Source organism: Streptomyces sp. NBC_00727 (genome assembly GCF_045161745.1).
In the GTDB taxonomy this organism is placed as follows: Bacteria; Actinomycetota; Actinomycetes; order Streptomycetales; family Streptomycetaceae; genus Streptomyces.
In genome coordinates this window covers 2636395-2693130 of record NZ_CP108981.1, presented here as the reverse complement: position 1 = coordinate 2693130, position 56736 = coordinate 2636395, and the positions used below count along the sequence as shown (strand labels likewise).

Below are 56736 nucleotides of genomic sequence, written 5' to 3'. Positions count from 1 at the left end.
GCTCGTCGACGGAGTGGGCGACTTCCGGCTCCTGTCGCGGCGCGCGACCGAGGCCGTGCTCGGCCTCACCGAGTACAACCGCTTCTCCAAGGGCCTCTTCGCCTGGGTCGGCTTCCCCACCACGACCTTCAGCTACGAGAACGCCGTACGGGAACAGGGCCGCTCCGCCTGGACCTTCGGCAAACTCCTCAACTACGGCCTGGACGGGCTGCTCTCCTTCAACAACAAACCCCTGCGCGCCGCCCTCTACCTCGGCCTGCTCCTCACCGCGCTCGCCCTCGCCTACGCCGCCTGGATCGTCGGCGTCGCCCTCGTACGGGGCGTCGACACCCCCGGATACGTCACCCTCCTCGTCGTCGTCACCGCACTCGCCGGGGTCCAGATGGTGATGGTCGGGGTGGTCGGCGAATACGTGGGGCGCATCTACTACGAGGTGAAGCGCCGCCCGCACTTCCTCGTGAAGGCCACCAACGCCTCCGCGCACCGGCCCGACCGGGAGCCGGAACCCCGGGAGTTCGCACGCCGATGAGCGTCACGGCACAGATCGTCCGCTTCGCCCTGGTGGGCGCGGTGAACACCGGCACGTACTACGGCTGCTACCTGCTCCTGCTGCACCGGCTGCCGTACATCGCCGCCCACGTACTCGCCTTCGTGCTCAGCATGACCGGATCGTTCTTCCTGAACTCGTACTTCACGTACCGCACCCGGCCCACCTGGCGGAAGTTCCTGCTCTTCCCCCTCACCAACGCGGCCAACTTCGTCATCACCACCGGCGGCGTCTACCTCCTGGTCGACCTGGCCGGATTCAGCGACCGCTACGCCCCGCTGGTGGCCGCCGCGGCCGCCATCCCCATCACGTTCGTGGTCTCGCGCACGATCATGCTGCGGCCGGACACCCCGCCCCGGAAGCGGCCGGAACCGGTGGCCTGAGACGGCGGTCGGACGGTCACCGTCCGAACCGGGGCGGCCCGCATCCCCAACTCCTCCCGAATCGTTGGTCGAATCAGTGGCCCGGACCACTTCCACTGCCCTAGAGCATCCGGCAGTCGGGGGACGGCGTCACGGGTCTGGGCACGCACATCTGCGGCGTTGTCGTCAATCAACAACGCTCCGCGTTGCCTCAATCCTCCGCCTTGCAGCTGCACGCACCCAGACCCGCTCCTTTTCCCGCTCCCCAACTGCCGGATGCTCTAGCATCGATCAACGCAAGGCCTTGTGCACCGCCGCACAATCTCCTCGGGAGGCTCCTTTGCACCGCCGCCGTCGCACCGCGCTCACCGTCTCCGCCGCGCTGCTCGCCGCAGCGCCGCTCCTCACCGCCTGCGGCAGCCAGGCCCACCCCGGCGCCGCGGCCGTCGTCGGCGGGGACCGGATCACGGTGTCCACCGTGCAGGCCCAGGTGGCGGACGTACGCGAGGCGCAGGGCTCGTCCCCGCAGTCCGCCCAGCTCACCGACCAGTCCGGCCAGCTCGCCCGCGCCAAGCTGCACGGGCTGATCCTCGACCGGGTCCTCGACCGGGCCGCTGCGGACGCGGGCGTCACGGTGACCCGCGCCGACATCCAGCAGATGCGCCAGTCGGCCGTCGCGCAGTACCAGGGCGAGAAGGGGCTCCAGCAGGCCGTCCTCCAGGAGCGCTGGCTCGCCCCGGGCCAGATCGACGCCTTCCTGCGCGAGCAGATCCAGATCACCAAGCTCGGCCAGGCCCTCGGCGCCGACCCGTCCACCCCCGAGGGCACCAAGGCCATCGGCGACGCCCTGACCAACGCGTCCAAGGCGCTGAACGTCGACGTCAACCCCCGCTACGGCACCTGGGACAACAAGCAGATCCAGCTCACCGACTACAAGGCGCCCTGGATCTCCCAGGTCACCAAGCCCGCCCAGGCGGCCGCCGAGGCCGGGGCCTGAGAGCCGCCGCGTGCGGCCGGGTAGATTCGGTGGCGTGAACGCTGAAGACCCCGGCCGCATCGTCCTGCTCACCGCCAGCCACCGGGTCGCGCCCGGACTGCTGTCCTGGCCCGCCTGGCAGGCGCTGCACGCCGCCGACGAGGTGCGCTGCGGCGAGCCGGAGCAGCCCCAGCTGCCGTATCTGCACGAGGCCGGCGTCACCGTCACCCCCGGCGTGCCCGAGGCCCAGCACCTCGTCGACGCCTGCGCGGGCGGCCGGACCGTGGTCGTCCTCACCGGCGGCGAGGGCAACCAGCCGCTCACCGACGGCCTGGCCCGGCTGGCCGGCTCCGGGCGGGTCCGGATGCCCGACCTGGAGCTGCTCCCCGGCTCGTACGACCTGCCGGGCGCCCGGCTCCTCGATCTCGTCCAGGTCATGGACCGCATCCGCGCCGAGTGCCCGTGGACCTCGCGGAAGACCCACAAGGGCCTCGCCAAGTACGCCATCGAGGAGGCGTACGAACTGGTCGAGGCGATTGAGGACGGCGACCGCGAGGAACTGCGCGAGGAGCTGGGGGACGTGCTGCTCCAGGTCGTCTTCCACGCGCGCATCGCGGAGGAGGCCGAGGAGGAACCGTTCTCCTTGGACGACGTCGCCGGCACGCTGATCGAGAAGCTGATCCACCGCCACCCGCACGTCTTCGGCGACGAGACCGCGGAGACCCCGGAGGACGTCCACGCCCACTGGCTGCGCACCAAGGCGATCGAGAAGCAGCGTGAATCGGTCACCGACGGGGTACCGCTCGGCCAGCCCGGCCTGGCGCTCGCCGCGAAGCTCGCAAGCCGGGCCCGTACCGCCGGACTCGACGTCCCCCTCCCCGAGGGCGACGACATCGGCTACCGCCTCCTCGCCCTCGCCGTACGCGCCCAGGAGGACGGCGTCGACCCGGAGGCCGCGCTACGGGCCGCGGGGCGGGCGTACCGGGACGCGATCAGGACGGCGGAGGGCACCGGATAACGTCGGGCTTGCCGCCTCCGCCTCACCCCTGCGTGCTGTTCACCGCCGTGAACTCCACCGGGAGCGTGCGGAGGCCGCGCATGATGAGGCCGCCCCGCCATCGGAGGTCACCGGGTTCTACGGCCAGCTGAACGTCGGGCAGGCGACGGAACAAGGTCTCCAACGCGGTGCGACCCTCAAGCCGTGCGAGGGGCGCCCCCAAGCAGTAGTGGATGCCGTGCCCGTATCCGAGATGCTGGTTGTCCCGACGGGACAGGTCGAGCGAGTCCGGCTCGGTGAATCGGGCCGGATCGCGGTCGGCCGCCGCGAGGACCACGAGCACGGGATCGCCCTCACGGATCTGTGTTCCTCCGATGCCGAGCGGCTCCGTGGCGTAGCGCCAGGTGGCCAGCTCGACCGGGCCGTCGAAGCGCAGCAGTTCCTCGATGGCGGTGTCCAGAAGGCGGTCGTCTCCTCGCTCGACCGCGCTCTGGAACACGGCGCGCTGTGAGGGGTTTCGGAAGAACGCGTGCGCGCTGTTGCCGATCAGGTTGATGGTCGTCTCGAAGCCCGCGAAGAGGATCACGAAGCACATCGCGGCGGCCTCGTTCTCGGTGAGGTGCTCGCCGTGGTCGCTCGCCCGGATCAGTGCTGAGATCAGGTCGTCGCCGGGGTTCTCCCGCTTGCGGTGGATCAGCTCCGCGAGGTAGGCGCGGATCTTCTTCACGGACCGGGCGACCCCGCCGCGCGGGCCGCCGCCGTGCCGGATCATCATGCCGGCCCAGTCCCTGAAGTCGTCCTGATCCTCCTCAGGTACGCCGAGGAGATCGCAAATGGCGTAAATGGGGAGCGGAAAGGCGAAGTCATGGATCAGATCCGCCTCCCCCTTCGCCGCGAAGTCGTCGATGAGCCGGTCCGCCAACTCCTGTACGCGGGGCCCGAAAACGGCGATGGTCCGGGGCGTGAACGCCTTGGACACCAGCCGACGCAGCCTTGTGTGGTCGGGCGGGTCGATGTTCAGCAGATGCGTCATGAGGTTGGCGCTGCGCTCGCCCGGGATGCCGGTCTTGCTCTTGCCCTGGGCGTCCTTCGCGTGGTGAGCCGGATTCTTCGAGAGGCGGCTGTCCGCGAGGGCCTGCCGCGCGTCCGCGTAACGGGTGACGAGCCATGCCTCCACACCGCTCGGCAAGGTCGTCCGGTGCACCGGACTGTGCTCCCTCAGCCAGGCGTAGGCGGGGTACGGGTCGGTGGCGAACTCCCAGGTGAAGAGTTCGGGCGGCGGGGTGCGGTTCACATGACGACGGTATCCGGCCCCGTGACTCCGGTCCTGCCGCAGTCAGCTGCGGGACGAGGCCGGCGATCGCCCCACACGAACGAGTGATGATCCGCCTATTTTCCCAGAAAGTGCTCGTATGCGCAGCGTATTCTCTTCGGAAAATGGCACCGGCCTCACAGTGCTTGGTAGAGCGCCATGAGGCCGAAACCTTCCCGGCGGTGCGTCAACACCCCGGGGACGGAACAGTCTCGGATGCCTATGCCTGCCCGCTTCAGCTGTGATCGTCGTGGCGAAGTACGCACGAGTCTCCACCGGCGAGCAACTCGACGGCTTCGGCCTTGAGGACCAGAATCAGATCTCCGAGGAGCGCGCCGGGCTGCTCATGGAGACGCTCGGAAGAATCGGGTTCCAGAACGACCGGATCTATCCCCTGAGCGGCCGGATCGACAGTCTCTGCGGGGCGGTCTGCACCGGCATGGGACGGGGGAGCGGGAAAGCGCGCGGCTACCGCTGCAACCTCATTCACCGGCAAGTGCCCGCATACCTGGAGGCCGGCATCGATCCCCTTGTTCTCAAGGCCGGGCTCAAGGTGATGGAACAGGAGCTGGAGGAGTACAGAAGGCAGAAGGACGTCGCCGAACAATGGTTGCGGACACAAGCGGATCACCAGCGGCAGGCGACGAAACTTGCCGCCGTCGCGAGCAGTGCTCGCGAGTGCCTCGACAGCATGACACCGGACGAACGCAAGGAGCTGTGCGACTTCCTCGACGTCCGTGTCACACCCCGGGCGATGGGGAGGGCGGCCAGGTCGGGCATCAGGTGCGAGGTCAGGGAGTGGCATCACGAGACGGGGACTCTGGTGCCTCCCGACCCGACGGGTGAGGAGTGGGAGGCGGTTCTGGCGATGTTGCGCGGGTTCCTCCCGGAGAAGTCGAAGAAGCACTTCGTCTCGAAGTACGACATCCGCGTGCAGTTCTCCGGCATGCTCCACAGGTTGCGGAGCGGCTTGTCATGGGTCGAGATGCCGCTCACCTGGAGTCGGATCAACCCCATGAGGGAGCGCCGGCTCTTCTGGTGGAAGCGGGGGGCCCGGCCGGAGATCATGGCCGTTCTGGGGGCGGATTGCCGGGGTGTGGAGGCATACAGGCACTCGGTGCTGCCGAAGCTCACCGTCACCGTTCAACTGCGTGAGGGTCTGCCGGTACAAGGGCGTGGAGAAGCTCTTGATGCCCGGTCGGCGCTGTGATGCGGCAGGTGCGGCGCTTCTCCGTGGCTGTGGAGCGAGGCATGTGCGGGCCAATGAAAGTGACACTCTGTCAACTCTGTGACTTTCACGTGATCTGCGCTGCATCGACTTGTGACTCACGTTCGACTCCCGCTAGGTTCACCGTTCGACTCACCAGTCGCTTGTCAGTCACACGGAAGGCAACTCCCATGGGCTCCGCGAACGGCAGACACCGTCGCCCTCGTCAGGCACCCGCCATCGTCGTCGCCGCCGGCGTCACCGGCTCGGCCATCGCCATCCCGCTGCTCGGCGCGGCGGGCGCGCACGCGGCGGACGCGTCGACCTGGGACCGGGTGGCCGAGTGCGAGAGCGGCGGGACCTGGAGCGCCGACCTGGGCAACGGCTACTACGGCGGCCTCCAGTTCTCGCCCGAGCTGTGGAAGGCGTACGGCGGTGAGGCCTACGCCGAGCGCGCCGACCTCGCCAGCCGCTCGCAGCAGATCGCGGTGGCCGAGCGGGTCCTGGCCGCCAAGGGCCCGAAGGCGTGGCCCAGCTGTGCGGTGATCTCCGGGCTCGGCAAGAGCGCGGGCGCGGCGGACGTCGACCCGGGCGACGAGGACTCCGACGAGCCCGCCCGCAGCGCGGACTCGGGTCTGGACGCCGGGCTCGGCACCGACCCGGCGGACGACGCCTCGTCGGGTGCGACGGCCACCCCCTCGGACGAGGCGGCGGACGAGGCGGCCGGCGGTACGGCCACGGACGAGGACGCCGGCAAGAGCACCGGCAAGCACGCGGGCAGGAGCGCCGAGAAGGGCGGGGAGAAGGACGCGGACAAGGGCGCCGACGCCTCTCCCTCCGCCGACCCGTCCTCCACCCCGTCCACGGACCCCTCCGGCTCGGCCGACCCGTCCGCCGACCCTTCCACCGGCGCGTCGGACGGCGCGCGGGAGACGGGCGGCAAGCACCGGGGCGCCCCGGCCGCCGACGACACCACCGGGGCGGGCAGCGGCCGCGACACGGGCCGGCACGCCTCGCGGGGTGACGGCGAGGCACGCGACGGCGCGGCGCAGCCGGGTGGTGACACGTACACCGTCCGGCCGGGCGACAACCTGTCGGCCATCGCCGACGCGCAGGACCTGCCCGGCGGCTGGCCCGAGCTGTACGAGGCGAACAAGGCCGAGGTGGGCTCCGACCCGGACCTCATCCTGCCGGGCCAGAACCTCGACCTCGGCCTGTCCGACACGGCGGCCGACACCGCGGCCGACGCCCCGGCTGAGACCCCGGCCGACACTACGGGCGAGACCCCGGCTGACGCCCAGTGAGAAGCGCCGGCGAGCAGCTGAGAGCCTCCTGAGTTTTGGGTGGTTTAAGAGGCCCATGTCCCACTTTTGACCGAGTGAGACATGGGTCTCTTTGCGTGAACTGACGGCTCTTGTCCGGGAGGTCCCGCCGCATCCCTTCCGACCTGCGCAAATGAGGGTTCATCGGATGCTCTTACGGGATGATTATCCGGTATGTCCATCTTTGAATATGAGGGTTGGGTGTGATTACGGTCAGAACCGCTCGCACCGCGGGCCCCGTCGACCGTCACGCCGAATCCTGCCGTCGGTCGAAGGGAACAGACGCGAAAGCGCCGTAGGCAGGAGCGGGGGACCCAGGTAGGCGCTGGGCCGGATCGTCGGGAGACGCATCAGGACCGGCTAGGGGTGAAGTCGCGCCAGCAGCGCGGCCGGGCAACTCACTTGGCCCGAACCCGACAGCTCACCTCGCAGGCGTCGGTGAGGAGAAGACTCGATGCTGTTCAACCGCAAGGGCAACAAGCACCGCCGTCCGTCCAAGGCCGTCCGTGTCGCCACGCTCGCCGGTGTCGCCGGTGCCGCCGTCGCCGTCCCGCTGATGGGCGCCACCAACGCCTCCGCCGCCTCCGTCGCCACGTGGGACGCCGTCGCCCAGTGCGAGTCCGGCGGCAACTGGTCGATCAACACCGGCAACGGCTACTACGGCGGCCTGCAGTTCTCCCAGTCCAGCTGGGCCGCCGCCGGCGGTACGCAGTACGCGGCCCGCGCCGACCTGGCCACCAAGGCCCAGCAGATCGCCACCGCCGAGAAGCTCCTCGACATGCAGGGCCCGGGCGCCTGGGCCTGCGCCGGTGCCGGCAACCTGACCAACGACGGTGTCGACCCGGGCGTCGACACCGGCTCCGGCTCCGCGAAGCAGGAGGCCGCCCCCAAGCAGGAGGCCGCCCCGAAGAAGGACGAGCGCACCGAGGCCCCCGCCACCAACCGCTCGGACCGCTCGGACGCCCCGAAGAAGGCCGCGAAGAAGACGGTCACCACCCCCACCGGCCAGAAGGTCGCCAAGGGTGACGGCGAGTACAAGGTCGTGACCGGCGACTCGCTGAGCAAGATCGCCGCCGCGCACCACGTCAAGGGCGGCTGGGAGCAGCTGTTCAAGCTGAACAAGGACATCGTCCAGGACGCCGACCTGATCTACCCGGGTCAGCAGCTCCACCTGACGAAGTAGTCGCGGTTCCTCCTCACCGACTGCTCAGGCCGCCCCGGCCCGGCGCGCACCTCCCCCCGTGCGTGCCGGGCCGGGGCACGCCGCATCAGGGGTGCCGATACCCCTTGATCGTTCAACTGTTGTAGTTACTGGTCAGTAAATATTTGGCATTTCGCCCCGGTGTGCCCGTCCTCGGGTCCTTTTTCGTCCCAGGGGACGGGCGGTCGGCCGACGCAGACGGCCGGGCCGGTTAGGCTCTTGTCGCAAGGCCAAAGCGACCCTGCACAATCAGCGTCATATCCCAGAAGGAGATGCCTCGTGCCGTCCATCGACGTCGTCGTAGCCCGGGAAATCCTCGACTCCCGGGGCAACCCCACGGTCGAGGTCGAGGTCGGCCTCGACGACGGCAGCACCGGTCGTGCTGCTGTTCCGTCCGGCGCCTCCACCGGCGCGTTCGAGGCCATTGAGCTTCGCGACGGCGACCCCAACCGCTACCAGGGCAAGGGCGTCGAGAAGGCCGTCCTCGCCGTGATCGAGCAGATCGGCCCGGAGCTCGTCGGTTACGACGCCACCGAGCAGCGCCTCATCGACCAGGCGATGTTCGACCTGGACGCCACGGAGAACAAGGGCTCGCTCGGCGCCAACGCCATCCTCGGCGTCTCCCTCGCCGTCGCCCACGCCGCCTCCGAGGCCAGCGACCTCCCGCTCTTCCGCTACCTCGGCGGCCCGAACGCGCACCTGCTGCCCGTTCCGATGATGAACATCCTCAACGGCGGCTCGCACGCCGACTCCAACGTGGACATCCAGGAGTTCATGATCGCGCCGATCGGCGCCGAGTCGTTCTCCGAGGCCCTGCGCTGGGGCGCCGAGGTCTACCACACGCTGAAGAAGGTCCTGAAGACCAAGGGCCTGTCCACCGGCCTCGGCGACGAGGGCGGCTTCGCGCCGAACCTGGAGTCCAACCGCGCCGCCCTCGACCTCATCATCGAGGCCATCAAGGAGGCCGGCTACGCCCCGGGCAAGGACATCGCGCTCGCGCTCGACGTCGCCGCGTCCGAGTTCTACAAGGACGGCTCCTACGAGTTCGAGGGCAAGTCCCGCTCGGCCGCCGAGATGACCGAGTACTACGAGGAGCTCGTCTCCGCGTACCCGCTGGTCTCCATCGAGGACCCGCTGTACGAGGACGACTGGGCCGGCTGGAAGGTCATCACCGACAAGCTCGGCGCCAAGGTGCAGATCGTCGGCGACGACCTCTTCGTCACCAACCCGGAGCGCCTGGCCCGCGGCATCGAGGAGGGCTCCGCCAACGCCCTGCTCGTCAAGGTCAACCAGATCGGTTCGCTGACCGAGACCCTGGACGCCGTGGAGCTGGCCCAGCGCAACGGCTTCAAGTGCATGATGTCCCACCGTTCCGGTGAGACCGAGGACGTCACGATCGCCGACCTCGCGGTCGCCGTGAACTGCGGTCAGATCAAGACCGGTGCCCCGGCCCGCTCGGACCGCGTCGCCAAGTACAACCAGCTGCTGCGCATCGAGGAGATCCTCGACGACGCCGCGGTGTACGCGGGCCGCTCGGCGTTCCCGCGCTTCAAGGGCTGACGGCTCGTCGGGGCCGACGGCCCGTCGGGGCTGACGCCCCCTCGGGTACCCCCCGCCTCCCTCCGTCCCCGCGCTCGGTCCCGTACCGTGTGCGGGGACGGACGTGCGTGATGGGGAGGCGGGAACATGGCCGTGAAGGACCGGGACCGGTTCTCCACCGCGACCCGGCTGCGGCTGCTCGGTGAGCAGACCGCCGCCCGTGTCTACCGGTCCCAGAACCGCCGGCAGGCCCGCCGCTCCCGGCTCACCGGCCGGGCCGCCTTCCTGGCCCTGGTCGTCTGCTCGCTGGTCGTCGCCCTCGCGTACCCGATGCGTCAGTACGTGTCGCAGCGCGACGAGATCGCCGACCAGCGGCGGCTGGCGCGGGAGGCCGAGGCGCGCACCGAGGAGCTGCGGGACGAGAAGGCCCGGCTCCAGGACGACGCGTACATCAAGAGGCTGGCCCGCGAGCACCTGCACTACCTTCTTCCGGGGGAGACCGGCTTCACCGTGGTCGACCCCGACGCGGCCGAGGAGCGCAACGGGAAGCCGTCCGGCACGGACCGGCCGTGGCACTCCAACCTGTGGGACGGCGTCGACAGCGCCGACCGCGGCTGACGCCCGTCCCCACCTCCGTACCTCTGCAGAACCCGCGGTTCGAGCAGTCCGATCAGATCCCTAGGCAGGCATGGAAACGCCCCCTCCCCAGACCGAGTCCACCGTCCCCACCGAGGCGGACATCGCCGCGTTCCGGCAGCAGCTGGGCCGCCCGCCGCGCGGGCTGCGCGCCATCGCGCACCGCTGTCCGTGCGGCAACCCGGACGTGGTCGAGACGCAGCCCCGGCTGGAGGACGGCACGCCGTTCCCGACGACGTACTACCTGACGTGCCCGCGTGCCGCGTCCGCGATCGGCACGCTGGAGGCGAACGGGGTCATGAGGGAGATGACCGAGCGCCTGGGCCAGGACCCGGAGCTCGCGGCGGCCTACCGGGCGGCGCACGAGGACTACATCGCGCGGCGCGACGCCATCGAGGTCCTGGAGGGCTTCCCGAGCGCCGGCGGCATGCCGGACCGGGTGAAGTGCCTGCACGTGCTCGTCGGGCACTCGCTGGCGGCCGGCCCCGGGGTCAACCCGCTGGGCGACGAGGCGATCGCGATGCTTCCGGAGTGGTGGCGCAAGGGGCCGTGCGTGTCGCCGTGCGGCGAGCAGGGTACGGACGAGGGCTGAGGGGCGGCGACATGACGCGCGTGGCCGCCATCGACTGCGGTACCAACTCGATCCGTCTGCTGGTCGCGGACGCCGATCCCGTTACGGGGGAGCTCGTCGAGTTCGCCCGGCGGATGGAGATCGTCCGGCTGGGGCAGGGCGTCGACCGGACCGGCCGGCTCGCCCCGGAGGCGCTGGAGCGTACGTTCGCCGCCTGCCGGGACTACGCGGCGGTGATCGCGGAGCACGGCGCCGAGAAGGTCCGCTTCGTCGCCACCTCCGCCTCGCGGGACGCGGAGAACCGGGACGACTTCGTGCGCGGGGTGCGGGACATCCTGGGCGTCGAGCCCGAGGTGATCAGCGGGGACCAGGAGGCCGCGTTCTCGTTCGACGGGGCGACCAAGGAGCTGACCGGGCGCGACGACCTGGCGAAGCCGTACCTGGTCGTGGACATCGGCGGCGGCTCCACCGAGTTCGTGGTGGGCGACGACCGGGTGCGGGCCGCCCGGTCCGTGGACATCGGCTGCGTCCGGATGACCGAGCGCCACCTCGTACGCGACGGCGTCGTCAGCGACCCGCCCTCCCCCGGGGGGGCCGAGGCGATCCGTGCCGACGTGGCCGCCGCCCTGGACCTGGCCCAGGAGACCGTCCCGATCACCTCGGCGGCGACGCTCGTCGGCCTCGCGGGAACGGTCACCACGGTGGCCGCCATCGCGCTGGGCCTGGAGGAGTACGACTCCGCGGCGATCCACCACTCCCGCGTCTCCCTGGAGCAGGTCCGGGAGATCACCGCGCGCCTCCTGGCCTCGACCCATGCGGAGCGCGCGGCGATCGGCGCCATGCACCCGGGGCGGGTCGACGTGATCGCGTCCGGGGCGCTGATCCTGCAGGCCGTGATGGAGCGGACCGGGGCGCGCGAGGTCGTGGTGAGCGAACACGACATTCTGGATGGAATCGCCTGGTCCCTGGCCTGACGTCAGGCCGGGGCGGAGTGCTCATGCGTCATCCCGCCCGCACCTTTGAGTGGGCGGGATGTGCCTGGTGGAGCGGCTTTCCGGCTGACCTGACACCAACTTCGTGAACTTCTTCACAAGAGATTGGCCACCCTGGGCCCGACTTCTGCTCCGGAAGGGTCACGGCGGGGGTGAGCGGGGTCACTCGCGGAACGGACCGAAGTGTTCCGGGGGTGTCGCGGCGGTGGGGGCCGGGGAGGGGATCGCTCCGGGCCCGGGGCCCAAGGGCCAGCTCACAGGCGGTGAACAACGTTCACCGGCGTCACGGGGTTCCCGCCGCAGGTCATGACCTGGATCACGTGGGCGGCGAACTATAGCAGAGGGTGGCCACAACTTTGTGAAGGGGCTCACGAGCATGCCCCCCGAGGGGGGTGGATACTCGATGGCATGAGCACCACGGAGCGTCCCAGGATCCTCGTAGTAGGCGGTGGGTACGTAGGCCTGTACGCAGCTCGGCGCATCCTCAAGAAGATGCGCTACGGCGAGGCGACCGTCACGGTCGTCGACCCCCGGTCGTACATGACCTACCAGCCCTTCCTCCCCGAAGCTGCTGCCGGCAGCATCTCGCCTCGGCATGTCGTCGTCCCGCTGCGACGCGTCCTGCCCAAGGCCGAGGTCCTCACCGGCCGCGTCACCACCATCGACCAGGACCGCAAGGTCGCCACGGTCGCGCCGCTCGTCGGCGAGGCCTACGAGCTGCCCTTCGACTACCTGGTCATCGCGCTCGGCGCGGTCTCCCGCACCTTCCCGATCCCCGGCCTCGCCGAACAGGGCATCGGTATGAAGGGCATCGAGGAGGCCATCGGCCTGCGCAACCACGTCCTCGAGCAGCTGGACAAGGCCGACTCGACGACCGACGAGGACGTCCGCCGCCGGGCCCTCACCTTCGTCTTCGTGGGCGGCGGGTTCGCCGGTGCGGAGACCATCGGCGAGGTCGAGGACATGGCCCGTGACGCGGCGAAGTACTACACGAACGTGAAGCGCGAGGACATGCGCTTCATCCTCGTCGACGCCGCCGACAAGATCCTTCCCGAGGTCGGCCCGAAGCTCGGGACCTGGGGCCGCGAGCACCTGGAGTCCCGCGGTGTCGAGGTCTTCCTCTCGACCTCCATGGACTCCTGCGTCGACGGCCACGTGGTGCTGAAGAACGGCCTTGAGGTCGACTCCAACACCATCGTGTGGACCGCCGGTGTGAAGCCGAACCCGGCGCTGGCCCGCTTCGGCCTGCCGCTCGGCCCCCGCGGTCACGTGGACACCTCCGAGAAGCTCCAGGTGCAGGGCACCGACTACATCTGGGCCGCCGGCGACAACGCCCAGGTCCCGGACATGGTCGGCCGCAAGGCCGGCAACCCCAACGCCTGGTGCCCGCCGAACGCGCAGCACGCGCTGCGTCAGGCCAAGGTCCTCGGTGACAACGTCATCTCCGGGATGCGCGGCTTCCCGCAGGGCGACTACAGCCACGCCAACAAGGGCGCGGTCGCCGGCCTGGGCCTGCACAAGGGCGTGGCGATGATCGTCATGGGCAAGATGAAGATCAAGCTCAAGGGCCGCCTCGCCTGGTACATGCACCGTGGCTACCACGGCCTGGCGATGCCGACCTGGAACCGCAAGATCCGGATCTTCGCGGACTGGACGCTGGCGATGTTCCTCAAGCGCGAAGTCGTCTCGCTCGGCGCCATGGAGACGCCGCGCGAGGAGTTCTACGAGGCCGCCAAGCCGGCCCCCGCCCCGGCCGCCGCCAAGCCGGTGGGCGAGAAGGCCAAGGCCTCCTAGCCGCCCGCTCCGGCAGGAGCAGCAGTACGACGCCCGAAGGGGCCGTCCGCCATCCGTGGTGCGGGCGGCCCCTTCGGCGTATCCGGGTACAAGAGGACGGCGCGCGGCGCGGGCCGCACCCCCGGCGGATGCATGTGGCGTGCACGTGTTTTGCCGTTCCCTTGCCCGGTAGCGGGATGGCCGGGCCGCCGCAGACTGTTGTGGGGGATGTACCACGCCAAGGCGCCCCGGGTGCCGGGGTGTGGTCCGGGACATGTGTGGGCATGTCCGGTCACGTCGGGAAACACCGTCACGGAGGTGTGCGCCATGGCAGACGCCGCATTGCGGCTGACCGCTCTCGCCCAGGAGTTGCTGGGAGAACCCCTACCGGTCCGCATCCGGGCCTGGGACGGCAGCGAATCCGGACCGCCCGGCGCCCCCGTCCTCGTCATCAGGAACCGCCGGGCCCTGCGCCGGCTGCTGTGGAAGCCGGGCGAACTGGGCCTGGCCCGCGCCTGGGTGGCCGGCGAACTCGACATCGAGGGCGACCTCTACGAGGCCCTGGACCTGATGGCCGGGCTCGTCTGGGAGCGCGGCACCGATGTGCGCGGCGGCCTCCGGGCCCTGCGCGAGCCCCGGACGCGGGCCGCCGTGAAGGACCTGCTGAAGCTGACGGGGCCGTGGTTCCCGCCCCCGCCGCCGCCCGAGGAGGTCCGCCGCCGCGGCGGCACCCTGCACACCAGGCGCCGCGACAAGGAGGCCATCAGCCACCACTACGACGTGGGCAACGACTTCTACGAACTGGTCCTGGGCCCGTCCATGGTCTACTCCTGCGCCTACTGGGAGGACGCCGGGACCCTGGAGGGCGCCCAGCGCGACAAGCTCGACCTGGTCTGCCGCAAGCTCGCGCTCAAGGAGGGCGACCGCCTGCTGGACGTCGGCTGCGGCTGGGGCTCCATGGCCATCCACGCCGCCCGCGAGTACGGAGCCCGCGTCACCGGCGTGACCCTCTCCGCCGAACAGGCCGCCTTCGCCAGGAAGCGCGTCGCCGACGAGGGCCTCACCGACCGCGTCGAGATCCGGGTCCAGGACTACCGGGACGTCCAGGACGGCCCGTACGACGCCATCTCGTCCATCGGCATGGCGGAGCACGTCGGCTCCGTCCGCTACCGCGAGTACGCCGACGACCTCTACGCCCTCCTCAAGCCCGGCGGGCGCCTCCTCAACCACCAGATCGGGCGCCGCCCGGAGCAGGACGAGTCGGCGTACGAGATCGACGCGTTCATCGACGCCTATGTCTTCCCGGACGGGGAACTGGCCCCGGTCGGCCGGACCCTCGCCATCCTGGAGGAGGCCGGCTTCGAGGCCCGGGACGTCGAGGCGCTGCGCGAGCACTACGCCCTGACCCTGCGCCGCTGGGTCGCCAACCTGGAGCAGGGCTGGGCGCGCGCCGTGAAGCTGGTCTCGCCCGGGCGGGCCCGCGTCTGGCGGCTGTACATGGCCGCCTCCGCGCTGTCCTTCGAGCGCAACCGGATCGGGGTCAACCAGATCCTCGCGGTGCGCCCGGAGGAGGACGGCTCCTCCCGGATGCCGTTGCGCGCCCGCGCCTGGAGGGCCGACGCGACCGGCTGAGCCGCGTAACAAGGAGAAGGGGCCGGTGTCCGCGGTCGCGGACACCGGCCCCTTCGTCGTACGGGTGCGGCTACTCGGTCTTGATGGCCGTCAGCATGTTGAGCCTGGCGGCGCTGCGGGCCGGCCACAGGGCGGCCAGCACACCGACCAGACCGGCCAGCAGCAGGAAGACCGCGATCCGGCCCCACGGCACGACCAGCACGTACTGCGGGATCTCCTTGGCGACGGTCTGCCCGATCGCCCAGCCGAGGAACAGCCCGAGCCCGATGCCGACCACCGCGCCGAAGAGCGAGATGACCACCGCCTCCAGCCGGATCATCCGCTTCACCCGGCGCCGGTCCAGGCCGATCGCCCGCAGCATGCCGATCTCCTGCTGGCGCTCGAACACCGACATGGCCAGGGTGTTGACGACCCCGAGCACCGCGATGATCAGGGCCATGCCGAGCAGGCCGTACATGATGTTCATCGCGAGGTTGACGCCGCCGCCGAACATGTCCCGGATGTCCTGACGGTCCATGATGCTCATGCCCGGGTTGTCGCCCAGCGCGTCCACCAGCGCCTGCTCGTGGGCCGCGCTCGCGCCGCCCTCCGTCTTCACCCAGATCTCGCGGATGTCGCCCTTGCCCTCGTGCGGGGCGACGGTCGCGCGGGGGATGAGGACCGGCGAGAGGAACTCGTTGTCCTTGTAGAGCGCGCCGATCTTCAGCGTGCCCTTCTTCTTGTCGTCGTACGTGACGGAGACGGTGTCCCCGGCCTTCCAGCCGTGCGACTTCGCGGTCTTCTCCGCGACGGCGATCCCGCCCTTCTCCAGGGTGTCCAGGGAGCCCGCGACGGTGTCGACGGTGAGCACCTGCTGCACGTCGCCCGGGGTGACGCCGGACGCCGAGAGGCCCTGGCCGCCCATCGTCAGCCAGACGGCCTGCTGGGGCGAGGCGGCGGTGACGCCGTCGGCCTTCTCCAGAGCGGTCAGCGCGGATTCGTCGAGCGCGTCACCGCTGGCCATCGAGACCATGTAGTCGGCCTTGATGTTGTCCGTCGTCACCTTGTCGACCGCCTGGCCGAGGGTGACGCCGAGCACCGAGATGCCGGTGACGAGGGTGAGGCCGATCGCCAGCGCGGAGGCGGTGGCGCCGGTGCGCCGGGGGTTGCGGACCGCGTTCTGCGCGGCGAGCTTGCCGGAGACCCCGAACAGCCGGCGCAGGAGCGGGCGGACCAGGGTGATCACCGGGCGGGACAGCAGCGGGATGAGGACGATGACACCGATCAGCGCCAGGAACGCGCCGCCCGCGATGAGCAGCTGCCCGTCGGATCCGGCCTGTGCGGCGCCGCCGACGATCGCCGCGGCGCCGAGCAGCGTGATGATGCCGCCGATGGTGTTGCGCAGGACGAGGGACTTGACCGTGGCCACGGCGTGCGCGCTGTTCATCGCGGCGACCGGGGGGATCTTCGCGGCCCGGCGGGCGGGCAGCCAGGCGGCCAGGACGGTGATCAGGACGCCGACGGCGAACGCGGCGAAGACCGTGAGCGGGGCGACGACCAGCGGCCCGGCCGGGATCTTGCCGCCGATCAGGCTCATCGCGGAGCGCAGCCCGGTCGCGAGGCCGAGGCCCAGGGCGAAGCCGACGACCGAGGCGATGAGGCCGACCACGGCCGCCTCCAGGAGCACGGAGCGCTTGACCTGGCGGCGCGAGGCGCCGACGGCACGCATCAGGGCCAGCTCCTTGGTGCGCTGGGCGACCAGCATGGTGAAGGTGTTGGCGATCAGGAAGACCCCGACGAAGAGGGCGACCCCGGCGAAGGCCAGGAGCAGCTTGTTGAGGTTGCCGAGACCGTTCTCGATCTGCTCGGCCTGCTCGTCCGCGCGGACCTTACCGGTCTTGGCCTCGGCATCCTCCGGCAGCAGCGGCTTCACGGCGGCCAGCAGCTTCTGGTCGGAGGCGCCGGGCTTCGCGGTGACGGAGACGTCCTTGAACTCGCCGGGCCGCAGGAACAGCTTCTGCGCGACGGGGGTGTCGAAGAGGACCAGGCTGCCGCCGGCGTTGACCGCGCCGTCCTCGGTGGTGAAGACCCCGGACAGGGTGTACTCCTTCACCGGCCCGTTGGTGGCGACGCGCACCGTGTCGCCGACCTTGTACTCGCCCTTGTCCGCGGTGTCCCGGTCCAGCGCGATGCGGCCGGGCTCGGTGGGACCAGAGCCGTCGGTGAAGGTGTACGCGGTGTCCTTGCCGTCCTTGCCGGGGGCGAAGTTGGAGCCGGTGTTGGACCAGCCGTTGCCGATGAGCTTGCCGTCGGGGTCGGCGACCCCGGCGAAGCCGTCGACCCGGCCGGTGGCCGTGGCCACGCCGTCCAGGCCCCGGATCTTGTCCAGGGTGGCCTCGTCGACGGCGCGGGACTTCTCGTCGCGCTGGTCGGCGTAGGTGGTGACGGCGACGGCGATGTCGTCGTAGCTCTTGGCCGACTGGTTGCGGAAGGCGTTGCCGAGGGTGTCGGTGAAGACCAGGGTGCCGGAGACGAAGGCCACGCCGAGCATCACGGCGAGGATCGTCATCAGCAGCCTGGCCTTGTGCGCGAGCACGTTGCGCAGGGCGGTACGGAACATGTCTGTCAGTCCTGGGTGTCTGCCGGCCCGGGGAAGGCGGAGCCGGAGGAAGGGGTACGAAGCGCCGGTACGGGCCGGCTCAGCTGGTGCGGCCCTTGGCGTCGAACGCCTTCATCCGGTCCAGCACCCCGTCGGCGGTGGGGCGGATCATCTGGTCGACGATCGCGCCGTCCGCCAGGAAGATGACCCGGTCCGCGTAGGAGGCGGCGACCGGGTCGTGCGTCACCATCACCACGGTCTGGCCCAGTTCGCGCACGGAGTTGCGCAGGAAGCCCAGGACCTCGGCGCCGGAGCGGGAGTCGAGGTTGCCGGTCGGCTCGTCCCCGAAGATGATCTCCGGCTGCGAGGCCAGGGCGCGGGCCACCGCCACACGCTGCTGCTGGCCGCCGGAGAGCTCGGTGGGCCGGTGCTTCAGCCGGTCGGAGAGGCCCACCATGTCGATGACCCGGTGCAGCCACTCCTGGTTCGGCTTGCGGCCCGCGATGTCCATCGGGAGCGTGATGTTCTCCAGGGCGGTGAGCGTCGGCAGCAGGTTGAACGCCTGGAAGATGAAGCCGATCTTGTCCCGGCGCAGCTGCGTGAGCTGCTTGTCCTTGAGCGCGCCCAGCTCCGTCTCGCCGATGCGCACCGAACCGCTGCTGAAGCTGTCGAGGCCGGCCACGCAGTGCATCAGCGTGGACTTGCCGGAACCCGACGGGCCCATGATCGCGGTGAACTCGCCCTGCGGGAAGTCCACGGTGACCCGGTCGAGAGCGGTCACCCGGGTCTCGCCCTCGCCGTAGACCTTGGACAGTTCCGTGGCGCGGGCGGCCACCGCGGTGGCGCGGTGAGCGGTGGACATGGTGGTCACAGCGGACTCCAGGGGGTGGATGCGTACGGGACGGGCCCGCCCGGCGGCCCGCCGCGTCGGCGTGGGCCCCGGGTCAGGGGTACCGCTCCATCGTCTCCGCCGGACGGCCGCCGGTCGTCACTCCCGGTGCCCGTTCCCGGGGCCCTCTTGAGTCGCACGATGGCCCCGTCGGCGTCCTCCTCGGGTATGACATTCGCCCCGCGCGGTCCAGGGCCTGTATCGAGTTGTGGCGCGGCGTCGCGACGCCCGGCACGCACGCTCACGGCACGGCCGAAATGGCCAGGCAGTTCCGCTACGAGGACATCCCGACCGCACCGGGATCGCACGCACCGAACGCCGCTCCTTCTCCCGCGCCACAACTCAGTACAGGCCCTAGGGGGTCCGCTTCGGCGCTCCCGTCGAACCCCGCGGTACCAGCCGGGCCGTGGTGTCCTCGTACCCCTCGGCGCCGCCGTCGGTGACCAGGGACAGCAGGGTGCGGGCCGCGAGGCTCCCGTACGCCGGGATGTCGCGGTTCAGCGCGGTCAGCGGCGGCCGGACGACCCGGGAGAGCTGGGAGTCGTCCCAGGCGACGAGGGAGAGGTCGCCCGGCACGTCGAGCCCCATCTCCTGGGCGACCGAGAGCCCGGCGACGGCCATGATGTCGTTGTCGTACACGACGGCCGTGGGCCGCCGGGGCGAGCTGATCAGCCGGCGGGTGGCGTGCGCCCCGTCCTCGCCGGAGTAGCCCGTGTGCACGATGACCGGCTCGCCGAGGCCCAGTTCGGCGCAGACCTCGCGCTGGGCCCGGTCGCGCAGCGCGGTGTGGTTCAGTTCCGGCATCCCGGCGACCCGGGCGACCGAGCGGTGGCCGAGGACGGCGAGGTACGTGAAGGTGTCGCGGAGCGCGGCCGCGTCGTCGGACCACACGGCGGGCAGCGGGCCGGCCGCCGATGGGTGGCCGATCACCACGGCGGGCAGGCCGATTTCGGCGACGCCCTCGGTGCGGGGGTCGGGGTCGCGCAGGTCGGTGAGGAAGACGCCGTCCACCCGGCCCTCGCCCCGCCAGCGGCGGTAGACCTCCAGCTCCTGGGCCGGGTCCGTGACGACCTGGAGGAGCAGGGCGCAGCCGCGGGGCGAGAGTTCGGACTCGATGCCGCTGATCAGCTCCATGAAGAACGGCTCGACGCCGAGCAGCCGGGCGGGCCGGCACAGGGCGAGGCCCACCGCGTCGGCCCTGGCGCGGGTGAGTGCACGGGCCGCGCTGTTGGGCCGCCAGCCGATCTCCTGCGCGATGGCCTTGATGGCGGACCGGGTCGCGGGGGAGACACCGGGCCGGTCGTTGAGCGCGTAGGACACCGCGACCTTGGACACTCCGGCGCGGGCCGCGATGTCGGCGATCGTGGGGCGGTGCTTGGGCATGTGACCTCGCTTAACCGGTTCGCTCAACGTGCACATCCTAGACGCCGCGCGGGGCGCGTGCAGCCTCTCGCCGCCGACAGGTGAACGGCCGACTCGCCTGTGCGGTACATGGAATGGGAGCGCTCCCGCACCCTTGACAGGGTCATGCGGCGGCCTTAACTTCACGGCACTTACCCGGTTCAGTAACTCCGCTCGGCAGGGACGGCGGGGAGAAGGAGGGACGATGGGCACGGGATTCCGGGGACGGATCGCGGCCACGCTCGCCGTGATCGCACTCGCCGCCACCGCGTGCACGGGGGGCGGCTCTTCGGGCGGTTCCGGCGGCGGGGGAGGCGGCGCTCTTCCCCGTAACGAGACGCTCTACACCACCGGCACCCAGTGGGGGCCGCCGGCCAACTACAACCCGCTGCACAACTGGGACCACGCCACCGGCACCAAGGGCCTGGTCTACGAGACGCTGTTCCACTTCGACCCGAACGCGGGCAAGCTGACGCCCTGGCTCGCCGAGTCGGGCAGCTGGACCGGGGACAAGACCTACGAGGTGAAGCTGCGCCCCGGCATCAAGTGGTCCGACGGCAAGCCCCTGACCGCGAAGGACGTCGCCTACTCCTACAAGATCGGCAAGATCGAGGCGTCCGCCTTCCACAGCCTGTGGAGCTGGCTCTCCGACGCGGAGGCGGTGGACGCCACCACGGTCCGCTTCACCTTCAGGGAGGCCCGCTACCAGGAGTGGGACTTCACGCTCTACGGGCAGCCCGTCGTTCCCGAACACATCTGGGGCAAACGCTCCGAGAAGGAGGTCCTGGACGGCGTCAACGACAAGCCCGTCGGCACCGGCGCCTACACGCTCAAGAGCCACACCCAGGACCGGGTCGTCTGGCAGCGGCGCGACGACTGGTGGGGCGTCGAGGCGCTGTCCATGAAACCCGCTCCCCGCTACATCGTGGACGTCTCCAACCCCAGCAACGAGGTCGTCATCGGCCAGCTCGGCCAGGGCCAGCTGGACCTGAGCAACAACTTCCTGCCCGGCGCCGCCTCCCTGGTCAAGAGCAAGAAGGTCGTCTCGTACTACGAAGAGCCGCCCTACATGCTCTCCGCCAACACCGCCTGGCTGGTGCCCAACACCACGAAGAAGCCGATGGACGACGCCGCCTTCCGCAAGGCGCTCGCCGCCTCCGTCGACACCGGGAAGATCGTCAAGGGCGTGTACGGGGGCCTGGTCAAGGCGGCCGACCCGACCGGGCTGCTCCCGCAGTGGGACAAGTTCATCGACAAGGACCTCGTCGCGAGCGAGGGCTTCTCCTTCGACACCGACAAGGCCAAGCAGATCCTCGCGGACGCCGGCTACAAGGACACCGACGGCGACGGCCTGGTGGAGAACAAGGACGGCTCGAAGATCAGCCTCAAGCTGGCCGTGCCCACCGGCTGGACCGACTGGATGGAGGCCGCCAAGGTCATCGCCTCGTCCGCCAAAGCCGCCGGAATCAAGATCACCACCGAGTTCCCCGACGCCAACGCCCTCAACGAGCAGCGCGGCAAGGGCGACTTCGACCTCGTCGTCAACAACGAGCGCCAGCTCTCCAGTACCCCGTGGACGTACTACGAGTACATGTTCCAGCTTCCCGTCCAGAAGCAGCAGAACACCGTCAACTTCGGCCGCTACGAGAACGAGGACGCCTGGAAGCTCGTCCAGCAGCTCGGCGCGGTGAAGACCGACGACACCGAGGGCATGAAGAAGGTCATCTCCAAGATCCAGGACATCCAGCTCAAGGAGATGCCGGTCATCCCCCTCTGGTACAACGGCCTGTGGGCCCAGTCCACCACCGGCACCTGGACCAACTGGCCCTCGGACGCGCCCGGAGCGCCCAAGTACGCCCCCGCGATGTGGCGCAACTGGCTGGAGATGGGCGGCTTCGAAGCGCTCACGCAGCTCAAGCCCGCCAAGTGACACGGCAGTTCTGAGAGCGGCCGGCCCCGCGTCGGCCCCTCCCATTCCATGACCGCCCCGCCGTGTGCGTGCCGCCCTGACCGCCGCCCGCACGGCGGGGCTCTCTCCGGGGAGCCCTCTTGCGCCGCTACTTCGCCCGCAAACTTCTCATCTACGCACTGACCTTCGTCGTCGCCGTCACCGTCAACTGGATGATCCCGCGCTTCATGCCCGGCGACCCGGTCGCCGCCATGGTGGCCCGCGCCCGGGTCTCGCAGCCCGAGGCCGTCGAGGCCATGCGCGCCTACTACAACAACCTCTTCGGCTTCGACGAACCCGTCTGGCAGCAGTACCTGCACTTCTGGAGCGCGCTGCTCCAGGGCGACTTCGGCCTGTCCATCTGGGTCTTCCCCAAACCGGTCGCCGACGTCCTGCTCGACGCACTCCCGTACACCCTGGGGCTGATGATCCCGGCCGTCCTGCTCAGCTGGTTCGTCGGCAACTGGGCCGGGGCGCTGGCCGCCCGGCGCAAGGTGCTCGACAACACCGTGCTCCCCGCCGGCTACCTCCTCACCGCCATGCCCTACATGTGGATCGCCGTCATCCTCGCCTGGGCGCTGGGCTCCAAGGCGGGCTGGTTCCCGCTCTCCGGCGGCTACAGCCTCGACATCCAGCCCAACTGGTCCTTCGACTTCACGGCCGACCTGTTCCAGCACTGGGTGCTGCCGTTCCTGTCGCTCTTCCTCGTCGCACTCGGCGGCTGGGCCATCGGCATGCGCAACATGATCATCTACGAGCTGGAGTCGGACTACTCGAACTACCTCTCGGCCCTCGGCGCACCCCAGCGCCTCATCCGCCGCTACGCCTTCCGCAACGCCGTGCTGCCCCAGATCACCGGACTCGCCCTCCAGCTCGGCGTCCTGGTCGCCGGAGCGCTCGTCACCGAGATCGTCTTCGCCTATCCGGGCCTCGGCTCACTGATCCTCGCCGCCATCCAGAACCAGGACTTCTTCCTGCTCCAGGGCGCGTTCCTGTTCATCGTCATCGGGGTCCTGATCGCCAACTTCCTCATCGACATCGTGTACGTCCTCGTCGATCCCCGTACCCGTACCGGCATGGCAGGAGGCCAGTCATGAGCACCGTGCCCGAACCGGCCGCCGAAGCCGCCGCCCCCTCCGCCGCAGCCCGGCCCGGCCGCGAGACGCTGCACTACGCCGTCCGCAACCCCAAGCTGCTCATCGGGTTCACCGTCGTCGTGCTGCTCCTGCTCGTCGGGATCGTCGGCCCGCCGCTGCTCGACAGCACCGATCCCAACGAGTACGTCGGCCCGCAGGCCGCCCCGCCCGACGGCACGTACTGGATGGGCACCACCACCTTCGGGCAGGACGTCTACGCCCAGTTCGTACACGGGCTGCGCGCGACCTTCCTGGTCGGCGTGGTCGGCGGGGCCATCGCCGCCGTGATCGCCATGCTCGTCGGCTTCCTGGCCGGCTACCGGGGCGGAGCCGTCGACGAGATCCTCAACATGCTCACCAACGTGGTCCTCGTGCTGCCCGCCCTCGCCGTGCTGCTGATCATCAACGCCTACCTGGGCGTCCGCTCGGTCCCCGTACAGGGCCTGTTCATCGGGCTGACGTCCTGGCCGTGGGCGGCGCGGGCCATCCGGGCGCAGACCTTCTCGCTGCGCACCCGGGAGTTCGTGGACCTGGCCCGGCTCAGCGGCAGCGGCACCTGGCGGATCATCTTCCGCGAGATCGCGCCCAACATGAGCTCCTACCTCTTCATGATGTTCATCCTGCTGTTCGGCGGCTCGGTCCTGATCGCCTCCTCGCTCGACTTCATCGGGCTCGGCCCCACCGAGGGCGTCTCGCTCGGGCTGATGCTCCAGAGCGCCCAGCAGTGGAGCGCCCTCCAGCTCGGCATGTGGTGGTGGTTCGTCCCGCCCGGCGCCGGGATCACCGCGATCGTCGGAGCGTTGTACGTCGCCAACGTCGGCCTCGACGAGGTCTTCAACCCGAAGCTGCGGGAGGCCTGACCATGACCGCGACCGTTTTCCGGGAGGCCTGAGCACATGACCCTGACCGTGACCGACCTCCGGGTCCACTACCGCACCCTGCGCGGTGAGGTCCGGGCCCTGGACGGCGTCTCCTTCGACCTCGCCGACGGGGAGATCCTGGGCCTGGCCGGCGAGTCCGGCTGCGGCAAGAGCACGCTCGGCAAGTCGCTGATCCGGCTCGACGGCCGGATGCGGCACGCGGGCGGCACCGTCACCCTCGACGGCGACGACGTGCCCGTGGCCGACGACCGGGCGATGAACGCCTTCCGCTTCCACCGCATCTCGCTCGTCCCGCAGTACTCCATGAGCGCCCTCAACCCGACCCGCCGCATCGGCCGCATGATCCGCGAGCTGCTCGCGTCGCGCGGCGCGAGCGTGGACACCGCCGAACTCCACCGCAGGCTCGACCTGGTGGGCCTGGACCACGACGTCCTGGACCGCTACCCGATCGAGCTGTCCGGCGGCATGAAGCAGCGCACCGTCATGGTGATCTCCACCCTGCTCGACCCGTCCGTCCTCATCGCCGACGAGGTCACCTCCGCGCTCGACGTCTCCACCCAGCGCGCGGTCGTCGGCGCGCTCACCGGGCTGCGCGACAAGGGCCTCGTCACCAGCATGATCTTCGTGACCCACGACCTCGGCCTCACCTCGCACATCGCGGACTCGATCATGGTCATGTACGCGGGCAAGCTGGCCGAGAAGGCGCCCACGAAGACCCTGACGACCGCGCCCCGCCACCCGTACACCAAGCTCCTGCTCGGCTCGCTCCCCGAGGTCGGCGCCCGGCACGCGGACCGGCCCCTGAAGGGCATCGCCGGCGCCCCGCCCTCGCTCCTGAACCCCCCGGCCGGCTGCCGCTTCCGCGACCGCTGCCCGGTCGCCGACGAGCGCTGCGCCGAGGAGCCCCCGGTCGTCGAGATCGCCCCCCGCCACTCCGTCGCATGCTGGAAGGCCTGATGCTGACCCTCGACCACGTCACCAAGACCTACCGCGCCGGGGCGTTCGGCGGCGGCTCCGTCACCGCCGTCGACCGGGTGTCCTTCACCGCCGCGCCCGGCGAGGTCGTCTCCCTCATCGGCGAGAGCGGCAGCGGCAAGTCCACCATCGGCCGGATGATCCTCGGCCTCACCGGCGTCAGCTCCGGCACCCTCACCCTGGACGGGCAGCGGGTGCGCCCCGGCAAGGACTTCTACCGACGCGTCCAGGGCGTCTTCCAGGACCCGTTCTCCTGCTACAACCCCGTCTTCCGGGCCGACCGCGTCTTCGACCTGGTCCGCCGCGCGTACCACCCGGGCGTCCCCGACAAGGAGTGGGCCGGGCGCGTCGAGAAGGCGGTACGCGACGTGCGCCTGGACCCCGCACAGGTCCTCGGCCGCTACCCGCACCAGCTCAGCGGCGGCCAGCTGCAACGCCTCCTCATCGCCCGCGCCCTCCTGCTCGACCTGAGCTTCCTGGTCGCCGACGAGATCACCAGCATGCTCGACGCCTCCACCCGCATCGACGTCCTCAACCTCCTGGCCGGCCTCAAGGAACGCGGCCTCGGCGTCCTCTACATCACCCACGACCTCGCGCTGGGCACGTACCTCGCCGAGAAGACGGTCGTGCTGCGCCGGGGCCGGGTCGTCGAACGCGGCGACACCCAGAAGGTGTTCGGCAACCCGCTCCACCCCTACACCCGCACCCTCCTCGCCGCCGTGCCCCGCCTCAACCAGCCGTGGGACCCGCCGGAGCCGGTGGCGTCCTGCGCCCTCCACGAGGCGGTCGGACCGGCGGCCACGGATCTGTACGAGGCCGAGCCGGACCACTTCGTCGCCTGCGCCCAGCTCCCCGACTGCGGAAGGACTCCCGCGTGACCCTGCGCCACCTGCCCCTGCACGACGGCTGGACGCTGTGCCCCGCCGGACCCGTGCCCCCGGGGCTCCCCCCGGGAGGCGTCCCCGCCACCGTCCCCGGCTGCGTGCACACCGACCTGCTCGCCGCCGGGCTCATCGACGACCCGTACCTGGACGACCACGAGACCCGGCTCGGCTGGATCGGCCGCACCGACTGGACGTACCGCACCACCTTCGACTGGACGCCCGACGGACACGACCACGCCGCCCTGCGCTTCGACGGCCTGGACACCGTCGCCACGATCCTGCTCAACGGCACCGAGATCGGCCGCACGGCCAACCAGCACCGCTCGTACCGCTTCGCCGTGCGCGAGCTACTGCGCGAGGGCGGAAACACCCTCGACGTGATCTTCGTCGCGCCCTACACCTACGCCGAGGAGCTGCGCGACCGGCTCGGCGACCGCCCCGGCGCGTACGCGGAGCCGTACGCCTTCATCCGCAAGATGGCCTGCAACTTCGGCTGGGACTGGGGCCCGACCCTGGTCACGTCCGGCATCTGGCGCCCGGTCGCCCTGGAGACGTGGAGCGGCCCGCGCCTCGCGTCCGTGAAGCTGCTCCCGGACCTGGACGCGGAGGGCGTGCCGCGGCTGACCGCCGAGCTGGAGGTGGAGCACGACGGCCTCGAACCGCTGTCGGGCGCGGTCGAGGTGGTGGGGGCCGCCTCCGTCTTCATCGCCTCGGAGGACGAGCACCGCGTCACCGTCACCCTCCCGGTCCCGCAGGCCGAGCCCTGGTGGCCGCACAGCCACGGCGAGCAGCCGCTGTACGACGTGAAGGTCCGCGTGGGCGACCACGTCCGGACCTTCCGTACGGGCTTCCGCGCGGTCACCCTCGAACAGGAGGCGTTCCGGATCTCGGTGAACGGCGAGCCGGTCTTCGTGCGCGGGGTGAACTGGATTCCCGAGGACTGCTTCCCGTCCCGCCTCACCAGGCAACAGCTCTCCGACCGCCTCGACCAGGCCGTCGCCGCCCACGTCAACCTGGTCCGGGTCTGGGGCGGCGGCCTCTACGAGAGCGACGACTTCTACGAGCTGTGCGACGAGAAGGGGCTCCTGGTCTGGCAGGACTTCCCGTTCGCCTGCGCCGCCTACCCCGAGGAACAGCCGCTGTGGGACGAGGTCGCGGCCGAGGCCCGCGAGAACGTCACCCGTCTGGCCCCCCACCCTTCACTGGTCCTGTGGTGCGGAAACAACGAGAACCTGGAGGGTCACGCCGACTGGGGCTGGCAGAAGGAGCTGGGGGACCGCACCTGGGGCCACGGCTACTACCACCGGCTGCTGCCCTCGATCGTCGCCGAGACCGACCCCACCCGCCCGTACTGGCCGGGCTCCCCGTACTCCGGCACCCCCGACGCCCACCCCCAGGACCCGGAACGGGGCACCATCCACATCTGGGACGTGTGGAACCGCGCCGACTACCGGGCGTACGCCGACCGGGTGCCGCGCTTCGTCGCGGAGTTCGGCTTCCAGGGCCCGCCCGCGTACGCCACCCTGCGCCGCGCGGTCAGCGGACCCCTCACCCCCGACGCCCCGCTCCTGGCCCACCACCAGAAGGCCGACGACGGCAACGCGAAGCTGCTGCGCGGCCTGGGCGACCACCTGCCGCAGCCCGGCGCGGACTTCGACGACTGGCACTGGCTCACCCAGCTCAACCAGGCCCGCGCCGTCGCGTTCGGCATCCGCCACTTCCGCTCCCACGCCCCGTACTGCATGGGCACGATCGTCTGGCAGCTCAACGACTGCTGGCCGGTGGTCTCCTGGTCGGCGGTCGACGGTGACGGACGCCGCAAGCCGCTGTGGCACGCGCTGCGTTCGGTGTACGCGGACCGCCTGATCGCGGTCCGCGACGGCTCCGTCCACCTGGTCAACGACACGGCGGCCCCCTGGGCGGGCACCCTCCGCCTGACCCGCCACGCCCTGGACGGCACGGTCCTGGCCGAGGGGGCCGTGCCGGTGACCACGGCCCCCCGCACCACGACGAGCGTCCCCCTGCCCGCCTCGCTAGCGACGCCCGCGGACCCCGGCCGCGAACTCCTGTCCGCGCGCCTGGACGACACCAGGACCCTGCACTTCTACGAGGAGGACCCCGCGCTCGCCCTCCCGCCGGCGCGCTACGAGGTGACGGTGACTGCGGAGGAGGACGCCGGGACGCCCGCGTACCGCGTCGAGGTGACGGCGGAGACCCTTCTCCGCGACCTCTGCCTCTTCCCCGACCGCCTCCACCCGGACGCCGAGACCGACACCATGCTCCTCACCGTCCTCCCGGGCGAGACCGCCGTACTCCGGGTCACGGGGGCGGTTCTGGACGACCCCTCCGCCCTCGGCACGCGCCCGGTCCTGCGATGCGTGAACGACCGGATCGAGCTCTAAAATCAGCCACCAGGTGGCGCGCCCCTGGCGATCAGTGGCGCGCCCCTGGCGAATCGACTGTGCCGGTGCGGCGACTTTCCGTCAATTCACCTGACGCCCCGGGGCTGCCGCCATCTCGCCCGGGCATGTGGGTATGCCTCCGACGTGCGCTGACGGAGGCTCAAGAGATCGATAAATAAGACAACATCGAGCCACTGTTCGGCAGATCGCACCGGGCCCCCCGGATAGGGTCATGTGCCAACGCGGAGCCGCGCGCCAAGCCCGGATGGTGGAATGCAGACACGGCGAGCTTAAACCTCGCTGCCCCTCGGGGGCGTACCGGTTCGAGTCCGGTTCCGGGCACTTTCATTGGCAAGGGTCCTCACCTGCGGTGATGGCTGGAATCCCGTGCGTGTTCCCCGACTCGCGGGAACACGGCGGGAACGCGTCGCTACTCTCCGTCCATGGCGAGCGTGCATCCACGGAAGAACAAGGCTGGGGAGATCACCAGCTACCAGGTGAAGTGGCGGCTGGGCGGCGGGCGTGAGGCGCCCGTGCAGACAGAGCGCTTCGACGACGAGTCGGCCGCGTCGGACAAGTGTTCGATTCTATGGTGGGTGTGGTTACGCTGGCCCGGCACCATCTCATAGGGTCGTGTTCATGACTGAGTGCGTGCAGGTGACCACCGCGACCGAGACCCGGGAGCAAGCCGTTGCCCTTGCGGGCGGCGCCGTAAAGTCGCGCTTGGCGGCGGGCGCCCAGATCGTGGGCCCCGTCGTCAGCGTCTTCTGGCACCTGGGTGAGTACGGCACGGGTGAAGAGTGGCAGGTCATCTTGAAGACAACTGCAGCCCGGTACGCGGCGCTGGAGAACTACCTCCTCGACGAGCATCCCTGGGACAATCCCGAGGTCTGCGCCGTGCCGATTACCCAGGGCGCCGAGCGCTGCGTGCAGTGGATCAAGGACTCCGTGGCAGGGGCTTAGCCCTGCGCCTGCTCCAGGACCTGGCGGACTTCGCCGATGTCCCCGTGGATGCGCAGGCGATCGAGTAGAGGCGCGAGCCGTTGCCGGGGCCGGATAGACGCGACGCCCGTGGCGAGCTGGAGTGCGCGGCTGGTGGTGGCGGCGGCTGCCTCGACTTCTCCGGCGGTGAGGTAGGCGCTGGCCAGCCAGGAGAGGTAGAGGGCTTTGTCGCGGGCGTGGTCGTCGGCGAACTCGCTGAGTGCGTTGGTGAGGACCGGGACCGCGCGAAGTGGGCGGCGGAGCTCCGTCCAGCAGCGGCCGGTCATGATGTCCAGCTCGGCGTGGTCGACCCAGGCAGACCAGTCCGGTTGGGGCTCGCCGCCCTGTGCGTCCTCAAGGTCCTGGCGGGCGGCACCGAGGGCCTTCTCCGTCCCGACGGCTTGGCCGTCGACGGCGCACGCCCAGGCCAGCCGTTCGTAGAGCAGGGCCTGCACGGTGGCTGGCGTCCGCGCGGTGATGGTCGCGCAGGAGTCCTCTGCGAATGCTACGGCGGTGCGTCGGTCGTCCGCGACGGAGTAGGCGAGGAACGCGAGGCTGTTGCCGTAGAGATCGGTGTCCTGTGCGTCCTGCGCCGCAGTTCGGCTTTCCTCGTAGAGCGCGACGGCGTCGCGTGTGCGGCCCGCGTCGTACGCGGCCCACCCGGCCTGCTGTGCCTGCTCGGCGAGGAGGCCGGTGAGCTGGCGGCGTGCGGTCCCGGTGCAACTGCTCTGCCTGAGGAGGGCCTTGGTGGCCTGCACCTCGCTGAGGTAGACGCGATAGGTATCGCCTCCTCCGAGGACCTCGTCCAGGCGTCGGAGGCGGGCGGTGCGCTCCCGTAGACGATCGACGTACGTGTCGGTGATGTGGCGGGGGGCCTCCGGCTGGTGAAGGGCCGGGAGGGCAGCAGCGAGGCCGGCGCTGGTGGCGGCCTGGAGGATGGTGCGGCGACGCATGCTTGGGGGTCCGATCTCTGCGCGGGGTGTAACAGCAGGATCGGCGCCCATCTCCCAAGGACGGGGAGCAAGACCAACCAGGTGCCCCGGGACGCGTAGCGCGTCCGTGATCTGTACGACCTTCTCGAAGGAGGTAATCCGCCCTTGCCCGCGCGCGAGTGTGCCGACACGGTCGGGCTTGATGTCGCACTCGGCGGCGATCTTGGAGTAGCTGATCCGGGCCCGCTCGCGGGCGACCCGGAACACCCTCCCGAAGTCGTGTGCGGCTAACGCGCGTTCCACGTCAGGGTCGTCAAGGAGCTCGCGCGGGAGGGCGGTGGGCGGCTGGTAGGTCATGCGGCACTCCTCCTGCTGACGCGAGTGTGCACGGTGATCGAAAGCGGTGTGTACCCATGATGGGTATACACCGTGTAGGGACGCACGGTATTCGCGGAAACTCCACCCTCGTACGCGGAAGGCCCCGAGGTGGCGACGCCCGCCTCTCCGGGGCGACGACTGATAGGAGTCGCCGTGAGCGAGCGTAACCAGAGCACCCGTGGCGGGCTGGCGCCATGAGCAGACCGGTTGACGGAATGGTGCATCTCCGACGAGAGCGGGAACTCGCCGCCGGGCACTGGCTGCTTTCGGCCGCGCCGAAGCTAAGCGAGAGCCGAGACGAGTGGCAGAAGAAGGGCACGACGTGGCTACGGCCCGGATTCCTCTTCGGCGCGGTTGCGATCCGGGCCTCCCTGGTGCATGCCGCGCTAGGCCTGGACGACCCGCTCGCCTGCCGAGGCCCGCTCGCGGAACACCTCGACGCCTGCCCGGTCTTCTACAGCCCTGACCAGTTCAGCCGTGAGGGCGCGTACACGGTGCTGGTCACGGCGTCCACGGCCATGGGGTGGCGCTCGATCGGGTCAGTGCCGCATGACTACCGGGCGCTGTTGCTCGTCCCCAGCCCTCACCTGACCGAACCGCAGGAGGACCACAGCAGCCCGTGGTGGGTCGTGCCGCTCGACGGGCCGGGGCTGTTGTGCAGTGCCCGCCCGCTTGTGGCTCTCGTCAGCGCGGGCCGGCTGGCTGCCGGTCGCCCAGGTGGTGGCGATGATGTATGAGTCCGCGACCGCCCTCCCGGCGCACACAAGGAATACGGCGGAACCCTCGGTCGACGGCCTTATGAGGCCCGAGAGGAACGGCGTACGCATGGCTATCGCAGAAGGGGCAGCCGACGGGGGCCGTCCCGCCTACAGCATGTCCTTGCCGAGGATCGCCGAATCAGCACGTGACGCGCGGCTCCTGACGTCCTCGGCCCTTGGTCTCTGGGGTCTGGGAGACCTTGAGGACACGGCCAGGCTCGTCGTCACCGAACTGCTGTCGAACGCTGTTGCCCACGCTCGGAGGAGCAGAGTGCGGGTGACCGTGACGCGGACCGACCTCCTGGCTGTTTGCCTTGCTGTATCGGACTTCTCGCGCGACCTGCCCCAGCTGCGGCAGGCCGGCGGAGACGAGGAGGGCGGCCGCGGTCTCGCGATCATCGACGCTGTGACCGAGGGCTGCTGGGGAGCGGAGCCTCGTCAGTGGGGGAAGACCGTGTGGGCCGTCTTGGCTGTGCCGGGAGTGCTTGGTGAGTGAGCGCGCTCGGCAGGTCCTGTATCTCGTGGCCTTGTTCGGGGTGGCCGTCGCGCTCGGCATCGGAATCGCGAACAGCGGATGAAGGGATCAACGATGGCGTGCGCCAAATGCGCCCGGCTGCGCGAGGAGGAGGCGCAGGCCCGCGCGGCTGGTGACCACTCGCGTGCTGCGGACTGCCGCGTCCTGCTTCGGAGGCATCCTCATCGCGCCAGCACATCGGCGCGGGCGGGGGCCTCCTCCCTGGCAGCGGAGCGCGGGTGAGCCATCCGTCGCCTTCCACACGGAAGTCCTGGCTGCGTTTTTGCCAGGCGGCGGTCTTCCTCGCCGCACTGGCCTTGATCGTCATCGCGGTCGGGTGGTGAGCGGCCGGCCCACTGGCCTCCCGTTCTGACCGCGATCATCTGCTTGCTGAGGAGTCACAGTGACCATCACCACGGAGACCGGACAGTTGGACGTGGCCGCTCTGCGCGCCGCCACTCAGGAAATCATCACCCAGGCGGTCACGAAGCGGTGGCCGGAGAAAGAAGTCGTCTTCGGGCCGCAGTGCCCGAGCGTCACGTCGTACGTCTGCCGGGTCATGGTCGACGGCGAGGTACTGATCGCCAAGTACTCTTGGCTGGGCATGTCCCTGGTATCGATCCTGCGGGGTGCTGCCGGGCCGTGGGCGAACGTGCTGGAGGCGCAGCGGGCCTACGTGGCGAGTGCCGACCTGCTGACTGCCCGCGAGGCGAAGAACCTTCGCTTCCTGCGCCGCCTTGGGCGGCCCAGGGTGTGCAAGACGGCGGGTCTGTGCGATGGCGTCCTCCTCACGCGGGTTGTGCCCGGCACGACGCTGGCCGACGAGCTGTCCGCCCGCCCGTGGGACACGGCCGCGCTCCTGGACCAGGTCCTCGTGGAGCTGCGTGGCCTCCACGGCCCGGCCGGGACTGAGGTCCTGCGTGACGCTGCGTCGATCACCGAGCGGTCCGTCACCGGTGTGTTCCGCCGCAAGTTCGGGGGGCCGAGCAGCGCGGACTACCTGCGGTCGCTCGGCGAGGACAGCGGTCTGCCAGAGTTCGAGTGCCAGCAGGTCAGCGCCCTACTGCAGACTGCGGTGCGGCGGCTGCTCAGGATTGCCGCAGGTCTGTTGACGCGGCGCGACACGGTCGTGTTCGGTGACCTGAAACCGGAGCACGTCTTTATGACCGGCTCCCGCCTCCGGTTCATCGACCCGGCGATGCAGTGGGCGGCCGGCCCCGAGCCGGACGTCGCGAAGTTCCTGGGCCGGGCGATCCTCCTCGCCATCAGCCACCCGAACCCGGCCGCCGGGCGGCAGATCGTTCACGGCGTTGCTTCGACGCTCGACCACTACGTGGGAGTGCAGCCCGAGCACGAGCAGCAGCGGCGGCTGCGTGAGGTCCTGGTCCTGTGGCTCATGGACACGGTGAGCATCCTGAGTACCTGCCTCAGCGCTCCGCCGGGGCTGCCCCTGGCGACGCATCAGGCGTCGCTTGTCGCGCAGGCCCGCGTGGTCGCCGGCATTGTCGACCGGGTGAGCGCCCTCCTCGTAGGGTCGATGTCCGGCGCCCGGCTCCTTGACAGGGCGTTCGCGGAGGTCGAGGCGGCCGCCGGGAGCGTCCGGTGATCGCCCCGGTAGTCGGAATCGTCGGGGCGGGAGCGGTCGGACAGAGCGTCGCCACCGCGCTCGTCGCCGCCGGGTTGCCCGGCCGGCTCCTGATCGTGTCCCGGCAGGAGCGCCAAGTGCGTGGGCTCGTCGCGGACCTCCAGGACCTCGCGGCCACCTCCAGGTCGCGGTCCCAGGTCGAGGCCGGGGACGTGGCCGACCTGCCCGGCTGCGACGCCGTGGTGATCGCCCTGCGGGCCAACTTCACGAACACGGCCGCCCAGGACATCCGCCGGGGCGGGTCGGCGGCGAACGCCCCGGCGCTCGCCGCGCTGGGCGTGGAGCTGCGCGGGTACAGCGGGACCGTCCTAGTCGTCACGAACCCCGTGGACCTGATGGCCCGCTGCTTCGCGGAGGTGTCCGGCTGCTCCCGGGTCTTCGGGATCGGGTCGAACCTGGACTCCGCCCGCTACCGGTTGACGCTGGCGCAGATCGCGATGGTCCCGCCCTCGCTGGTGTCCGGGCACGTGGTCGGCGAGCACGGAGACAGCGCAGTCGTGTGTGCGTCGACCACAACCATCGCCGACCAGCCGATCACGGTCCCGTTGCGAACGGTCACCGAAGCCCTGCAGGAGCGGCCGGCACTGATCCGGGGCGGCATCGGCCGTACCCGCTCAGGTCCGGCCGGGGCCGTGCTCTCCACGCTCCGCAAGGCCCTCGGCCTGGTCGACGGCATCGAGGAGCTGTCCGTCCCGTACGGGGACGTGTTCCTCGGAATCCCGATGCGTTTCACCGGCGGGCTGCCCATACCGTGCCTGCCTCCCCTCACCCGCACCGAGCGTCTGCGTCTGGACTCTGCGGCCGGCAGCCTCCGGGACGCCTACACCCAACTACCCCTCCCCGAAAGGATCGCCACATGATCAGCGCTACCCGACTCGAGGCCGCGGCAGCGGCCGTTACCGTGCTCAGCAACAGCACGGTGGTCACGGACTGGTCCTTGAGGTACTTCGGCCCTTGGTGGAACGCCATGTCGGTGGATGCGGCGTCTGTGTGCGCCGGGGCCGCTGTGCTCGCCGACGTCAACGCGGACGGCTACGAGGAGATCACTCGTCTGGTCCACGACGGCCGGACCACCGAGGAGGTCGACTACGCCAAGCACCCGCTGCTGGTGGCACGCGATGGCGAGGACATCATCGCGACGTCGCCGGAGGAAGGGATTGCGTACCGCAGCACGCCGTCCTCCGATCGTCTGGTGCTCGCTGGTACACACGCGCAGCCCCTCGCCCTGGCCGCCGCGCGCCTGGCTCGGGAGGCGATCCGTGGCCAGCTCCTGCGTGACGGGTGGGCGGTTCTCCACTCCTCCGCGGTCGTACGGCCGGACGGCGGAACCCTGCTGACGTTCGGTGACAAGGGGGCCGGGAAGACGACCACCGCGCTGCTCCTCGCCTCGAACGGCTGGCAGCTCCTCGCCAACGACCGGGTCCTGGTCAGGCCGACGGGTGAGCGAGACGTCGAGGTCGTGCCGTGGCCGTCCGCCGCCGCGCTCGGCCTGGGCCTGCTCCACTCGCTCGGCTGGGACGACAAGGCGCGCGAGCATCTGCGGTCGGGCGGCAGCTTCCACCCGACGCAGCACGACTCGGTGACCGAGGCGCTGCTCGCCGGCGACCACACGCCGCTGTGGGAGAACGCGCGGCGCGAGAGGAAGGTCCAGGTCTTCCCGGACCAGTTTCCGGACGTCTTCGGCGTACCGCTGGCGACCGGCGGCAGGGCGGCCGGCCTCCTCTTCCCCCAGATCGACGCCGATGCTGCTCCGGACGTCGTAGACGGCGCGCGGACGCTGGGCGAGGGTGACTTCATGTCGGGCGCGACCGAGGACCGCTACCCCGACATCTTCGGACAGGCGCAGGGCGTGGACGGCGGCGGCCGCGAGAGCGCCCGCGCAGAAGTCGCGGCCCGGCTCGCCGGACTGCCACACCGCGCGGCCCGACTCAACCACGACATCCAGGCCAGCGCTGCCGTGCTGACCAAGGTGGCCGACGCGGTCTGAGGCCGCGTCGGCTCGCTTCGAACGTGCTGCTGCCCCGAGACCCGAAACCTGGGCTCGGGGCAGCAGCACGTTCCCCCGCCATCAGGCGGCGGGACGCTCGCCCGTGACGATGAGGGTGGCCGCTGGCCGGGGGCCTTCGCCGGCAGGAACCTCCGTGACCTGGATCAAGGTGAAGCCGGCCTCGTCGAGGGCCTTGGCCCAGACATGCTCTTGCAGGACCCAGCGGCGCATGGTGGCGGCCTCGCCGTCCGGGGTCTTAGCGGGCACGTCAGCTGCCGTGAAGTCCGGTTGTGCGGGGGCGCCGGTCAGGTAGTGGGCGAGGGTGGAGAAGACCAGCCTGCCGCCCGGCCGGAGAGCATCGGCGGCGGCCGGGAGCAGCGTGTGGGGGTCGGTGAAGTCCACGGCTCCGAAGACGCTGTAGAGCACGTCATATGTGCCCGGGTTCGCGCGGAGGTGGGGGACGACGTCCTGGCGGATGAGGCGCAGGTGTGGGGTGAGCGAGCCGTAGAGGGCAGCGGCCATGTTGTGCTGTGCGGGTGAGGCGTCCACGGCGTCGACGCGGTGAGGGGCGTGGTGCACGGCCAGGTGAGCGGCGTGTCGTGCGGCGCCGGCGCCGAGGTCCGCGATTGTTCTGCCGTTGATGTCGCCGAGGATGTCCGGGCCCGGCCCGTCCTGCTGGCTCCAGGACCAGCGGAAGGATTCGGGGACGGCGTGGTCCTGGTCGGCGCGTACGCGGCCGTAGTGGTGCCATAGGTCTGTGGTCGTCACCCGGGTCATCCTGGCGGTGCCACGAGCGGGCTGCTGCCGGTTCGGATGAATGTCATCCGGGCGTGACTCGGGGGCCCGGACCGCGAGTCCGTGCCTCCGAGGATGGCGTGCGGAGGTCAGTGCGAGTCGTTGCCCGGGTGGCAGGGGCCGCAGGTGCTGGAGTCCTCCCACAGGGGGAGGTCCACCTCCCAGCCGGCGCGGGCGACCAGATGGGCGGTCTTCATGACCGACCCGTCGTCCTTCATCTCGACCAGCGGGACGTGGTGCAGGAAGTGCCCGCTGTTGTAGGTGTCGCACAGCTCGGCGTAGGCGACGGTGTCGAGGATGATCGTGTGGACGCCCACGTCCACGAGCTTGCTCGGGGCGAGCCCCAGCCCTTCGCCCCGGTGGTGCATGGCGGTGAGCAGGTAGGCGTAGCCCTGGCCGAGGACACGGGCTGCCATGACGGAGTCGTACGGGTAGTCCCGCATGAGCAGGGCGACCTGCTTGTCCCAGAGGTCGGCCGGCACGATGTCGCGCGGGGAGCGGGCAGTCCCGGTTACCGGGTTGGTGGCGACGGGGGTTTCGGCTGCGGTTGCCATGGTGCCTCCCATGTGCGGTGCCCCACGAGTGCGGGGCGATGCAGTAAGGACACCGCGTCCCGCGCCTTGGAGGCGATCAACTGTCGCTCTCTGCAAGGCGTTTGCACATCGTGCAAACGGTCTCGACGCCGGGCTCCCGGCGCCCGTACCGTGGTGGCCCCCGGTCGTGTAGCAGGGGAGGGGCCAGTGCCCGGTGACCCGCTCTGGAGCAGCACGAAGGTCAGGGAGTTAGTCGTCCGGCGTCAACCGGGTGCGCTCGTGCGGCTGGGCCGCGAACACCAGGGGTGGACGCTCGCCGAGCTGGGGCGGCATCTGGGTTGCTCGGCGGCGACAGTCTCCCGACTGGAACGGCGTTCCCAGGTGACGGACTTGACGCTGATTCATCGGGCGGCTTCCACGGTGGGCGTCCCGCAACACGTCTTGGTGATGTCGCTGGCGCCCCCGGCTTCATCCGGACGCACCGCCACTAGAGTGTCGGCCAGTCCGCACGCCGAGGAGGACCCGATGCGCCGCCGCTCGTTGCTTGTCGCCACGGCGACCGTTCCGGCCGCCTTGCTGCTCGGCATGGATCGGGCCCTGGCTGACACGCCGCCGCCGACGGGCAGGGGAGCACTGGACCCTCGCGTGGCTTCTGCCCGAGAGCTGTACGACAAGGGCGCCCACACTCAGCTCCTCGCCCTGCTGCCCAGCCTCCTGGCCGATGGACATGCTGCGGCTTCCTCGCGCCGCGAGCTGGACCAGGCGAGGCTGTCCTCCGTCTACAGCCTCAGTGCCGCCCTGCTGCTCAAACTCGGCTCGTATGAGCAAGCCCGTCTCGCTGCCGACCGTGCGCGCACCTGGGCCGAGGTGTCCGGGTCCCCGCTCGCCGCTGCCGCAGCCTCCCGCGAACTCGCGATCGTGCTCCGCCACCAGGACCGGGGCGAGGAGGCGCAGACTCTCATGGAGTCGGCCGCAGCCGGGGTGGAGTCCACCGGGCTGCGGACCGACGCAGCATCGTCGGCCTACGCGCAGATGCTGTGCACCCTGGCCTACACCGCCGCACGCGGAGGCCGGCGCACCGAGGCCCTGGCCATGGCCGAGGAAGCCCGGCGCGCCGCGCGGCGTCTGCCGCCCCTGGCCCCGGCCGGGCGGCTCTTCCCCATCAGCCCGGCCGCCGTGGACCTCTACACCGTCGGCGTCCACTGGGCCCTCGGTGACGCGGGAGCGGCCCTGGAAGCGGGCCAGAACCTTCGACCCGAGGACTTCCCGACGGCCGAGAGGAAGGCACGTCTGGGCACCGACATGGCTCGCGCCTGGTGGGCTTGGGGCCGCCCCGAGCAGACCGCCCGCGCCCTTCTCGACGCCCACCGCGCGAGCCCGGGCGAGGTGCGGGACCGCCCCGCGATCCGCAGCATCGTGACCGAGCTGGCGCAGCGCCACCCCCGGGCAGTCGGCGTGCGAGAACTGCGTGCCGCCGTGTCCGCCCCGCCTCGGACGGGCTGAGCCGGCCCCAAAGTACCTGGTCAGATGCTCGTTCGGGTCCGATTCCGGGCGCCGTCGCGTACCGAGTCCCGAGCGACCAGGTACCCGTAACGATCACCCCCGAACCACGGAAGCGGCAACCCCCACGACGCCGGCGAGTCCCAGTGTCGCCTGCAGCGCGCCCATGATGCGCAGGTTCCGGAGTCGGTCCTGCGCGTGCACGTAGTGGTGGAACACGGGGTGCTCGATGCCGTTGCGGCGGCGGATGCGGCGGAGCTCGCGGGGCGTGAAGTGGGCTGGGCTCAGGTAGGTGTCCCGGACGTACCGCGCGAATCCCCGGTGGTTCGTGGCGAGGGCCAGCCCCAGCAGATGCAGTGCGGCGAAGGCCAGCAGGAACATGACGGCCTTCATCCGGCCCTCCCGTGTCGGTCGGTGAGCCGCTGACCGTACGAGCCGCCCCGGTGCGGCCGACAGACCCGCTACCGGCAGATCTGCGGGGCGGCTCGTTGCCGTGATGGAGCGGTGGACGTCCACGGGCTGAGAAACCCGGTCGGGCCCCGGGCCCTCCTACCGGCAGGTTGTACGCATGACGGATGCGGATCAGTTCAAGCACGACCTGCGGCTCTACCTCCAGGACGCCCGCGACGCCCTTCTCTGGAAGCTCGACGGGCTGTCCGAGTACGACGTCCGCCGCCCCCTCACCCCCACCGGCACCAACCTGCTCGGGCTCGTCAAGCACGTGACCGGAGCCGAGGCGTTCTACCTGGGGACCGCCTTCGGGCGGCCCGTCGACGCGCCGGCGCTGTGGATCACGGGGGACGCCGAGCCCAATGCCGATCTGTGGGCCACGCCCGACGAGACCCGCCAGGAGGTCGTCGGGCGGTACCGGCGGGTGTGGGCGCACTCGGACGCGACCGTCGAGGCGTTCGGGCTCGACGCGGTGGGTGTCCTTCCAGGGGAGGACGGGGAGGGCGGGCCCGAGCTGTCGCTCCACCGCGTCCTCGTCCACCTCGTCGCCGAGACCCAGCGCCACGCCGGGCACGCCGACGTCGTACGGGAGCTGATCGACGGGACGACCGGGCTGCGGCGGGGGAGCGGGGACATGGCGCCCGGTGACGAGGCATGGTGGCGTGGGCATCGGGAACGTGTGGAGAGCGCGGCCCGGGAGGCGGCCGCCCGGCTCACGGGATGACCGCGTGCGGCCAGGTCGGAGGAAAGATCCTCCTTCGGCACTAGGCTGATTGCTTTGCCTACCCATTACTCTTGTGGGAAGGCCACGCTGGGTGGCCATGGAGGAGTGAGATGAGGAGCAGCAACCCGGTCTTCTCGCGACGGGGCTTCAGCCGCGACAACGGTTACGCGGGCTTCAACGCGGCGCCGCAGGCCGGGGCCCCCGCAGCGGGTGCCAACCCGTACGCGCAGGGCACCGCCCCGAACCCGTACGCGACGAATCCCTACGCCCCCACGGGCGCCCCCGCGCCGGCCCGTACCGGCGCGATGACCATCGACGACGTCGTGACGCGCACGGCGATGACGCTGGGCACGGTCGTGCTCGGTGCCGTGCTCGCCTGGGCGCTGCTGCCGGTCGACGAGGCGAACCTCAACAAGTCGTACGGCATCGCCATCGGCGCCGCGCTCATCGCGTTCGTGCTGTCGATGGTCCAGTCCTTCAAGCGCAAGCCCGTACCCGCGCTGATCCTCGCGTATGCCGCCTTCGAGGGTGTTTTCCTCGGCGTCATCTCCAGCGCGGTCAGCACGTACATCGGGCCCGGCGTCGTGATGCAGGCGGTGATGGGCACCATGTGTGTCTTCGCCGGTGTGCTGCTCGCGTACAAGATGCGCTGGATCCGCGTCACCCGCCGCTTCTACGGCTTCGTGATGGCCGCCGCGATGGGCTTCCTGCTCCTGATGGCCGTCAACCTGCTGTTCGCCGTCTTCGGCGGCGGTGACGGCCTCGGCTTCCGCAGCGGTGGCCTGGGCATCCTGTTCGGCGTCATCGGCATCATCCTCGGCGCCTGCTTCCTGGCCCTCGACTTCAAGCAGGTCGAGGACGGCATCGCGTACGGCGCTCCGCGCGAGGAGTCCTGGCTGGCCGCCTTCGGTCTGACCATGACCCTGGTCTGGATCTACCTGGAGATGCTGCGCCTGCTCTCCATCCTCAGCGGCGACGACTGACCCGCCCCTGCGGACGCCGAGCGGCCCGTGGTCTCCCTCCGGAGGCCGCGGGCCGCTTCCGTGTGTGCGGGTAGGGTCGCGGGGTGCTCGATACGACGCCCCTGATCATCGCCGTGGACCGATTCGCCGACCGGCTGCGCGCCGCCCCGCAGAGCAGGCTGCAGCGCGGGGCCGCCGCCGCGGGCCTGGCCGCCGCGCGGGAGCTGTCGGCGCGGGCCCAGCGCGCGGAGGAGCCCGGCCGGGAGCCCAGGGTCATGGCGGACGCGGGGGTGTTCGCGGTCGGCGACCAGCTCGCCGTCGCCGGGCGGGACCTGGCGGTGGCACTGGAAACGGCCCCGTCCGCGGAGCTGGACGAGGCCGTGCAATTCGTCGAGGGAGCCGCCGCGCGAGCCTTCGGCCCGCGAGCCCGGCATGATCCAAAGGAAAGGCCCTAGGGCGCGCGGCGCGGGGGGAGGCGGCAGCCTCCGGGGGGCCGGGGACCGGCGTCGGCGCGGGCTCAGAAGCTCGCTATGACGCGGTCCGCGAGTATGTACACGTTCTCCTTGCCGCAGGAGAACGTCAGCGCGTACGCGCCGGAGACGCCGGAGCCGCCCAGCAGCACCGGGTGCTCACCGGCCCGCAGGGAGTCCGCCAGCCGCTCGGCCGTCTCGCGGTGGCCGGGGGTCATGCAGAGCGTCGTACCGTCGGCGAACACGTACACGTCGAGCGTGCCGAGCGGGCCGGGGCGCACGTCGGAAAGCTCCGTACGGCTGTCCGCCAGCTCCTCCAGGCGGTTCACCGTGCGCTCGTGGTCGGTGACGACGGGCGTCTGGACCGGCACGAAGTCAGGGTGCGAGGGGTGGCGGCGGCGCGCCGCGGCCAGCTCGGGGGAGTCCTCGGGGAACTCCGCCGTCTCCGCCGGCTCGCCCATCCCGGCCAGCTCGGTCAGCTCGTCCAGGGCCTCCGTCGCGTCGAGGTCCATCGCGTCGAGACCGGCGAAGTCGCTCTGGCGCGGCATGAAGAACGGGGCGTCCTCGCCCAGGCCGGCCAGTCCGCCCAGCAGGGACGGGGCGTCGGCGGCGTCCCGCGCCTCCTGCGAGGCCCAGAACGCGCGGGCCTCGGCCAGCTCGCGCTCCCGCTCCTCGGCCAGCGCCTCGGCGACGGCCGAGCGGATTTCTTCGGCGGAGGTGGTGTCGTTGCGGGTCTGAGGGGGTACGGCGGCAGTAAGGGCGCGACCGTCGGCGAGCTCCTTCCGGAGGGCCGAGACCTGCCTGCGCAGCCCGTGAGCAGCGTGCAGAGCGGCGGCGCCCACGGCCGTGGCGGCGGCGGTGGTCAGCAACAGGGCAATAGGCATGGCGCTCACTGACATACTCCCGGTTTCAATCGATCCCCCGACTTCCTACATCAGCTTGGGCCCAAGCGGCACCCTGTGTCAGTGCATTACGTCACGAATTGGACAGGTCTTTGTGCCCGGTGTCTACCCCTGTTTCCGGTGTGACCTGCGAAAACGACTCTCCCCCAGGACGTAGATCACATCCTGGGGGAGATTCGGTCACGGTCGGAGCTCGGTGGCCTGCGAGGGCCCCGAACCCGCCCTGATCAGCTCAGACGCTCGATGACCATGGCCATGCCCTGGCCGCCGCCGACGCACATGGTCTCCAGGCCGAACTGCTTGTCGTGGAACTGGAGGCTGTTGATCAGCGTGCCGGTGATGCGGGCGCCGGTCATGCCGAAGGGGTGGCCGACGGCGATGGCGCCACCGTTGACGTTGACCTTCTCCAGCGGGAGGCCGAGGTCGCGGTAGGAAGGGATGACCTGGGCGGCGAACGCCTCGTTGATCTCGGCGAGGTCGATGTCGCCGACGGTCAGCCCGGCGCGCTTGAGCGCCTGCTTGCTGGCCTCGACGGGGCCGTAGCCCATGATCTCGGGGGAGAGGCCGGAGACGCCGGTGGAGACGATCCGGGCCAGCGGGGTCAGGCCCAGCTCGCGCGCCTTGGTGTCGGACATGATCACGAGCGCGGCGGCGCCGTCGTTGAGCGGGCAGCAGTTGCCCGCCGTGACCAGGCCGTCCGGGCGGAAGACCGGCTTCAGGCCCTGGACGCCCTCCAGCGTGACGCCCGCGCGCGGACCGTCGTCCTTGGACACGACGGTGCCGTCCGGCGTGGTCACCGGGGTGATCTCGCGCTCCCAGAAGCCGTTCTTCAGGGCCTCCTCGGCGAGGTTCTGCGACCGTACGCCGAACTCGTCCATGTCCTGACGCGTCACGCCCTTGAGCCGGGCCAGGTTCTCCGCGGTCTGGCCCATGGAGATGTAGGCGTCCGGGACCAGGCCGTCCTCGCGCGGGTCGTGCCAGCTCGCACCGGACTCCTCGGCACGGGCGGCGGTACGGGCCTCGGCCTCGGCGAAGAGCGGGTTGTGCGTGTCCGGCAGGCTGTCCGAGTTGCCCTTGGCGAAGCGGGACACCATCTCGACACCGGCCGAGATGAAGACGTCGCCCTCGCCGGCCTTGATGGCGTGCAGGGCCATGCGGCTGGTCTGCAGCGAGGACGAGCAGTAGCGGGTGACCGTACAGCCGGGAAGGTGGTCCATCCCCATCTGTACGGCGATGACGCGGCCCAGGTTGTTGCCCTGCTCGCCGCCGGGCAGACCGCAGCCGAGCATCAGGTCGTCGATGTCCTTCGGGTCCAGCTCGGGGACCTTGGCCAGCGCGGTTTGGATGATCGTGGCGGTCAGGTCGTCCGCGCGCAGGTCTTTGAGCGAACCCTTGAAGGCCCGGCCGATGGGCGAACGGGCGGCAGAGACGATCACGGCTTCGGGCATCACGCGGCTCCATGGGGCTGAGGGCTGACCGGCTGCCTGGGGAAGCGGGCAGACCCGGCGGTACGGCACGACTGCTCTGGAAATTACCCGGACGTAGCGCCCGGGTCACCCGGGGCGGCATGTGATGCGGGCCTCTTTTCTAAGCGAGCGCTCAGTCAGGGCTGGGTGAGCGCTCAGTCAACGGCTCCCTTCCCGGGGCGCCCGCTCGGCCGGCGGACCCACGCGTGCCTCGGTGCGCCGTCCCCGTCCCCGTCCCCGTCCCCGCCCCCGTCCGCGTCCGGCCGGTGGTCGAGGCGCGTCGAGCCCCCGGGCTCCGGGTGCGGATGCGGATGCGGATGCGGATCCGTGGACGCGGACAGGCGCCGCCGCCTGCGGTGCTTGAGCAGGGCCCAGGGCGCCCGGGCCCCCGTGACCTCCGTACCGGCCTCCTTGGCCGCCTGGGAGGCCGCCTTGGCCACCGGCAGCATGTCCTCGCGCCGGGCGCCGTCCAGGCGGTCGGACTCCGGCCACAGGCCGAGCACCGCGCACAGCGTCGGCAGCACCGCCATGGACGCGGTCGCGTAGCCCTCGGCCGACGGGTGGTAGTTGTCCGGGCCGAACAGCTCCCGCGGGTTCGCCTCGAACTCCGGGCCCAGCAGGTCGCCCAGCGACACCGTGCGCCCGCCCTGCTCCACCGTGCCGATCGTCTGCGCCGCAGCCAGCTGCCGGCTCACCCGACGGGCCACCCAGCGCAGCGGCTGGTACACCGGCTCGATCGTGCCCAGGTCCGGACAGGTCCCGACGACGACCTCCGCCCCGGCCGTCCGCAGCCTGCGCACCGCCGTCGTCAGACAGCGCACCGACTGGGTCGCGGGCATCCGGTGCGTCACATCGTTCGCGCCGATCATGATCACGCACACGTCCGGCGTCCGGGCCGGGTCCGCGACCAGCAGCGAGACCTGCCGCTCCAGATCGTCCGACCGCGCACCCGGCAGCGCGACGTTGCGCAGATCCACCGGCCGCTCCGACACCGCCGCGAGCCCCGACGCCAGCAGCGCCCCCGGGGTCTGCCCGGCCCGCCGCACCCCCTGTCCGGCCGCCGTGGAGTCCCCGAGGAGCCCGAGGCGCAATGGCTCCGCCGGGCCCGTGAACGCCACCCCGTACCGCCCGTCCGCGCTCGGCGGGACCGGGGCGACACCGCCGCCCACCTGCCGCTTCGCCAGCTGGACCTCCGCCAGCAGGACACCCACCGCCGCGGCTCCCAGCAGCCCGATGCTGCCACCGCCGTAGGCCGCGCCCGCCGCGATCCGCCGTGCCACCCTTGCCGTCGACACAGTCCGGTCCACCTCCTCGTCGCACGTACCGCCGTAGAGCCGTACACACAGCTACCTGCCCGCTACCGCCCGTCGTTCAATCGCGCGACCCAATCCCGTGCTCGTGCGCATACGCTTGCCGCACCATCTCGGAGACCCCGGAGTACACGGTGCAATTCCACGATTCGATGATCAGTCTCGTAGGCAATACCCCGCTGGTGAGGCTGCGCAGTGTCACGGCCGGCATCCAGGCGACGGTCCTGGCCAAGGTCGAGTACTTCAACCCCGGCGGGTCGGTCAAGGACCGCATCGCCCTGCGCATGATCGAGGCCGCCGAACAGAGCGGCGAGCTGGAGCCCGGCGGCACGATCGTCGAGCCGACGAGCGGCAACACGGGCGTGGGCCTGGCGATCGTCGCGCAGCAGAAGGGCTACAAGTGCGTCTTCGTCTGCCCGGACAAGGTGTCCACGGACAAGATCAACGTACTGCGCGCCTACGGTGCCGAGGTCGTCGTCTGCCCGACGGCGGTCGACCCCGAGCACCCCGACTCGTACTACAACGTCTCCGACCGGCTGGTCCGTGAGACGCCGGGAGCCTGGAAGCCCGACCAGTACTCCAACCCGAACAACCCGCGTTCCCACTACGAGACCACCGGCCCCGAGCTGTGGGAGCAGACGGACGGGAAGATCACCCACTTCGTGGCGGGCGTCGGCACCGGTGGCACGATCAGCGGCACCGGCCGCTATCTGAAGGAGGCCAGCGGCGGCGCGGTCCAGGTCGTCGGCGCGGACCCGGAGGGCTCGGTCTACTCCGGCGGTTCCGGCCGGCCGTACCTCGTCGAGGGCGTCGGCGAGGACTTCTGGCCCTCCGCGTACGACCGTGAGGTCACCGACGAGATCGTCGCCGTGTCCGACAAGGACTCCTTCCAGATGACCCGCCGCCTCGCCAAGGAGGAGGGGCTGCTCGTCGGCGGCTCCTGCGGCATGGCGGTCGTGGGCGCCCTGGAGGTCGCGAAGCGGCTCGGGCCCGAGGACGTCGTCGTGGTCCTGCTCCCGGACAGCGGGCGCGGCTACCTCTCCAAGATCTTCAACGACGAGTGGATGGCCGACTACGGCTTCCTGGAGGACACCGGGCCCTCCGCCCGGGTCGCGGACGTCCTGAACCACAAGGAGGGGCCGATCCCCACCCTCGTCCACATGCACCCGGAGGAGACGGTCGGCGAGGCGATCGACGTGCTGCGCGAGTACGGCGTCTCGCAGATGCCCATCGTGAAGCCGGGCGCCGGCCACCCGGACGTGATGGCCGCCGAGGTCATCGGCTCGGTCGTCGAGCGGGAGCTGCTGAACGCGCTGTTCGCCCAGCGCGCCTCGCTCACCGACCCGCTGGAGAAGCACATGTCGCCGCCGCTGCCGCAGGTCGGCTCCGGCGAGCCGGTCGAGGACCTGATGGCGGTGCTCGGCGGCACCGGCGCGGCGGACGCGGCGATCGTGCTGGTGGAGGGCAAGCCGAAGGGCGTCGTCAGCCGCCAGGACCTGCTGGCCTACCTGGCGAAGGACGCCCCGGCGGCGAAGTAGCCGGACGGCCCGCGCGCGTTTCGCGAAAACGGTACGCGTGCGTCATGTGGCCGCAGCACCGGCTTAACACGGCTCGGGCAGATTGGTGGGTGTCGGCGGGGGAACCCGCCGGCACCGGAACGGCGACAACGGACTACGGAGCGGCTCCCGGACCTCCACCGTCGCCCGGACGCGCCACCCGGCCCTGACCCGGGCCGCGTCCTTCGCGGGGACCGCCGTCGTCCCGCCCCCTGGGAAACCGGGGGTGCGGCGGTCCCCGCGACATACCGCCCTACGCGTGCCGCTCCGGCACGCCCGGCCCGTCCGCCGCCCAGCTCGCCAGCAGGGCGATGCGCTCGGCGGTCCCCGAACCCGGCTCCGGGGTGTAGACGACGAGCGAGAGATCCGGTTGGCCCGGCACCGCGAGCGTCTCGTACGGCAGCGTCAGCGCGCCCACCACGGGGTGGAGCATCCGCTTCACGCCGTACGTCTTCGCCTTCACCTGGTGGTCCGCCCACAGCCGGCGGAAGTCCTCGCTCTTCAGCGACAACTCACCGACCAGGGCCGCCAGTTCCTTGTCGTCCGGGTGCAGCCCCGCGTCCAGGCGCAGATGGGCGACCGTCTCCGCCGCCACCGCCGGCCAGTCCGGGTACAGCTCCCGCGCACCCGGGTCCAGGAACGCCTGGCGCGGCATGTTCCGCTCGGCGGCCGGCATCCGGGAGAAGCCGGCGAGCGCGTCCCCCAGCGCGTTCCACGCCAGCACGTCCATCCTGCGGCCCAGCACGAAGGCGGGCGCCCGGTCGAACAGGTCCAGCAGCAGCCGCAGCCCCGGGCGCAGCCGCCGTACCGAAGGGTTCGCCGCCTTGCGGGACTTGGGGCGCGCCACCGTCCGCAGATACGCGTGCTCCGTCTCGTCGAGCCGGAGCACCCGGGCTATCGCGTCGAGCACCGCGTCCGAGACGCTGGGCCCGCGCCCCTGCTCCAGCCGGATGTAGTAGTCGACGCTCACCCCGGCGAGCTGCGCCACCTCCTCGCGCCGCAGCCCCGGAACCCGCCTGCGGCCGTACGAGTTGAGCCCCACGTCCTCGGGGCTGATGCGGGCACGCCGTGAGCGCAGGAAGTCACCGAGTTCGCCGTCCATGGCTGTGATCGTAGGAGAACGGCCCCCGCCCAGCCTGGTACTGGCAGACCCAGGAACAACGCATCCCTGGGTGGGCGGCGCTCACCGGCGCAGTGTGGAGCCCGAGCCGGAACACCGGCCGTGACACCACACCACGGAGCACCCCATGCTGTACGACACCCTCGCCGACCGCACCGCCGTCATCACCGGAGCCGCCAGCGGCATGGGCGCGGCCACCGCCCGGCTGCTCGCCGCCCAGGGCGTACGGGTGGCGCTGCTGGCCCGCCGCGCGGAGCGGCTGGAGGAGCTGGCCGCGAAGATCACCGCGGACGGCGGCCGGGCCCTCGCGGTCGCCGCCGACGTCACCGACCAGGCGTCCGTGGACGCGGCGGCGGACCTGGTCCACCAGGAGCTCGGCCGGGTCGACCTGGTGGTCAACGCGGCCGGCGTGATGCTGCCGAACCCCGTGGACGCGGGCCGCGCCGACGAGTGGCAGCGGATGCTCGACACCAACGTGGCCGGCGCCCTGCGCGTCATCCGGGCCTTCACCGCGGACCTGGTGGCGGCCGCCGCCGAGGGCCGCACCGCCGACCTGGTCAACATCTCCTCGATCGGCGCGCACGTCACGTTCCCCAACTACGCGGTCTACGGCGCCACGAAGGCCGCGCTCACCTACCTGTCGGCCTCGCTGCGCACCGAACTCGGCCCGCGCGACGTCCGGGTCACCAACATCGAGCCGGGCCTCACCGACTCGGAGCTGGCCGGGCACGTCGACAACGCGGAGCTGAGCGGCCAGCTGGACGGCATGTTCGAGGCGCTGGGCGGGCTCTCCTCCGACGAGATCGCCGACCTCATCGCGTACGCCACCAGCCGCGCCCGGCACATCAACCTGCGCCAGCTGGTCGTGCTGCCGACCCGTCAGGCGTGAACCGGCGGGTCACCCGGGGGCGGGGTCAGTCCTCCCAGTCGGAGGCCGCCCGCCGCTCCTCGCGGCCCCGGAACAGCCGCCTGCCGTGCCCGGCCTGGACGACGTTGACGCCGACGATCCCGATCCAGGCCACGACGAGGCCGCCGATGCCCGCGTTCGCGGCGCCGATCGCGGACAGCGGGACGGCCAGGACCAGCGAGATGATCCCGAACCCGAACCGCTCGCCGAAGTTCCCGTGCGCCTGCGCCGGGGGCCGCGCGCCCCGGGCGACGGAGGCCCGTTCCTCGGCGAGATGCCGCCGGACCCTGCGGTCGAGCGTGGCGTCGAGCCGCTGCTCCACCTTCTCCAGGAACGACTCGACGAGCGCGGAGTCGTAGTCGGCCCCCAGCTCGCTGCGGGCCTGCAGAGTCGCGTTGAGCTCCTTGCCGAGCTCCGTGTCAGGTGCGTCCATGGTTCTCACGGTACGAAGCGGAGGCGGCCGGGGCAGTGGGGCTAACCCCCCTGTTCGCCGGGCGGCACGCCTCACGGCGCCGGTCTGCATATGGACATGCAGACCCCTTGCTGGCTGAATGGATCCGTCGGCGCCGGGCCTCGGCGCGGCGGAACTACCGAGGGGACAGGATGAGCGGGAGCAGCCCGGCCGCGCGGTTGCAGGAGCTGTTCGAGGGGCGCCGGCTCACGCCCACGCAGCGCCGCATCGCGCACTCGATGGTGCGCAGGGCCGGTGACGCCCCGTTCCTCTCCAGCGTCGAGCTGGCCGAACTGGCCGGGGTCAGCCAGCCCTCGGTCACCCGGTTCGCCGTGGCGCTCGGCTTCGACGGCTATCCCGCGCTGCGCAAGCACCTGCGCGAGGTCGCCCCGGCCGGGGCGGACGCGGGTGAGGGGGAGGAGACGTACAACGAGTACCAGCAGGCGGTGCTCGCTGAGATCGAGAACCTGCGCCACCTCGCCGAACTCCTCGCCGACCCGGGCCCTGTGGAGCGGGCAGGACGGCTGCTCGCCGCATCCCGCCCGCTGCTGGTGCTCGGGCTGCGCGCGGCGTCCTCGCAGGCGCGCGGGTTCGGCTACTTCGCCGCGAAGGTGCACCCGGACGTCCGGGTGCTCGACGAGGGCGGCAGCATGCTGCACGACCGGATCGACGCGGCCCGGCGGGCCGGGGCGACCGCGCTGATCTGCTTCGCGCTGCCCCGCCACCCGCGCGAGGTCGTGGACGCGCTCGCGTACGCGCGCGGCCGGGGGCTCACCGTGGTGTCGGTGGCCGACTCCGCGTTCGCGCCGGTGGCCCGCCACAGCGACCTGCTCATCCCGGCCGCCGTCGGCACCGGCCTCGCCTTCGACACCGCCTGCGCCCCGATGCTCCTGGGACGCGTCCTCCTGGAGGCCATGTGCGACGCCCTGCCGGACGCGCAGGCCCGCCTGGAGGAGTTCGACGCGGGGGCGGCGGTGCGGGGGCTGTTCGTGGAGTGACCGGGGCGGGACCGGCGAACCCCGGCCCCGCCCCGCGCCCTCACACCTCCAGGTCCGCCTCGATCTTCTTCAGCTGGTGGCGGGCCATCGCCAGGTTCGCGCGGGCGGCGTCCAGGACCAGGTAGAGGAACAGGCCGTTGTTGCCACGGGACTTGAGGAGCCGGATCAGGTGGTACTGGGTGCCCAGGGTGATCAGGATGTCCTCGATCTCGTCCTTGATGCCCAGGTGCTCCATGGTGCGGAGCTTGGCGCGTACGACATCCGTGTTGCCCGCGGCAGCGACCTCCAGGTTGAAGTCCTTGCCGCCGCCGAGCGTGCCCAGCGCCATGCCGCTCGTGAAGTCGACGAGGGCGACACCGGTGGTGCCCTCGATGGACGACATCGCTTCCTTCAGTGACGCTTCGGTGTTCGCCATGAGTGGGTGCTCCCTTTCTCTGACCGGCCGCTGCGGCCGGTTCCGTTGCGTGGTGCGAGTGATGTCAGTGGTCTCAGGTCGGGCGGTGCGGGAGGGCGCCCGGCTGCTGCGGGGCGCGCGGTACGGGGGCGGGCTGCGGGGCCCGGGCGAGGGCCCGGTCGACCAGTTCGCCGATACGGGAGCCGGCCCGGCGGCCCTCCAGATGCAGCCGGCCGACGTTGATCCGGTCCTCGGCCAGCAGGGTCAGGACGGCCTGGGAGCCCGCCGCGTACGTCGCGATGTAGCCGCTCTCGCCGCGTACGACCAGCTCGCGGAAGCCGCCCCGGCCGGTCGCGTCGGTCATCCGGATCGCGACGCCCAGCGCGGCGGCGGTCAGCGCGGCGACCCCCTCGGCCTCCACCCCCGGTGTGTCATGGGCCAGGACCAGGCCGTCGGTGCTGGCCGCCAGGGCCCCGGCGAGGAGCGGTACCCGTGCCCGTAACCGCTGGAGCTCGGCCAGGACGTCCTGCGCTTCGGCTTCGGGCACCATCAGCTGTCTCCTCCCGGCACGCTGTCTGAGCGCGCGTATCACAGGGCCTCCAATGCGTCTCGGAGCCGGCGCAGCAGGGCGACGTCGGGGTCGGCCGTGACCTCGGGCAGCGCGATCCGGTCCGCGCCCGCGGAGGCCTGGGCCGGCGGCGGGGCCGGCTCGACCAGCCCGGCCGCGGCGAGGCGCCGCAGGTCGACCAGGACGTGGAACGCGGACCTGCCGAGCTCCTGCGCGATGGCGGTGGCCGTACGCACCCCGTCCACGCGTTCGAGGACGCGGCGCCGGCCCGGCGGCACGGGCGAGTCGTCCGAGTGGCCCGTGCGCATCAGCGGGGCGGTGTCCACCGCCGCGTCCGGCCAGATCCGGTCCAGCAGCTCCCGGCGCCGCAGCGTCTCGCGCTGCACGGCGTCCACCGGGACCGGGCGCACGGGGCCGATCCAGTGCGCCACCCCGTACCGGAAGCGCGCCGGCGTGCTGGTCGGCGCGAGGGCGAAGAACGCGGCGTCGTACAGGGCGCCCAGGTGGCACAGCTCCAGCGCGCCGCCCGGGACCCGCCCGCTGTCCACCAGATGCCGCCCGACCCGCTGCCCGGCCCCCGCCTCGGCGACCGCGTCCCACCAGCCCTCGCGGCGCAGCGCCCCGCCCCGCGTGAGCAGGACGTCGATCCCGGGCGTCGCCGGGCTCTCGGCGTGCACGACCTTGCCGTCGGCGAGGTACAGCGTGCCCCGGTCGCGCATCAGGGCGCCGGTGGCCCGTTCGGCGGCGAGGCGCTGGAGCATGGGGGAGAGCACGGGGGCGGCGGCGGTCTCGTCCGCGAGGGCGGCGGTCACGCGAGGACCAGCCGCTCGGCGATCTCGCCGATACGTATCCGGGCGAGCGCGAGGTTGCCCTCCGCGCGGTCCAGCCACAGGTGGAGGAAGACGCTGCTGTCGAAGTCCGTCTCCACGAACCGCAGGATGTGGTACCCGGCGCGGGTGGTGACGATGACGTCCTCGACCGGGGGAGCGCTCCCCGTGCCGCCCGGTGTGTCCGGTAACCCGGCCGCGAAGGCGGGCTGTTCGGCCGCCATCCGGGCCACCTCCGCCGTTTCCGCCGCGGTGGCCTCGTGGTCGCCGTTGGGTGATTCGCCGATGGTGCCGAGGGCGAGACCGCTCGTCCAGTCGACGACGGCGGCGCCCCTGGCACCGGGCAGTCTCATGACGTCGAGCAGGCACTCGTCGATTCCGGGCACGCGGATTCCCCTCCGACACGGCGTTCGGCTGTGACCCCGAGGTTACGCATCGTGCTCGCTCCTGGTGGAGGTTCTGGCATTTTCCATCGGTACATGCGGGCGGCTGCCGGAGAATGCCCGCCACGAAACGGACGGAACGCTTCCTCGGGGCCGGCCGGGAGCCGCCCGGCCGGGCCTGTTGACTGGAGCTATTCACCCGCTCAAGATGTGAATAGAAAATTCACAGTCGCGAGGAGGCACCGCCATGTCAGGACCCCGCCCCGTACGGGCGCCGCGCGGTACGGAACTGACCGCCCTGGGATGGCAGCAGGAAGCCGCCCTGCGGATGCTCCAGAACAACCTCGACCCCGAGGTCGCCGAGCACCCCGACAAGCTCGTCGTCTACGGCGGCACGGGCAAGGCGGCCCGCGACTGGCGCTCGTTCGACGCGATGGTCCGCACGCTGCGCACGCTGAAGCAGGACGAGACGATGCTCGTCCAGTCCGGGCGGCCGGTCGGCGTCATGCAGACCCACGAGTGGGCGCCGCGGGTCCTGATCGCCAACTCCAACCTGGTCGGCGACTGGGCGAACTGGGAGGAGTTCCGCCGCCTGGAGGCGCTCGGCCTCACCATGTACGGCCAGATGACCGCCGGTTCCTGGATCTACATCGGCACCCAGGGCATCCTCCAGGGCACCTACGAGACCTTCGCCGCCGTCGCCGCGAAGAAGTTCGGCGGCTCCCTGGCCGGGACGATCACCCTGACCGCCGGACTCGGCGGCATGGGCGGCGCCCAGCCGCTCGCCGTGACCATGAACGACGGCGTCGCGATCTGCGTCGACTGCGACCCGCGCGCCATCGAGCGCCGCATCGAGCACCGGTACCTGGACGTGAAGGCCGACAGCCTGGAGCACGCGCTCCAGCTGGCGGTCGAGGCGCGCGACGCCCGCCGCCCGCTCTCCATCGGCCTCCTCGGTAACGCCGCGGAGCTGCTGCCCCGGATGCTCGCCGAGGGCGCCCCGATCGACATCGTCACCGACCAGACCAGCGCGCACGACCCGCTGGCCTACCTCCCGCTCGGCGTCGACTTCGACGACATGGCCGACCTCGCCGCCGAGAAGCCCGCCGACTTCACCCAGCGGGCCCGCGAGTCGATGGCCCGGCACGTCGAGGCGATGGTCGGCTTCATGGACGCCGGCGCGGAGGTCTTCGACTACGGCAACTCGATCCGGGGCGAGGCGCAGCTCGCCGGGTACGAGCGCGCCTTCGACTTCCCCGGCTTCGTACCGGCGTACATCCGGCCGCTGTTCTGCGAGGGCAAGGGCCCGTTCCGCTGGGCGGCGCTGTCCGGCGAGGCGTCCGACATCCACAAGACGGACAAGGCCCTGCTCGAACTCTTCCCGGAGAACGAGTCCCTGCACCGCTGGATCAAGATGGCCGGCGAACGCGTCCACTTCCAGGGCCTGCCCGCCCGCATCTGCTGGCTCGGCTACGGCGAACGGGACCGGGCCGGCGAGCGCTTCAACGACATGGTGGCGAGCGGCGAACTCGCGGCGCCGCTGGCGATCGGGCGCGACCACCTGGACTGCGGGTCCGTGGCCTCCCCGTACCGCGAGACCGAGGCCATGCTCGACGGCTCCGACGCGATCGCCGACTGGCCGCTGCTGAACGCCATGGTCAACGTGGCGTCGGGCGCCTCCTGGGTCTCCCTCCACCACGGCGGCGGGGTCGGCATGGGCCGCTCCATCCACGCCGGGCAGGTGACCGTCGCCGACGGCACGCCGCTGGCCGGCGAGAAGATCCGGCGGGTGCTGACGAACGACCCGGGCATGGGGGTGATCCGGCACGTGGACGCGGGGTACGAGGCCGCGGACGCGGTGGCTTCGGACAAGGGTGTGCGGGTGCCGATGAGGGAGGGCGCGTGACGGCCGTGCGGCCGGGTGGGGCGGGGGGCGGCGGCGGTTCGGTGGGCGGTGCGGGTGCTCTGCCGGGTGCGGGTTCCGTTGTGCCCACCCTCCCCCACAGCCCTGAAGGCGTGGGAGGTGCCCCCATCGCCCTGCGGAACAGTTGCCCACAACCTGCTTCCTTCCAAGCCATGTGGGCCGAGCTCGCGCCCATCGGGCGGCATTCCGACAGCGGGGGGTATCGGCGGTACGCATGGAGTGGGGCCGACGCCGATTGTCGGGCGTGGTTCCGGGCGCAGGCCGAGGCGCGGGGGCTGACCGTCGAGGCCGACCGGAACGGGAACCAGTGGGCCTGGCTCGGGGACCCGCTCGCCGGGGACGCCGTCGTCACCGGGTCGCACCTCGACTCCGTGCCGGACGGCGGCGCCTTCGACGGGCCGCTCGGTGTCGTCTCCTCGTTCGCCGCGCTCGACGAGCTCCGCCGCAGGGGAGCGCAGTTCACCAAGCCGCTGGCCCTCACCAACTTCGGGGACGAGGAGGGCGCGCGCTTCGGCCTCGCCTGCGTCGGCTCCCGGCTCTCCGCCGGGCAGCTGACCGTCGAGGCCGCGCACCGGCTGCGCGACGCGGACGGCGTCACCCTGCCGCAGGCCATGGCCGCCGCCGGATACGACCCCGACGCCATCGGGCCCGACCCCGAACGGCTCGCCCGGATCGGCGCGTTCGTCGAACTCCACGTCGAGCAGGGCCGCGCCCTCGACCTCACCGGGGACCCCGTCGGCATCGCCTCCGCGATCTGGCCGCACGGGCGCTGGCGGTTCGACTTCCGGGGCGAGGCCAACCACGCGGGCACCACCCGGCTCACCGACCGCCGCGACCCGATGCTCACGTACGCCGAGACCGTCCTCGCCGCCCGCCGTGAAGCGGAACTCGCGGGCGCCCTCGCCACCTTCGGCAAGATCGCCGTAGAGCCCAACGGGGTCAACGCCATCCCCTCCCTCGTGCGCGGCTGGCTCGACTCCCGCGCCGCCGACCAGGACACCCTGGACACGGTCGTCGCCGCCGTCGAGCGCGCCGCCCGCGAACACGCCGAGCGGGCCGGCATCGACCTCGACGTCGTACGCGAGTCCTTCACGCCCGTGGTCGAGTTCCAGCACGCCCTGCGTGACGAGCTGGGCACCCTGCTCAGGGGCTCCGCCCGCGGCACCGGCCGCCCGGTCCCCGTCCTCGGCACCGGCGCCGGACACGACGCGGGTATTTTGTCCGCTTCGGTCCCGACCGCCATGCTGTTCGTACGGAACCCGACCGGCATCTCGCACTCGCCGGCCGAACACGCCGCCGAGGACGACTGCGTGGCCGGGGTCACCGCACTCGCCGACGTACTGGAAGGTCTCGCGTGCCGCTGACGACGGAGGCGACGGGCACACCCGTCACCGAGACGTACTGGCTGTCCCACGCCTGGCTCGGCACCCATGTCGAGCCGGGCGTCGCCCTGGACGTGTCCGACGGGCGGATCGCCCGCGTACGCACCGGAGTGGGCACCCCGCCGCCCGGCGCGACCGCGCTGCACGGGTTCACGCTGCCGGGCCTGGCCAACACCCACTCGCACGCCTTCCACCGCGCCCTGCGCTCCACCGTCCAGGTCGGCTCGGGCACCTTCTGGACCTGGCGCGAGACCATGTACCAGGTCGCCTCCCGGCTCACCCCCGACACCTATTACGCGCTGGCCCGCGCGGTGTACGCGGAGATGGCGCTCGCCGGTATCACCGCGGTCGGCGAATTCCACTACCTGCACCACGGGCCCGGTGGCACCCCCTACGACAACCCGAACGCCATGGGCGAGGCCCTGATCGCGGCAGCCCGCGCGGCCGGCATCCGGATCACCCTGCTCGACACCGCCTACCTCTCCGCCGGATTCGGCTCCGGGCCCGCCGACCACCGCGCCCCGGACCGGCACCAGGCGCGCTTCAGCGACGGCACCGCCGACGCCTGGGCCGAACGCGCCGCCCTCCTCAAGGGCGACGACCACGCGCTCATCGGCGCCGCCGTCCACTCCGTGCGGGCGGTCCCGGCGGACCAGCTGTCCACCGTCGCCCGCTGGGCCGAGGAACGGCAGGCACCCCTGCACGTCCACCTCTCCGAGCAGACCGCCGAGAACGACGCCTGCCTCGCCGCGCACGGGCGCACCCCCACCCGGCTCCTCGCCGACCACGGCGTCCTCGGACCCCGCACCACCGGCGTCCACAACACCCACCTCACCGACGAGGACATCGCCCTCATCGGCTCGACGTCCACCGGCACCTGCATGTGCCCGACCACCGAACGCGACCTCGCCGACGGCATCGGCCCCGCGGCCGCCCTCCAGCACGCCGGCTCCCCGCTCTCGCTGGGCAGCGACAGCCACGCGGTGATCGACCTCTTCGAGGAGGCCCGCGCTATGGAGCTCGACGAACGCCTGCGCACCCGCAGGCGCGGCCACTGGACGGCCGCCGCCCTGCTGCGCGCCGCCTCCGCCGACGGCCACGCCGCGCTCGGCCGCCCCGGCGCGGGCGTCCTCGAACCGGGCGCCCCCGCCGACCTGGTGACCGTGGCCCTCGACTCCGTCAGGACAGCCGGGCCCGTGGAGCGGCTGGCAGCGGAGACCGCGGTATTCGCCGCCTCCGCGGCCGACGTCCGCCACACCGTGGTGGCGGGGCGCCACCTCGTACGCGACGGACGGCACACGCTCGTGGACGACGTCCCGCAGGCGCTCGCCCAGGCCATCGGCGCCCTGCGCCCCTGAGCGGCAATCCGGCGAACACCCCCGGCTCCCACGCAAGGAGAGCAGTCCCCCGATGACGACGACCGCCATCACCCACATCTCCGCACTCGTCACCAACGACCCCTCCCTCGGCGACTCTTCCCCCCTCGGGCTGATCCAGGACGCGGCCGTCGTCATCGAGGGCGACCGCGTCGTCTGGACCGGTGAATCAAGCAAAGCACCCGCCACTGACAACGCCGTCGACGCGGGCGGCCGGGCCGTGATCCCCGGCTTCGTCGACTCGCACTCGCACCTGGTCTTCGCGGGCGACCGCACCCAGGAGTTCAACGCCCGGATGTCCGGCCGGGCCTACAGCGCGGGCGGCATCCGCACCACCGTCGCCGCCACCCGCGCCGCCACCGACGAACAGCTCTCCGCCAAC

The 56736-nt window shown here is 71.3% G+C and carries 54 protein-coding genes, 1 tRNA gene and 1 riboswitch (2 of these 56 cut by a window edge); of the genes, 38 read left to right on the top strand and 17 right to left on the bottom strand.

Annotation, left to right across the window (positions count from 1 at the left end; all coding sequences use genetic code 11):
- The 4 genes from OG242_RS11990 to OG242_RS11975 all read left to right on the top strand — a co-directional run.
- Positions 1-529, top strand: the 3' portion of a protein-coding gene (locus tag OG242_RS11990; protein ID WP_405898140.1) for a glycosyltransferase family 2 protein. The gene continues 440 nt to the left of window position 1, outside the view; the window shows 529 of its 969 coding nt (coding positions 441-969); its start codon lies off the left edge, out of view; it ends in the stop codon at positions 527-529.
- Positions 526-930 carry a GtrA family protein gene (locus OG242_RS11985; RefSeq protein WP_405898139.1) on the top strand — a complete coding sequence of 135 codons (405 nt, stop codon included), beginning with the start codon at positions 526-528 and terminating at the stop codon, positions 928-930. Before OG242_RS11990 ends, OG242_RS11985 begins: the two co-directional genes overlap by 4 nt.
- A gap of 319 nt (positions 931-1249) precedes the next feature.
- The gene (locus tag OG242_RS11980; protein ID WP_405898138.1) at positions 1250-1906 is read left to right on the top strand and encodes a SurA N-terminal domain-containing protein; all 657 of its coding nucleotides are present in this window, start codon (positions 1250-1252) and stop codon (positions 1904-1906) included.
- A gap of 34 nt (positions 1907-1940) precedes the next feature.
- Complete coding sequence (locus OG242_RS11975; RefSeq protein ID WP_405898137.1) at positions 1941-2903, top strand: nucleoside triphosphate pyrophosphohydrolase; 963 nt, start codon at positions 1941-1943, stop codon at positions 2901-2903.
- Between the two features lie 22 nt (positions 2904-2925).
- On the opposite strand, the gene OG242_RS11970 is transcribed toward OG242_RS11975, so the two are convergent.
- The gene (locus tag OG242_RS11970; RefSeq protein WP_405898136.1) at positions 2926-4176 is read right to left on the bottom strand and encodes a cytochrome P450; all 1251 of its coding nucleotides are present in this window, start codon (positions 4174-4176) and stop codon (positions 2926-2928) included.
- Positions 4177-4435: 259 nt separating this feature from the next.
- Here OG242_RS11970 and OG242_RS11965 point away from each other — a divergent pair, with 259 nt between their 5' ends.
- The 9 genes from OG242_RS11965 (at position 4436) to OG242_RS11925 (ending at position 15067) form a co-directional block, all read left to right on the top strand.
- Positions 4436-5404 carry a hypothetical protein gene (locus OG242_RS11965; RefSeq protein ID WP_405898135.1) on the top strand — a complete coding sequence of 323 codons (969 nt, stop codon included), beginning with the start codon at positions 4436-4438 and terminating at the stop codon, positions 5402-5404.
- Positions 5405-5592: 188 nt separating this feature from the next.
- The gene (locus OG242_RS11960; RefSeq protein WP_405898134.1) at positions 5593-6705 is read left to right on the top strand and encodes a transglycosylase family protein; all 1113 of its coding nucleotides are present in this window, start codon (positions 5593-5595) and stop codon (positions 6703-6705) included.
- A gap of 299 nt (positions 6706-7004) precedes the next feature.
- Positions 7005-7173: riboswitch (cyclic di-AMP (ydaO/yuaA leader) on the top strand.
- A gap of 4 nt (positions 7174-7177) precedes the next feature.
- Positions 7178-7906 (top strand): transglycosylase family protein, encoded by a 729-nt coding sequence (locus tag OG242_RS11955; protein ID WP_405898133.1) that lies wholly within the window; start codon positions 7178-7180, stop codon positions 7904-7906.
- Positions 7907-8203: 297 nt separating this feature from the next.
- A complete protein-coding gene (gene eno / locus OG242_RS11950; RefSeq protein ID WP_018104074.1) occupies positions 8204-9484 on the top strand; it encodes a phosphopyruvate hydratase in 1281 nt (426 codons plus the stop codon).
- 126 nt (positions 9485-9610) lie between these two features.
- Complete coding sequence (locus OG242_RS11945) at positions 9611-10081, top strand: septum formation initiator family protein (protein ID WP_132903276.1); 471 nt, start codon at positions 9611-9613, stop codon at positions 10079-10081.
- A 70-nt stretch (positions 10082-10151) separates the two neighbouring features.
- Positions 10152-10691, top strand: a complete 540-nt coding sequence (locus OG242_RS11940) for a DUF501 domain-containing protein (RefSeq protein ID WP_405898132.1) — start codon at positions 10152-10154, stop codon at positions 10689-10691.
- Positions 10692-10702: 11 nt separating this feature from the next.
- Complete coding sequence (locus OG242_RS11935) at positions 10703-11644, top strand: exopolyphosphatase (RefSeq protein ID WP_405898131.1); 942 nt, start codon at positions 10703-10705, stop codon at positions 11642-11644.
- Between the two features lie 426 nt (positions 11645-12070).
- On the top strand, positions 12071-13456 hold the full coding sequence (locus OG242_RS11930) for an NAD(P)/FAD-dependent oxidoreductase (RefSeq protein ID WP_405898130.1): 1386 nt from the start codon (positions 12071-12073) through the stop codon (positions 13454-13456).
- Between the two features lie 306 nt (positions 13457-13762).
- On the top strand, positions 13763-15067 hold the full coding sequence (locus tag OG242_RS11925) for a class I SAM-dependent methyltransferase (RefSeq protein WP_405898129.1): 1305 nt from the start codon (positions 13763-13765) through the stop codon (positions 15065-15067).
- A 70-nt stretch (positions 15068-15137) separates the two neighbouring features.
- On the opposite strand, the gene OG242_RS11920 is transcribed toward OG242_RS11925, so the two are convergent.
- From OG242_RS11920 to OG242_RS11910, 3 genes are all read right to left on the bottom strand, one after another.
- Positions 15138-17666: an ABC transporter permease gene (locus OG242_RS11920; RefSeq protein ID WP_405898128.1), complete on the bottom strand. Its 2529-nt coding sequence runs from the start codon at positions 17664-17666 to the stop codon at positions 15138-15140.
- A 79-nt stretch (positions 17667-17745) separates the two neighbouring features.
- Positions 17746-18516, bottom strand: coding sequence for an ABC transporter ATP-binding protein (locus OG242_RS11915; RefSeq protein ID WP_383756143.1), 771 nt, complete (start codon positions 18514-18516; stop codon positions 17746-17748).
- A 372-nt stretch (positions 18517-18888) separates the two neighbouring features.
- Positions 18889-19917 carry a LacI family DNA-binding transcriptional regulator gene (locus OG242_RS11910; protein ID WP_405898127.1) on the bottom strand — a complete coding sequence of 343 codons (1029 nt, stop codon included), beginning with the start codon at positions 19915-19917 and terminating at the stop codon, positions 18889-18891.
- Between the two features lie 223 nt (positions 19918-20140).
- Here OG242_RS11910 and OG242_RS11905 point away from each other — a divergent pair, with 223 nt between their 5' ends.
- From OG242_RS11905 to cutA, 9 genes are all read left to right on the top strand, one after another.
- On the top strand, positions 20141-21865 hold the full coding sequence (locus OG242_RS11905; protein ID WP_405898126.1) for an ABC transporter substrate-binding protein: 1725 nt from the start codon (positions 20141-20143) through the stop codon (positions 21863-21865).
- A 119-nt stretch (positions 21866-21984) separates the two neighbouring features.
- Positions 21985-22980, top strand: a complete 996-nt coding sequence (locus tag OG242_RS11900; protein ID WP_405898125.1) for an ABC transporter permease — start codon at positions 21985-21987, stop codon at positions 22978-22980.
- Positions 22977-23879 (top strand): ABC transporter permease, encoded by a 903-nt coding sequence (locus OG242_RS11895; protein WP_405898124.1) that lies wholly within the window; start codon positions 22977-22979, stop codon positions 23877-23879. Before OG242_RS11900 ends, OG242_RS11895 begins: the two co-directional genes overlap by 4 nt.
- A 36-nt stretch (positions 23880-23915) precedes the next feature.
- A complete protein-coding gene (locus OG242_RS11890) occupies positions 23916-24857 on the top strand; it encodes an ABC transporter ATP-binding protein (protein WP_405898123.1) in 942 nt (313 codons plus the stop codon).
- Complete coding sequence (locus OG242_RS11885) at positions 24842-25753, top strand: ATP-binding cassette domain-containing protein (RefSeq protein WP_405898122.1); 912 nt, start codon at positions 24842-24844, stop codon at positions 25751-25753. Before OG242_RS11890 ends, OG242_RS11885 begins: the two co-directional genes overlap by 16 nt.
- Positions 25750-28161: a glycosyl hydrolase 2 galactose-binding domain-containing protein gene (locus OG242_RS11880; RefSeq protein ID WP_405898121.1), complete on the top strand. Its 2412-nt coding sequence runs from the start codon at positions 25750-25752 to the stop codon at positions 28159-28161. Before OG242_RS11885 ends, OG242_RS11880 begins: the two co-directional genes overlap by 4 nt.
- A gap of 259 nt (positions 28162-28420) precedes the next feature.
- Positions 28421-28503, top strand: a tRNA-Leu gene (locus OG242_RS11875).
- 101 nt (positions 28504-28604) lie between these two features.
- Complete coding sequence (locus tag OG242_RS11870) at positions 28605-28790, top strand: hypothetical protein (RefSeq protein WP_405898120.1); 186 nt, start codon at positions 28605-28607, stop codon at positions 28788-28790.
- Between the two features lie 10 nt (positions 28791-28800).
- Positions 28801-29124, top strand: coding sequence for a divalent-cation tolerance protein CutA (gene cutA / locus OG242_RS11865; RefSeq protein WP_405898119.1), 324 nt, complete (start codon positions 28801-28803; stop codon positions 29122-29124).
- Here cutA and OG242_RS11860 read toward each other — a convergent pair.
- Entirely contained in the window at positions 29121-30431 is a 1311-nt protein-coding gene (locus tag OG242_RS11860) for a helix-turn-helix domain-containing protein (RefSeq protein ID WP_405898118.1), read from the bottom strand. The two genes, cutA and OG242_RS11860, sit on opposite strands and share 4 nt — an antisense overlap.
- A gap of 236 nt (positions 30432-30667) precedes the next feature.
- Between OG242_RS11860 and OG242_RS11855 the strand changes: the two genes are divergently transcribed.
- The 5 genes from OG242_RS11855 to OG242_RS11835 all read left to right on the top strand — a co-directional run bounded on the left by OG242_RS11855 (position 30668) and on the right by OG242_RS11835 (position 35356).
- Positions 30668-31189: a hypothetical protein gene (locus OG242_RS11855; RefSeq protein ID WP_405898117.1), complete on the top strand. Its 522-nt coding sequence runs from the start codon at positions 30668-30670 to the stop codon at positions 31187-31189.
- Entirely contained in the window at positions 31179-31706 is a 528-nt protein-coding gene (locus tag OG242_RS11850; protein WP_405898116.1) for an ATP-binding protein, read from the top strand. The genes OG242_RS11855 and OG242_RS11850 overlap by 11 nt, the downstream gene beginning before the upstream one ends.
- A 448-nt stretch (positions 31707-32154) precedes the next feature.
- Complete coding sequence (locus OG242_RS11845; protein ID WP_405898115.1) at positions 32155-33330, top strand: hypothetical protein; 1176 nt, start codon at positions 32155-32157, stop codon at positions 33328-33330.
- Positions 33327-34229 carry a lactate/malate family dehydrogenase gene (locus OG242_RS11840; protein ID WP_405898114.1) on the top strand — a complete coding sequence of 301 codons (903 nt, stop codon included), beginning with the start codon at positions 33327-33329 and terminating at the stop codon, positions 34227-34229. The genes OG242_RS11845 and OG242_RS11840 overlap by 4 nt, the downstream gene beginning before the upstream one ends.
- Positions 34226-35356, top strand: coding sequence for a hypothetical protein (locus OG242_RS11835; protein ID WP_405898113.1), 1131 nt, complete (start codon positions 34226-34228; stop codon positions 35354-35356). Before OG242_RS11840 ends, OG242_RS11835 begins: the two co-directional genes overlap by 4 nt.
- A gap of 81 nt (positions 35357-35437) precedes the next feature.
- On the opposite strand, the gene OG242_RS11830 is transcribed toward OG242_RS11835, so the two are convergent.
- Positions 35438-36133, bottom strand: a complete 696-nt coding sequence (locus OG242_RS11830) for a class I SAM-dependent methyltransferase (RefSeq protein ID WP_405898112.1) — start codon at positions 36131-36133, stop codon at positions 35438-35440.
- 107 nt (positions 36134-36240) lie between these two features.
- Positions 36241-36705: a hypothetical protein gene (locus OG242_RS11825; RefSeq protein WP_405898111.1), complete on the bottom strand. Its 465-nt coding sequence runs from the start codon at positions 36703-36705 to the stop codon at positions 36241-36243.
- Between the two features lie 186 nt (positions 36706-36891).
- Here OG242_RS11825 and OG242_RS11820 point away from each other — a divergent pair, with 186 nt between their 5' ends.
- Positions 36892-38187 (top strand): multiprotein-bridging factor 1 family protein, encoded by a 1296-nt coding sequence (locus OG242_RS11820; protein WP_405898110.1) that lies wholly within the window; start codon positions 36892-36894, stop codon positions 38185-38187.
- A 93-nt stretch (positions 38188-38280) separates the two neighbouring features.
- Here OG242_RS11820 and OG242_RS11815 read toward each other — a convergent pair whose 3' ends face one another.
- A complete protein-coding gene (locus tag OG242_RS11815) occupies positions 38281-38577 on the bottom strand; it encodes a hypothetical protein (protein ID WP_405898109.1) in 297 nt (98 codons plus the stop codon).
- A 175-nt stretch (positions 38578-38752) separates the two neighbouring features.
- Between OG242_RS11815 and OG242_RS11810 the strand changes: the two genes are divergently transcribed.
- From OG242_RS11810 to OG242_RS11800, 3 genes are all read left to right on the top strand, one after another.
- Positions 38753-39358, top strand: coding sequence for a DinB family protein (locus tag OG242_RS11810; RefSeq protein ID WP_405898108.1), 606 nt, complete (start codon positions 38753-38755; stop codon positions 39356-39358).
- 110 nt (positions 39359-39468) lie between these two features.
- Positions 39469-40341, top strand: a complete 873-nt coding sequence (locus OG242_RS11805) for a Bax inhibitor-1/YccA family protein (protein WP_405898107.1) — start codon at positions 39469-39471, stop codon at positions 40339-40341.
- Between the two features lie 83 nt (positions 40342-40424).
- Positions 40425-40775 carry a hypothetical protein gene (locus tag OG242_RS11800; RefSeq protein WP_405898106.1) on the top strand — a complete coding sequence of 117 codons (351 nt, stop codon included), beginning with the start codon at positions 40425-40427 and terminating at the stop codon, positions 40773-40775.
- A 62-nt stretch (positions 40776-40837) separates the two neighbouring features.
- On the opposite strand, the gene OG242_RS11795 is transcribed toward OG242_RS11800, so the two are convergent.
- From OG242_RS11795 to OG242_RS11785, 3 genes are all read right to left on the bottom strand, one after another.
- Positions 40838-41674, bottom strand: coding sequence for a hypothetical protein (locus OG242_RS11795; RefSeq protein ID WP_405898105.1), 837 nt, complete (start codon positions 41672-41674; stop codon positions 40838-40840).
- Positions 41675-41919: 245 nt separating this feature from the next.
- On the bottom strand, positions 41920-43140 hold the full coding sequence (locus OG242_RS11790) for an acetyl-CoA C-acetyltransferase (protein WP_405898104.1): 1221 nt from the start codon (positions 43138-43140) through the stop codon (positions 41920-41922).
- A 173-nt stretch (positions 43141-43313) separates the two neighbouring features.
- Positions 43314-44438 (bottom strand): SGNH/GDSL hydrolase family protein, encoded by a 1125-nt coding sequence (locus tag OG242_RS11785; RefSeq protein WP_405901582.1) that lies wholly within the window; start codon positions 44436-44438, stop codon positions 43314-43316.
- Between the two features lie 164 nt (positions 44439-44602).
- Here OG242_RS11785 and OG242_RS11780 point away from each other — a divergent pair, with 164 nt between their 5' ends.
- The gene (locus tag OG242_RS11780) at positions 44603-46006 is read left to right on the top strand and encodes a cystathionine beta-synthase (RefSeq protein WP_405898103.1); all 1404 of its coding nucleotides are present in this window, start codon (positions 44603-44605) and stop codon (positions 46004-46006) included.
- Between the two features lie 271 nt (positions 46007-46277).
- On the opposite strand, the gene OG242_RS11775 is transcribed toward OG242_RS11780, so the two are convergent.
- Entirely contained in the window at positions 46278-47126 is an 849-nt protein-coding gene (locus tag OG242_RS11775; RefSeq protein WP_405898102.1) for a helix-turn-helix transcriptional regulator, read from the bottom strand.
- Positions 47127-47271: 145 nt separating this feature from the next.
- On the opposite strand from OG242_RS11775, the gene OG242_RS11770 reads away from it, so the two are divergent.
- Positions 47272-48033: an SDR family oxidoreductase gene (locus OG242_RS11770; protein WP_405898101.1), complete on the top strand. Its 762-nt coding sequence runs from the start codon at positions 47272-47274 to the stop codon at positions 48031-48033.
- A 25-nt stretch (positions 48034-48058) separates the two neighbouring features.
- On the opposite strand, the gene OG242_RS11765 is transcribed toward OG242_RS11770, so the two are convergent.
- Entirely contained in the window at positions 48059-48484 is a 426-nt protein-coding gene (locus tag OG242_RS11765) for a hypothetical protein (RefSeq protein ID WP_405898100.1), read from the bottom strand.
- Positions 48485-48654: 170 nt separating this feature from the next.
- Here OG242_RS11765 and OG242_RS11760 point away from each other — a divergent pair, with 170 nt between their 5' ends.
- On the top strand, positions 48655-49500 hold the full coding sequence (locus OG242_RS11760; protein WP_405898099.1) for a MurR/RpiR family transcriptional regulator: 846 nt from the start codon (positions 48655-48657) through the stop codon (positions 49498-49500).
- A gap of 40 nt (positions 49501-49540) precedes the next feature.
- Here OG242_RS11760 and OG242_RS11755 read toward each other — a convergent pair whose 3' ends face one another.
- The 4 genes from OG242_RS11755 to OG242_RS11740 form a co-directional block, all read right to left on the bottom strand.
- A complete protein-coding gene (locus OG242_RS11755) occupies positions 49541-49915 on the bottom strand; it encodes a hypothetical protein (protein WP_405898098.1) in 375 nt (124 codons plus the stop codon).
- A 73-nt stretch (positions 49916-49988) separates the two neighbouring features.
- On the bottom strand, positions 49989-50444 hold the full coding sequence (locus OG242_RS11750) for a roadblock/LC7 domain-containing protein (RefSeq protein WP_405898097.1): 456 nt from the start codon (positions 50442-50444) through the stop codon (positions 49989-49991).
- A 38-nt stretch (positions 50445-50482) separates the two neighbouring features.
- Positions 50483-51223: a transcriptional regulator gene (locus OG242_RS11745; RefSeq protein WP_405901581.1), complete on the bottom strand. Its 741-nt coding sequence runs from the start codon at positions 51221-51223 to the stop codon at positions 50483-50485.
- Positions 51224-51270: 47 nt separating this feature from the next.
- The gene (locus OG242_RS11740; protein WP_405898096.1) at positions 51271-51675 is read right to left on the bottom strand and encodes a hypothetical protein; all 405 of its coding nucleotides are present in this window, start codon (positions 51673-51675) and stop codon (positions 51271-51273) included.
- Positions 51676-51919: 244 nt separating this feature from the next.
- On the opposite strand from OG242_RS11740, the gene hutU reads away from it, so the two are divergent.
- The 4 genes from hutU to hutI form a co-directional block, all read left to right on the top strand.
- Positions 51920-53578 carry a urocanate hydratase gene (gene hutU, locus OG242_RS11735; RefSeq protein ID WP_405898095.1) on the top strand — a complete coding sequence of 553 codons (1659 nt, stop codon included), beginning with the start codon at positions 51920-51922 and terminating at the stop codon, positions 53576-53578.
- A 170-nt stretch (positions 53579-53748) separates the two neighbouring features.
- Entirely contained in the window at positions 53749-54960 is a 1212-nt protein-coding gene (locus OG242_RS11730) for an allantoate amidohydrolase (RefSeq protein ID WP_405898094.1), read from the top strand.
- Positions 54951-56336 (top strand): formimidoylglutamate deiminase, encoded by a 1386-nt coding sequence (locus OG242_RS11725; RefSeq protein WP_405898093.1) that lies wholly within the window; start codon positions 54951-54953, stop codon positions 56334-56336. The genes OG242_RS11730 and OG242_RS11725 overlap by 10 nt, the downstream gene beginning before the upstream one ends.
- A 52-nt stretch (positions 56337-56388) precedes the next feature.
- On the top strand, positions 56389-56736 hold the 5' end (the start) of the coding sequence (hutI, locus tag OG242_RS11720) for an imidazolonepropionase (RefSeq protein ID WP_405898092.1). Its footprint extends 825 nt past the window's final position; only the first 348 of its 1173 coding nucleotides appear in the window; the start codon lies at positions 56389-56391; its stop codon lies off the right edge, out of view.

Coding starts and splice junctions, on each gene's coding strand:
- OG242_RS11985 (WP_405898139.1), top strand. CDS start 526: ATGAGCGTCACGGCACAGATCGTCCGCTTCGCCCTGGTGGGCGCGGTG.
- OG242_RS11960 (WP_405898134.1), top strand. CDS start 5,593: ATGGGCTCCGCGAACGGCAGACACCGTCGCCCTCGTCAGGCACCCGCC.
- OG242_RS11955 (WP_405898133.1), top strand. CDS start 7,178: ATGCTGTTCAACCGCAAGGGCAACAAGCACCGCCGTCCGTCCAAGGCC.
- OG242_RS11945 (WP_132903276.1), top strand. CDS start 9,611: ATGGCCGTGAAGGACCGGGACCGGTTCTCCACCGCGACCCGGCTGCGG.
- OG242_RS11940 (WP_405898132.1), top strand. CDS start 10,152: ATGGAAACGCCCCCTCCCCAGACCGAGTCCACCGTCCCCACCGAGGCG.
- OG242_RS11935 (WP_405898131.1), top strand. CDS start 10,703: ATGACGCGCGTGGCCGCCATCGACTGCGGTACCAACTCGATCCGTCTG.
- OG242_RS11930 (WP_405898130.1), top strand. CDS start 12,071: ATGAGCACCACGGAGCGTCCCAGGATCCTCGTAGTAGGCGGTGGGTAC.
- OG242_RS11925 (WP_405898129.1), top strand. CDS start 13,763: ATGGCAGACGCCGCATTGCGGCTGACCGCTCTCGCCCAGGAGTTGCTG.
- OG242_RS11920 (WP_405898128.1), bottom strand. CDS start 17,666: ATGTTCCGTACCGCCCTGCGCAACGTGCTCGCGCACAAGGCCAGGCTG.
- OG242_RS11910 (WP_405898127.1), bottom strand. CDS start 19,917: ATGCCCAAGCACCGCCCCACGATCGCCGACATCGCGGCCCGCGCCGGA.
- OG242_RS11905 (WP_405898126.1), top strand. CDS start 20,141: ATGGGCACGGGATTCCGGGGACGGATCGCGGCCACGCTCGCCGTGATC.
- OG242_RS11895 (WP_405898124.1), top strand. CDS start 22,977: ATGAGCACCGTGCCCGAACCGGCCGCCGAAGCCGCCGCCCCCTCCGCC.
- OG242_RS11890 (WP_405898123.1), top strand. CDS start 23,916: ATGACCCTGACCGTGACCGACCTCCGGGTCCACTACCGCACCCTGCGC.
- OG242_RS11885 (WP_405898122.1), top strand. CDS start 24,842: ATGCTGGAAGGCCTGATGCTGACCCTCGACCACGTCACCAAGACCTAC.
- OG242_RS11870 (WP_405898120.1), top strand. CDS start 28,605: ATGGCGAGCGTGCATCCACGGAAGAACAAGGCTGGGGAGATCACCAGC.
- cutA (WP_405898119.1), top strand. CDS start 28,801: ATGACTGAGTGCGTGCAGGTGACCACCGCGACCGAGACCCGGGAGCAA.
- OG242_RS11860 (WP_405898118.1), bottom strand. CDS start 30,431: ATGACCTACCAGCCGCCCACCGCCCTCCCGCGCGAGCTCCTTGACGAC.
- OG242_RS11855 (WP_405898117.1), top strand. CDS start 30,668: ATGGTGCATCTCCGACGAGAGCGGGAACTCGCCGCCGGGCACTGGCTG.
- OG242_RS11850 (WP_405898116.1), top strand. CDS start 31,179: ATGATGTATGAGTCCGCGACCGCCCTCCCGGCGCACACAAGGAATACG.
- OG242_RS11835 (WP_405898113.1), top strand. CDS start 34,226: ATGATCAGCGCTACCCGACTCGAGGCCGCGGCAGCGGCCGTTACCGTG.
- OG242_RS11830 (WP_405898112.1), bottom strand. CDS start 36,133: ATGACCCGGGTGACGACCACAGACCTATGGCACCACTACGGCCGCGTA.
- OG242_RS11825 (WP_405898111.1), bottom strand. CDS start 36,705: ATGGCAACCGCAGCCGAAACCCCCGTCGCCACCAACCCGGTAACCGGG.
- OG242_RS11815 (WP_405898109.1), bottom strand. CDS start 38,577: ATGAAGGCCGTCATGTTCCTGCTGGCCTTCGCCGCACTGCATCTGCTG.
- OG242_RS11810 (WP_405898108.1), top strand. CDS start 38,753: ATGACGGATGCGGATCAGTTCAAGCACGACCTGCGGCTCTACCTCCAG.
- OG242_RS11805 (WP_405898107.1), top strand. CDS start 39,469: ATGAGGAGCAGCAACCCGGTCTTCTCGCGACGGGGCTTCAGCCGCGAC.
- OG242_RS11795 (WP_405898105.1), bottom strand. CDS start 41,674: ATGCCTATTGCCCTGTTGCTGACCACCGCCGCCGCCACGGCCGTGGGC.
- OG242_RS11790 (WP_405898104.1), bottom strand. CDS start 43,140: ATGCCCGAAGCCGTGATCGTCTCTGCCGCCCGTTCGCCCATCGGCCGG.
- OG242_RS11775 (WP_405898102.1), bottom strand. CDS start 47,126: ATGGACGGCGAACTCGGTGACTTCCTGCGCTCACGGCGTGCCCGCATC.
- OG242_RS11770 (WP_405898101.1), top strand. CDS start 47,272: ATGCTGTACGACACCCTCGCCGACCGCACCGCCGTCATCACCGGAGCC.
- OG242_RS11765 (WP_405898100.1), bottom strand. CDS start 48,484: ATGGACGCACCTGACACGGAGCTCGGCAAGGAGCTCAACGCGACTCTG.
- OG242_RS11760 (WP_405898099.1), top strand. CDS start 48,655: ATGAGCGGGAGCAGCCCGGCCGCGCGGTTGCAGGAGCTGTTCGAGGGG.
- OG242_RS11755 (WP_405898098.1), bottom strand. CDS start 49,915: ATGGCGAACACCGAAGCGTCACTGAAGGAAGCGATGTCGTCCATCGAG.
- OG242_RS11750 (WP_405898097.1), bottom strand. CDS start 50,444: ATGGTGCCCGAAGCCGAAGCGCAGGACGTCCTGGCCGAGCTCCAGCGG.
- OG242_RS11745 (WP_405901581.1), bottom strand. CDS start 51,223: ATGCTCCAGCGCCTCGCCGCCGAACGGGCCACCGGCGCCCTGATGCGC.
- hutU (WP_405898095.1), top strand. CDS start 51,920: ATGTCAGGACCCCGCCCCGTACGGGCGCCGCGCGGTACGGAACTGACC.
- OG242_RS11730 (WP_405898094.1), top strand. CDS start 53,749: ATGTGGGCCGAGCTCGCGCCCATCGGGCGGCATTCCGACAGCGGGGGG.